Origin of the sequence: Thalassococcus profundi (assembly GCF_003344785.1) — a bacterium.
In the GTDB taxonomy this organism is placed as follows: domain Bacteria; phylum Pseudomonadota; class Alphaproteobacteria; order Rhodobacterales; family Rhodobacteraceae; genus Puniceibacterium; species Puniceibacterium profundi.
This window is the reverse complement of sequence record NZ_QPMK01000027.1, coordinates 1-41,337: the sequence shown is the minus strand read 5'-3', so window position 1 is coordinate 41,337 and position 41,337 is coordinate 1. Positions and strand designations below refer to the sequence as shown.

Below are 41,337 nucleotides of genomic sequence, written 5' to 3'. Positions count from 1 at the left end.
CAATGCATCCAGCACGTCCGTGGAGTTGAGCTTGCGATCGACGCGGATCATGATCGCCTCCCTTGTGTATTCGTCGATGATGTTCAGAGTTCGATAGACCCGCCCGTCAGCGGTCCGATCCTGGACGAAGTCATAGGACCAGACGTGGYTGGGCCGCTCGGGGCGCAGACGTACGCACGACCCGTCGTTCAGCCAGAGACGCCCCTTTTTCTTCTGCTTTTGTGGGACCTTCAGCCCTTGTCGTCGCCAGATACGTTCGACCCGCTTGTGGTTCACATGCCAGCCCGCGTTGTTGAGCAGGCCTGGGCTGGAAAAGCCCCTTGGCCTTCGAGGCGCAGGCAGCATAAATGAAAACCTGGAGCGGCACCAAAGCGTGACAGGTCCACCTTGTTTCAGGCAGTGACCGAGCTCCCAGAACTTGTCGGCACCTTCCTTCGTCTTCTGGCCCGGGTATCGGTAATCGATGCCTTCCCGCTTGAACCAGGCGTGAAGCAGATACGTCCACGCGATGATAGCGGTAACGATAAAGAGCTCAGCACGGAACGTCAGGCCAGCGCTGTTGAACGTCTGCACCGCGGCGATCATGGCTTCCCGGGATTTAATGAGTAGCTCATCACCCTGGATGCTTAGTCCGGTCTCATGGTCGATGTCCGGCCACGTCGCCAAGAATGCCTCGAGATCGTCCTCGCTCGCGGATTTGATCGCTTTGTGTTTCGCCTCGTTTCGGATCTCGCTGATGAGGCGATGATTCACGGATCGAGTGGGGCGGGTGAAGTAGGCGAGGATATCCTGGTCATTCGCGAACGGACTGCCCCGGGAAATCATGGCCTTGACGATTGCCACTTCCCAGTTCTCCAGTGTATTCCCGCGCCGTCTCTTCTTCTTCGGTGTCTCTTCCTCTTGGTCGATCATGCAGCACCTCCCGGAGATAAATAGCAGTCGCGAAACTCCTTACAAAGTGCTGTTTCCGATGCTGTATTTCTCTGTGGTGGCGGAGGCTGATTATGAGTACGGGAGGGGATAAGCGACCGAAACCAGACTCGATGAGCCGCTCGCGACCGACATCCTGGACGCAGGGTGTAGACAACACGATGTAGCAGTGCGACCGGGACAAGAGAAGGTGCAACCCGTCTCAGGTGTCATGTTAGTTTTCCGCTGCGAAGTGGATAACACTATTTCCTCTGTTGGCATCAAACTCCCTGTGGCCGGAGTGGTTGCCGTTGACAAATCGTTGCCAAACACTTGGGACTTTGGCGGCAATCTTGGTGAACATATCTAATATTAGGCATGTGATATGAGTGGCGGAGTAAGCGCGATTTTCGCCTTGTTTCCTGAGCCATACACCTCTAAACGGGTCGATGGAGACGTGGCCGAGTGGTCGAAGGCGCTCCCCTGCTAAGGGAGTATACCGGAAACGGTATCGAGGGTTCGAATCCCTTCGTCTCCGCCACTTGCCCCCGCGAAAGCGTTCTCCCCATCCGGCCGCGGCCGGATTTTTGCGTGTTTTCAAAGGGGTTTGCGGGCTAGGCTGAACACTGCCGTGCCCGCGGCTGCCTCAAAATCTATTCTCTTAGCCCGATATTCTCCGGACCTCATGACTGCGCCGATTTGGTGAATTTCTTGCAAGATACTGAAATTAAGCTGTTTTCTGGAGATGCCATCTGAACACTTCGACCGGAGTCGTGTTCGCTGAGATGGAACGGAAATCGAACATTCGCTGATCGTCCGGTGTGTATAGAAGCACCGAAGTTTCCGCAGAGCAGCATCTTGTCAGGCGCTGCGAAAAGGGCGGGAAGCGAATGTTCGCTGCAATAGGCAGGAACGACCGCTATGCGGTCTCTGAGCGCATTCTCGATCCGAAAAACGCGCGCGCCAGTAACGCGACGTCGCCATGATGTGCTCCGGCACGCTGCGCTTTGCAAGGCACAGTCTTACTGCCGGGATTTCAGATGGCGAAACGCCAGCGCCAGCGGGATCACCGTGAGGAACAGGCCAAGACCGTGGTGCATCGCTGCGTCCGGCGACCCGGCGAGATCGACGATGCCGCCTGCGAGCGCCGGTGATATTGCCATGACCGCGTGATACAGCGTGAAGAAGACTCCCATTCCGAAGGCCCGTCGCTCTGGCGCGACCGCTTGACCGCTCAGCGCCATGATTATTCCGGCCGGAGCCATTCCGATCAATCCGAACAGTAGGCTCGCGCCGAGTTCGGCACCGGGCAGTTGCAGCAAGAGGAAGGCCGCCGCTCCAGCGAGCATCCCGATGACAAGCACCGTATCGCGCCGGCCAAAGCGGTCGACGATCTGACCGCAGACTGCTCCGGAAAAGATCATGACCCAGCTTGCCAAGCTGACGATCGACGCCGATGCGACAAGCGTATGCCCGCGCGCCTCCAGAACGGCTGGCCCGAAGCTGAGCCAAACGATGTAGCCCGCATTGAAAATGCCCCAAGCCAGGCCCGCCGAGCAGACAAGTGCCCATTCACGGGGCAACAGCTGCATCCGTCGCTCGGTGGCGGGCGGACTGTCATGCGGCGAGCGGTAGAACACCCAAACGCCGATCGCGGCCGCGGCGCACCAGATCGAAGCCGCCGCGAACGGCATTCGCCAATCGAACAGCGTGATCAGCCATGTGTGGCCGACCTGGCCGAGTGCGATGCCGAAAGGCCAGCTCATGACCAGGAGCGACATGGCCGTCGCTATCTCGCGGGTGCCGAACCAGTCGGCCACCATCTTCGTGAAATACAACGTGACGACCAGAAAACCGGCCCCCGCCACGATACGCCCGAGCCCAAGCGTCTCAGGGCTCGTAGCCAAAGCGGAGAGCAGGCCTCCCAAAGACAAGGCAGCAAGGCCTGCGCCAGACAGCACACGATCCGAGGCAAAGCGCGAGAACGCGCCCGCCGGCAAGGCGAGGATCAAACCCGGCGCCATGAACAATCCGATCATCACTCCGAGCTGGGCGTTGTCCATCCCAAAGATATTGGTAATCTCACCTGCGGCCGACCCGACGGTCTGGAACTGCACGCCAAGCCCTGCGCGCGCGAGGACCAGCAGCGCCAGGATACGCCAGCGCATCGGGATGGCATCATTTTTCGCTTTGGCCGCTGTGCTCGTTCCCATGGGCATTGGTCCGTCTCCTCGCCTGATCCGTCCAGCATGACAGCGGAAGAAGCAGCACGGCATCGGCTGAGTGCAGTATTTTGAGGCGCGGCCTTGCATTATCTTTGCTCACGCATTTGCGTTATTGCCTTGTCTTCGCGAACGCGGAAGACTCCGGGAGGTTCTGAGATCCGGAGACATGCCGCAGGATGCGCTAACACCCCGCGAGATCGAGATCGCCTCTGCCTATGCGCAGGGCGATACCTACAGCGCGATTGCAACCCGGCTGGGCATCGCGCCCACCACCGTGCGCACGCATCTGGCTACGATCTATCGCAAGCTCGGCGTGTCCTCGAAGCTGGAACTTCATGCGCAGCTGATCGGAGCCTCCAAGCCCTCGCTGGACACGACCGACTATGCGGCCGTGATCTCGGAGCTTGCGCTCAGCCTCGAAGAGGCGCTGTGCCGCGAGCGCGCGATGGGGGAGGTCCTGCGCATCATCAGCCGATCGCAAGGCGATGCTGACGAGGTCGTGGCGGCGATCCTGGGCCACGCGCTGGAACTCTGCGAGGCCGAGTTCGGCATCTTGTTTGATTATCATGGGCAAGCCCGGTTTGAAGCGACCCACGATCGCGGCATTCCGGCCGCGTTCCGAGATTGGCTGGACGTGCAAGGCATCTTCGCCTTTGCGTCAGCGACTGGCCTGGGTCGCGTGGCGGCGAGTCAGATGCCGGTCAACATTTTCGATGTCCGCGCCGAGGAGATCTTCCGCGGAGAAGATCCCCTCCGCTGGGCGACGGCACATCTGGGGGGTGCGCGATCCTTTGTGGCGATACCGATGCTTGCCGGAGACCGGCTGGTCGGTGCCTTCACGATCTACCGACAGAATGTGCGCCCGTTCTCCGAGACCGCGGTGGCGCTGGCGCAGACATTTGCCGATCAAAGCGTCATCGCGCTGGAAAATGCGCGCCTCTTTTCGTCGCTCAAGAGCGCGAATACCGCTAACGAATGAGCAGTTAAATGGGTATGCGGTCGGGTTCTTGACATCAGAATGGCGCTACAGACGGATACTCGTTGATCTACAAAGCAAGTAACCGACGGCTTTCCGCCTGATCAGCCATTCGCATCGACGTGCACGAAGTTCAGCTAAGGGCCGGAAGCGACGGTATCGCGGATGCCGCCATTCATACGGCGAGCCGCACCGCCGCATGACCGCTTGGAGCCCGACCAAGACATTCAAATCGTTGTCTGTTCGGCTGCTGATACGCCATCTGATCTTGTTCAGCGAGCAGCAGGCTCATATTTCAAGGCATACAAGCCACGAAGAATACCCGAGCGATGCGCGAGATCAGCTTCATCAGATTGCCCGAGATCGATCCATCCGAGATTGTGGCGCACATGTCCGACCCGCGTGTGGCTGAACACATGCCCTTACTGAAATTCGAATGGGATGATGCCGCGGTCGCCAAGTTAGTCGCCATCAAAGAGGCGTTCTGGAACCGCGATGGGCTGGGCCATTGGGCTATAATGTCAGACGACGAATATATTGGTTGGGGTGGCTTTCAGAAAGAGGGAGACGATTGGGATTTCGGTTTGGTTCTCAAGCCGAGCGCATTCGGACTTGGTGCACGCATTTCAAGAAAAGCGATCGACTTCGCCATTACCGACAAGCGCATTCCATTCGTGACATTTCTGTTGCCTCCGTCGCGCACGAACCTGCGCGCGTTCGACCGACTTGGCGCGGTTTTTGTCGGTGAGCAGGAGTATGATGGGGAGACCTTCCTAAAGTTCCGGTTGGAAACGGAATGAAGGCTCCGTCCGCTCAGTGGACCTCGGCAATCGGAAAATGCAACGCGACGCAAGAACGACCGCTTCGGTGAAGCTGCGTCGCAGCGTGGTTATGCTGTCTCAAGGTCAGCAATGGGCCGGGAGCCGCTACGGGCACGACGGGCGGGAAGCGGGCCTTCTCTGCGCGAGCGAGCACATCACTGCCAACACAAGGAGGCGGACCTTTCGCCGAGAACCGCCGTCGAAACCAGCGTGACCTACACATAGGGCGATGAGCGATCCGTTGCTGCGAACGATCCAAATTTCCGCCCAGCGGGCAAAGGGTGAAAACGCTGCAACCGCACCAATGCCTGCTGCTCGAAAACTGTTCCGGGAAACGTTCGCGTCCGGCACTTCCGAGAACGTACCGAAGCAGCGCGATGTCAAGGAGGCGCCTTTGCCCGATTGCGCCGCATCACCGACCGCACAATCGTGAATTTGACCTGAAATCTCCCTGTCCTTACCCTCGGTCATCGGAGTGCATTTTGGAGGGCTCGTCGTGAAGAAGTGGCAGGTCTTGGTCGGAATAACTGCTGGCTCTTTGCTTGCCGCAGCGGAGTCCTATGCCGAGCAGCAGGACACGTCACCAAGGCATTCGGCTGACAATGCTGTTCCTAGATCGATAGGTTGCTCTCAGGGAAGTGGCGCGGCGCTGCATCAGTGCAGCTATCGCGTCAAGCAAGACGAGAAGGGCAGAATCTCGGTCACGGTCATCTTCGCAAATGGCTTTGAGCGGGCCCTGTTCTTTAATAATGGCGAGTTCTTGAAGGCCAGCGTGACAATGTCCGGTGTTGGTACCGACACCGAGTGGAGCGTCGTGGACGGCACATACAGGATCCGTGTGGACGGTCAGCGCTACAACGTGCCCGTCAGTCTGATCGTGGAATACTGACGTCGGTACCGTTTCAAAGGGCGCAGCTGGCAAAGCGAAAAAATAGCCCGCGCCAACCTGTTGGCGCGAGCGCATCTCTTGGAAGGTTACTGCATGCTTTCCGCAGTGACTCTGTAGATTTCGCCTTCGTCCGTGGCGACGTAAAGCGCATTGTCGGGCCCCATGGCAAGCCCGCGGAATCGAGCCGAGAATCCTAGCGGCATCCGCGTGATGCCGTTGATGCCCATACCGTTCTCCGTCAGGCTGATCATGTCGATCCTTGACCCGACCGGCGTATCGCCGAAGCCGATGCCCATGATGCCGACGGCGAGGCGGCCTTCGTAGATGCCCCAGTTTTCGCCGGTAAGGAAAGCGGCGGAGCCGGTGCCCTGAGAAAACCCATTGTTGTTCCACGAGGGCGGCATCAGGTCTTCAAAGCGCGTGTCGCTCATGGGTGTATAGGCGGCGCGGATCGCCGGATCCATGCCTTCGGTTTGGTTCGGCTCGTAGCCACAGTACTCGTCCGGGCACTCGCCTCGGCCACCCGTGTTCTGGGCGGGATCCCATCCGGCATTGCCGCCGTTCACAAGCGCGGTGATTTCATCGTTGTGCCACGGGCCATGCTCGGCGGTGAACGCGCGGCCGTCACTGGGGCGGAAATCGATGCCCTGCACGTTTCTGTGCCCGTGGGTGTAGATACGCGGGTCAAAGCCCTCGGGCGGGTTGTTGTCCGGATGGGCGTTTCCGTCCCCATCGATCCTCAGGACCTTACCACACAGCAATGTGCCATCCTGCGGACAAATACCTCTGTGACGATCGCCACCCGTGATCCAGAGATAGCCGTCGGGTCCAATCCGGAGCCGACCACCGTTATGCGCGCCCGGTCCGCCAAAGGGTTGATCGGAATCGAACGGCTTGTACTGGATGTCCGTCACAATATCGGTTCTATCGGACACGCTCGTCAGATCGTCGCTGACGGTGAGCCGCATGACAATATTGCCGTCGCATTTCTCGAAGTTGGTCGTGCAGCCATCGCCGCGATACATCATCGAGCTCGAATAGAGGTACAGCGTGCGGTTTTCCTCGAAATCGCTGTCCACCGCCACGCCGAGCATCCCCGCCTGGCCTTCGCAGAAAAGGTCGCTGCCGCTATCCGCGTAGCCTTCGGTCTCTTCCATGCCGTAAAGGGCGTTCACGGTGCCATCCGGCGTCCGAACGGAAAGACCGTCGCATTTTTCGGTGAAGAACATCGTGCCGTCCGGCAGGAACGCCATGTCCCATGGCGCGTCAAGTTCCTCCAGAACGACGGTGGGTGTGATTGTGGGCACGTCCATCGCCCCGTCGTTTCCTTGTGCAATTGCAGCGGGTGCCGCGCTCATCACGCCCAGTGCCGTCACGGCTGATAAGAGCCGGTGTTCCATGGTAATCCTCCCAGTCGATTTTTTTAGTTTTTAGAAGAAGATGCTCGAACGAAAACAACTTAAGGGTCAAGGAGAATCTCGGCTGCGTTGAAGAGCCGAACGACAGACACGCGATTGGCCGGGGAAATGTGAGAATTGGTCTCGATCCTGACGTTTGCGGCAGTTGGACCAAGTGTCCGCTACGGGCCGGGAGCGTCACGAGGCATTGCCAGGTTGGTCATGGGGCTCGCTGCGCCGCCGCAAGTCTGCTTTGAGCCCTTCCTGCTCATTCAACGGGCTGCAGCGAACGGCCGCTCTCGCGAGCAGCCAAAAACGTGCGAGAACCAAATGGGTTTTGCCTTGCCATTCTGTCGCGGCTAACCGTCTGAAGACGCAGGTTCTCTTAATGAGGGACAGAAACCACCGTTTTTGGCATACACCTACGGTTGAGTATGGGTCTTTAGAGATTTTGTCCTTGCTCGCGCAAATGCAGCCCTTGCGCCATCTAGGGTCAAAATCTTTCGGTCTCTGTAAACGCTTTCTGTTTCGACCGTGCACTCTGTTTTGGAGCAAAACGTGTCTTGAAACTGGAAAGTGCGGCGTCCGGTATCATCAAACGACACCCCAAAGAGGATGTGCCCATCACCTGGGGCAATCACTTCCTCGTCCTTCAGAACGGACAGAAAGGTTGGCAGGTCGTTTTGAGGCTCGCCCAAGAACGATTGGGTATCTTCACGTAGGAGTTCAACGGCTCGTGGGTCGCTGATGTCAAAGCCCCCGTAGGTCAGCCTAAATGCTTTCACAATGGCGGGACCAGTGCCGTTGTTCTTGAGGTAGACGCCGTAGTAGGTCTTTTCGTCTCGCTCAGAACGAACCTTACGCATATCGAGATCAAGTAGCGGCATCACAGACTGCTTGTCGAGTTGCCGCATGTAGTACGTGTTCAAAACTGAGACACCTAAAGCGCAAAGCGCTACTACCGCCGCAGCTCCACCAATAATCAATTCCAATCGTTTCTCCTTCACCATCTACAAGCATAGATAAGCAATCGCGGGGTAATTTCTAACGGCGCTCTCCGTTGGGTTGATCGACTAGCCGGATCGACAGAGCTATGGACAAGGTTTTGCAGGGATTTTTGGCAAGGCCCCAAAACGACGGTTTTTGTCCCGGATCAGTAGCTGCCGTTCGTCGAAGGTCTGCAAAGTCCGCACACCAGACCTCCACCCTTGGAAAATGCTGCGCGGTGTACAAATGGCCGGTCTGGTGGAGCTGCGGCGCGTCGCCGACAGCCGACCTGAATGGCCGGATAGGGCCGGGCACGTCCTAAACGCAGTTCATGGCCGCTGTTTTTGTATAGTTCGCTTTCTGCGCATAGCCCTTCTCCGAAAAACCGGTTGGCTATGCAGCTACATGCAAGTCCTGGGCAGAAGGTGCAGTCCGTCGAAGTTTTCCGGCAGTGTAAAGCTCATCGCCGAGGCAGCGTTGTTAGCGTAGCGGCTGGACCAATCCTCGAAAGCGAACCGTTTGCGATGGACAAGGTCGGACAACGGATCGGCGAAGCGGAATCGAAGCTTCCCGATTACACCACCATCGATCCTGCGTTCGAAGTCCTCCGAGATGAGCTCCAATGCGCCGGCATCCTTCAGGGATACGCCGTCGTAGAGCTTCCAATCACGGTGAGAAGGAACATCATAAGCGCCGCGCCAGTCAATTGTAGCCAGCATGTGCATGTCGTCGCTACGGCAATAGACTTCGAGGCGATATTCGGCATCACGACGCGAATAACGAATCTCGGTGATCCCGACGCCATTCGGGTACCCGGTTATGAAGACGTCCCTCACCATCCGGTTGTCTACTCGCGTTGTCTGGAGTTCCTCCTCAGTCAGGTAATGCATGTCCCTCGGATCAGTGCGCGAGGCCAACTGTAGCAACTCGGCCGAAACGTCCATTTCGAACAGGAAGCCGAGAAGGATCGAGATGATTTTCTGGTCAGTTATCCGGTCCTCAGCATTGAAGGCTGGTGCCGAGGGGTCGGCTAGGCCCAAAGAATCGTAGAATTGGTGGACGCCTAGGCGACCGACATCTTGGAAGCCGATTGCGGCACCCGGCGTGGTCTTCGATGCAAAGCGGCTGACACCGCCAGCGAAGGCGAAGACGCAGGCCGACGAGCATTCGGCTTGAACTGGCGGATCGTAAGTGACCTTTCGCAAACCACTGTCATAAACGTCCTCAACATGTGCGGCTGAGACTGTGGTGTTGGCCTGCTGCTCGCGGATAGCCATGCCAAGAAGGACGCCACCTATCAGGCTTCCACCCGGCGAGTTGAAGTGGATGTTCAGACCCCGCGCATCGTCGAGATCATTGCTCCTCAGGAACTCGCTGAACCGCTCGGCAGTATTAAGATCGATGATCCCCTCTGCGGCGATCCAGACACAAGTAACGCAGTTGCCACCATTCGTTGCCTCGTAAAATTCCATAGGGTGCTTGAAACCGGCGGTCGCCGCACCGCCGGACAGGCTCAGTGAAAATCCGAAACAGGCCACTGCAATGGACCTCATGCCGCCCCTCCCTTAGCTTTCATACAAATCGACTATCGGAGCGCGAAGCGTCGCCCCAAAATGATCGAATTTCAAATAGTTTAGTTTGAGACTGACAAACCGCCTCACCGCCAAAACGGAAAAGCATTGCGCCTTTATGTCTTGCTCCGATGTCCGGTCCGAGTGCTCTCCGATGCAGAATCCTTCGCAGCGACGAATGACCGGTAAGGGCCGGTCGCGTCGATCAGGCGAAGGTTTGTCGTTGAAAGGCCCATTCGCCCGGAAACGGCTGTAGTACTGTCGCCAGTGTCACCTACTGCCCCTGCTTGCCGTCGAGGATCGCCTCGACGATGTCGGGCGCGAGCAGGGTCAGGCGCAGGACACGCGTCATGTAGGACGGCGCGATCCCCTCCCGTTCGGCCAGTTCGGCGATGGTGGCGAACTCGCCCGATTGCAGCATCCGCTTCCAGCGGAATGCACGCGCCAGCGCCTTGACCAGTGTGTTGTCGGTCCGCCGCGATTGCGTGGCGCCTTCCGGCAACTGCATCTCCTTACGCCCGCCGCGCTTCACGATACGGAACGGAACGTGGAGCGTCACCGTGTCGGGGACCGGGGCCCCGCGGGTCATGCCGCTGCTCCGATGCTGCCAGACAGCATCTCGCGCGCGAGCCCTCCGAGGCCGTCCATCCGGAGCCGGACGTTCAATCCGCCTGTGCCGACGTCGACGCGCTCGACCAACAGCGCCGCGATGCGTGCCTGTTCGGCGGGGAAGAGTTCGTCCCACAGCGGGTCGAGTTGCTGCAGGGCGCCGCGGGCGTCGGCCTCGGTGATGTCGTCGGCATGGGCGCGCGCCGCCTTCCATGTCCCCGCCACGATCTCCGGCTGGCGGAACACCGCCCGCAGCTGGTCGACGACGGCCGCCTCGATCTCGCCTGCTGGCACCCGGCCAACCGGGCACGATCCCGCGCCGTGCTTCAGCACCGTCTGGCTGACATAGTAGCGGTACAGCCGGTCGCCCTTGCGGGTGTGCGTCGGCGAGAATGCGGCGCCATCGGGGCCGAACAGCAGTCCTTTCAGCAGAGCGGGCGTCTCGGCACGGGTCCGTGCGGCGCGCTTGCGCGGGCTCTCCTGCAGGATGGCGTGGACACGATCCCACTTTTCGCGGTCGATGATTGCGTTGTGCTCGCCAGGGTAGCTGTCGCCCTTGTGGACCGCCTCACCGATATAGGCGCGGTTGCTCAGCACCCGGTAGAGGAACTTCTTGTCGATCCGATTGCCCCTTGGCGTGCGAATGCCGCGTTTCGCCACCTCCCGCGCCAGCTCTGTCCCCGATCCGATCTTCAGGAAACGGGCGAAGATCCAGCGGACGTGCTCGGCGTCTTCGTCGTTGATCACCAGCTTCCGGTTTTCGACCCGGTAGCCGTAGGGCGGCACCCCGCCCATCCACATGCCCTTCTTGCGGCTGGCAGCGACCTTGTCGCGGATGCGCTCGGCCGTCACCTCGCGCTCGAACTGGGCGAAACTGAACAGGATGTTCAGCGTCAACCGGCCCATGGACGTGGTCGTGTTGAAGCTTTGCGTCACGCTGATGAAGGTCACGCCGTTGCGGTCGAACACATCGACCAGCTTCGCGAAATCCGCCAGTGCGCGACTGAGCCGATCGATCTTGTAGACGACAACCACATCGACCAGCCCGTCCTCGATGTCCTGCAGAAGCCGTTGCAGGCCGGGGCGTTGCAGCGTTCCGCCGGAAATCCCTCCGTCGTCATACTGGTCGCGCACCAGCACCCAGCCCTCGGAGCGCTGGCTGGCGATGAACGCTTCGCAATGCGGTACGCGAGGCGGCTCTCAAGGTAGCGACGATTGAACGGCGGCGGCTCGCTGTCGAACAGGTCGCGCCATTGTTGCTTCAGGTCTGGGGTCGACGTGGTTTTGAGCGCGGCCAGGCGGGCGGGAATGGGATCGGTCATGCGGTTCTCCGGTTGGTTGGAGTTGCATGAGCGCTCTGGTCGGCCGAGTTGTGTAGCGGAAATTCTCCATGTTCGGCAGATAGTTGGGCTGCGTCTCTCATGCGCAGCCGGACCAGGCCGAGCGCGAGGATACGGCACAGGTCGGCGCGGCGTTCCGATGGCGTCATCCGGGCCGGGGGGAGCGGATTGGGACCGCAGGATCGGGTTAGGCTCATGCAAAAGCTTCCTCTGTAGGCGACTTCTGCAAGGGGAAAGCCGGTCGGATTGGCCGATTGGGACATGTGAATTTGTCAAATGATCTCTGTCCAAATACGCTGGTTTCGATTGGGAGAACCAGCGATGGCGCAGATAGAACGCAACACCCGAAAGATTATTGAGGATTTGCCAGCGTCACTGGCCGCGCCAGCTTTCGCGAAGATTTTTGGCACCATCACTCCAGGTGAGAATATTTTTGCCAAGGCAGACTGGCTTGACGCGGAACCCGGTGCGCGCCTTCCGGTCGTTCTCTTTTCGACATTTGGAAAGGAGGTTCTTGAGGCTGTCGAAACCCATGCTGAGCGAATTGTTGAATTGGCTGAAGGCAATGGCGTGCAGTCCTTGAAGACAATTATCGGCCAAACGGTGACCGAAGAAGAACATATCCTTTTCGAGAAGCAACTCGACGAACTGTGTAGGAGCTGCTGGGCTTTCACTAATCTCGAAGTGGCATTCCAGAATGCGGAAAGCTTCAATCAGGCGCGTCAGGATCGCGATCGTGGAAATATTTGCTCCAATTTTGCGCTGGATATACCGGAAGACATCGAGGCGACGGCGGATTCGGTTGATGAAGCGGCCCTGACGGAAAAACTGCGCAGTGTCTTGGATCTCAGGCATGACCCCAAGCTGACGGCCATTGATCTCTCGGCGACGGAAGAACATCCGTCCTCAGTGATGCTGATCGTGCGCCACGGTGGCGACTTGTCTTCCGTTTACGTTCATACCGAGGAAGGAAGCAGGCAATCGCTGTACTACCGTCCGCAGGACGAAATCACTTTGATCTACACGCCGGCCAAACGGCTTATCGAGGTATTGGGGATGAGCTTCGGGCATCGGCACGAACTGTCCAATGCCTTCGCGGAATTGGTTCTCGGACAGAACGTTTCCGAATAACCGCTCTCCGAAAAAGTCTTCGACCTAGGCAGGTTTTCGCATTCCTTCGAACTGGAAATCCCGGAGATCTCAGGTTTCTTTGTAGAAGCGGCGATGGTTGTTGAATTTGAGTTACTGCTCGGCAGCTTTGCACGCCGGGTGACATTGAAGGTAGCCAAAGGCGAGGATATCGACGCTCTGGCACGAAGATATCTTTCCGGCGCTTTAAGATATCGTGGCCGCGAAGGCATCAACTTGATTGCCATTGCCGTCGATTACCGAAAAGAAGAAGAAGACCGGCTGCGCAAACTGAATGTCACCGTGCGTGGCACGAGTGGGTCGAACGTCCAGAATCACAAGGATCGCCGGGCGCGCTTTCTCGCCTCCCGACTTTTGGAGGCTTGGGGCATTGCGCGAAGCCTTCGGCCACTGAACCGCGACGAGGCGAAAGCAATGCTTCCGGGTCTTCTCAAGCTTTTCGACTTGGGAGACGAGGTTCTGACTGGTCTGCTGATAAAAGAGCTTGGGCTTTCGGTCGACGAACTACTCGGAGCGCAGTTGATTTCTCAGAAGAGCAGGCAGCCGGTCACCCTGGCAGATGCCGAAGGTGACGAGGTCATCGAGCAGGAGGTGTCCCGTTCCGTACCGTCGCGCTCAACGCGCGATTATACCAATTACAAAATTGCGACCGGCTGGCTTCGCGAGACTATAGCCAAACGGCTGTCAACGGAGCTCGATTTTCGTGATTTTCGTCCATTGAGCGAAAGGCTTTCAGGCCTTGGGACCCTGATGATTGGCGGGCAGCCCGTCAGTGTATTTCTGGCACGTGACCTCATGAGCTTCAAATCCATTAGTGCACTTGAGATGGAGCTGAGCCAGCGCGCACAAAAATCTACCGGTCTGATCCTTGGCGCCAGTCCGGAGGCGCCGCGTTATATCGGCCACAATGTCGTCATTCCGATCGGAACAGTCATGGAACCCGGCGACCCGGACCTTGCAATTGATTTGGACCGCCTTCGAGACCGGTATGAATCAGACCGGAAGGCTTCAAAGCACATCGTGTGCGCAAAAGTGTTTGAGGGCGGTAACAACACGGGTAGTTTCGTGATGCCTGACAAGCCAGCCCTGCCACTAACGGGCCGCATACAGCTCGATTTCTTCACCAAGCTCGCAGATGCCTACAACGCGGGATTTCCAGAAGTTCATGCCAGCATTCTTGTTGAAGGCACCTCGGCATCTACGCCGAGGGCGGTCTTTAGCGGGAAGATGCGAAAACGCGTGTTCGACGATTACGTGGAAAGGGCGCGCGACAACGGCTGCTGGCGCCTCAAAGGCTAGCCTTCCATACCTTTTCCATACTCGGGCACAGGACGCTCCACACAAATTCGGGCGATGAGACGGCATCCAACGATAGGAGCACTCATATGCCGTCACGTTTCCGCACACATACCAGCCACCGCGACTGGCGCTGCAAGCGCTGCTTCAAGCTCCTCGGCCGCATCGAGCGCAGCCGCGTTCAACTCGTTATCTCGCGCAGCCATCAGTACCTCGCCAGCGTCCCGATCTCCTCGGTCTGCCGCTGCTGCGGCACGCTGAACGAGATGGTCACACTGCCCTGACTTGAAGGGCGGCCGTTTCCCGGCCGTCCCTTTTTCCATTCCAAATTCCAGAGGCGCGCGACGCCCGTACCCCGGCCCGATGAGAGGCGCGAGATGCCCGGCCCCAGCCCAGGCATCTCTTGTACTCCAACTGGTCCGCGCTGCGCGCGCAGCTTGTCCGGTCCGTGAACCGGCATTCCGCCCTGATCCATTTCTGCAAACTGTTTCCGTCTGGCGGCTCGGCCCCGACGTCCCGGGAACCAGGTCAACTTCTTGACTGGCTTCAGAACAAATCGGTGGACCCCGATGCAAAGAACAATGTGCTGACCCATCTCCTGCGCTCGGCCATCGGCGGAGAAACCTGCAGCGACCTTGCCGCAGAATTGTTGATACTGGCGCTTTGGCCAGGGCTTTGCGTGGTCCGCCATCGGCTGAGAACGCTCTGTCGTTCGGGCAGTCTCGATGCCGATCTGCTGAGTGGGCTCGCAATCGGGATTGGTAGCGCCGACCCGGAGCGCGTCAAACGCGTGGCCGCTACCCTGTTGCGCAATCTCGAGCGGGATCTGAGGCGGGAGTACCACGGCGCGCACAAGACTTCGCGACTCGACCTCCATGATATCGTGTCGTTGCATGAACCGTCAGACCACACGGACGGACCCGAAATTTTGATGAAGGCCGCCGAGGCCGCTCTCGGTGAAGACGGCTATCTCCTCACCGCCGTTCACATCGCCGGGTTCAGCCAGAAAGAGGCCGCCGAGCAGCTCGGCATTAGCCATGACGCGGCGCGAAAGCGATGCCAGCGGGCCATCGCGCGCCTCCAAGACAGTTCTGGCGTGTGATGTCCCAATCCGGTGCCGCACCCGGCTTTCCCCTTTCAAGCGCCGTCATTCGCGGCGCGAGGAAAGGAGCAGACCGATGACCATGCCGATCATGGACGAGGATTACGAACGCGTGCCCGGGCTTTTCCGGGCGTGGGACTTCGGCATCCTGCTTGAGCAGGGCTGCAGCTATCGCGTGGAGGACGGGGGGCGCACGGATGACGGCCAGCCGCTCTACCTCGTGTTCTGCAAGGCACAGGCGTGGGACCTTCCGGAGGTGCGGCATGACGCATGACGCCCTCTGCTTTACCACGAACGAACTGGCAGCGCGCTGGAAGGTGAGCATCCGGACGCTGGAGCGCTGGAGAGCAGAGCGCTACGGCCCCGCCTGGATCACCATCGGCGGCTCGATCCGCTATCGCATTCCGGATGTGCTGGCCTGGGAAGCTGCGCACACGACCCGGCCCTAGATCATGGACGCGGGGCGCTCTCTACGTGACCCCCGCGACAACCGGAACACTGACAGGGCGGTCGTTGACCGCCCCGAACGTGCTGGGCAGATCACATTCGCAGATGCCGCTGCGCAACTACTCGACAATGGCTACGAACCCATTCCGATCAAGCCGGGCCAGAAGGTGCCGGCGCTCTCCCGCTGGACCAGCGTTACCATCTATCCGCGCCCGGTTTTGGTCGTGACATACCAGGCGATCGAGGCGGCATTTGCAGATATTCCGAACGTCGAGACCGCTCACTTCAACGCCGTCGCCGGGCTGGACTGCTACAACGATGTGTCCCTGCTGATCAGCATCGGGCGCCCCCTGCCGCCCAGCCAGGAAGTGGAAGCGCTGACAGGGGCATATTTTGACCTGGTGCCGGATGGTCGTTACCGGCGCGAGGTCGCAGGCCTCCGGATGCGGTCAGGACAGGTCCGCGGCCTCCCGGTTCTCCGGCACGAGGACGAGAATGCCGAAACCCTGCGCGCGGCGATTTGCGACGATGAGTTGATCCAGGTGGTCGGCCGCGGGCGTGGCGTGAACCGGACAGCGGCAAATCCACTGGAGGTCCATGTGCTCTCCGATGTTGCTCTGCCGCTGATCATCGACCGGATGACGACCTGGGATGTCGAACGCCCGGATGTGTTCCAGCATATGGTGCTTTCCGGTGTCGCGGTGGACAGTCCGGCTGATGCAGCGGTCCTGCATCCGGGTCTGTTCGGCAATGCCAACGAGGCCAAGTTGGCTTTCAGCAGGTCGGTATTTAAGGGTCAAAACCCTATAAATACTTCTTATAGGGAAATGACCCTTAAATCGGCTGCTTACCGGCGCGCTGGACGTGGCCGTGGCTGGCAGCGTGCCTGGTGGGCCGACGGTGATCCACAATCGGTACGGCGGCAATTTGAGGGCATGTTGGGCGACCTCGCTGAATGGCACGCTGAGTATTGATCGGGACAGCGGGCGCAATGCCAAGCAGACGTCCACCGGACTTGCGCCGAGCGTTAGCCTGTAGCTCCCGGACAGCACGGTCATTTCAGGGTGTATCTCGCGGTAGAAAGATGTGCAGACGCGGTGCGAACCGGCCCATAGCCGCCGGTCAGGGGGCAGCCCGTCGCTGCCGTGCAGCTTCACCAAAGCGGCCGTCCCTGGCATCGTGCAGGACGACATTGCAGGGGCTTTGCGCAACGCAGGCAAGCCATTCCAGCCAGATTTCAAGCGTAGCAAGGAAATCAGCCATGACGGCAGCAAAATCGTCACGTAGGGCGGATAACGCCTGAGTGCGGCGCGGCATGGTATCTTAGGAAGCGGGGTCTACGTGCTCTCCATCGCGTCGGGAAATAGGTCTTGCACCGAACACCTAATACTTCGCATTATCAAACTGAACCGGACGGGGCATCCCGAAGTTGCGTTGCGAGACCCGGCCTACCCACTCAAACCGCTTCAGGACGACATCTCCGTGACCTTGGAGCCGATGATTATCGCAAAGGCGCTGCCAAGACTGGATATTAGAGCGGGCGAATTCAATAGGCGGCAGAGACCATGGCGACAGAGACACTGGTGTACATAAACCATGCGTGGATGACGCACTACAGAGGGCCACAGGGGGACAAGGCTGAGGGCAATTTCAGTTTTCTGAAGACGAACGACATCGCATACGAATCCTGGAACTTCGAGCCGATCAGGCGAAAGGTCTATGGCTATGTGCCCCGATCTGCCAAAATCAATATTTCCCGGCTGGGGGCAAAGAGCGGCGATGCCGAAGTGAATGGCGTGACCGTAGTCTGGATTGCGAGGAATCCACGAACAACGAAAACTGTAATCGTCGGCTGGTATCGGAACGCACGCATCCACAAAGATGCCGAGCATCGACGTCTAAAGCGTTCGTCAGATTTCGAGGTGGGATATCAGATCGAAGCGCCCACTGCCGACGCGGTACTTCTGCCGATTGATGCTCGTTCATACACTATTCCCACGGCAAAGGAGCCCGGAAATTTGGGCCAAAGCCCAGTCTGGTACGGCAAAGGGGAAGCCTTCAATAGAGATGTCGTTGAATACATTAACCGAGGCGGGGCACCCGTCAAACGACCATCCAAAGTTCCAAGACAGACTGACGCAGAGTTGCGCCGCAAGGTCGAACAGGCAGCGATTAACCACGCGATTACCTATTACGAGTCCGACGTGGGCGGTTCTCATAGAGTGGAATCGGTCGAGAAGGACGGCGTCGGCTGGGACCTTGAAGCGTTTGCCGAAGACGGTGCCAATCTCAAAATCGAGGTCAAAGGACTCTCTGGCAAAGACCTCGTCGTCGAGCTGACGCCAAACGAATACGCGAAAATGCTATCACCTGAACACCGGGCCGACTACATCATCTACGTGCTTCCAGAGGCGCTTTCGTCCGAACCGGTGGCCTACATCTTTCGCTATGATGCAATTTTATCGAAGGGAAAAGATCTGGTCTGGGTGTCCGACGAAGGGCAACGTCTACGGATTGAACCTATCATTGCGGCCCGGCTGTCAATTGCTTGACGAAGACACACCGCATTAGTTGACGAAACCGGCCCTGACCAGACCTTTGGGATAGAAATCAGCGCCGCAGTGCAGCTTCACCGAACCAGCCGTTCGTGAAGCGCGCAGAAATTTCGCAAGTTGCGTGGGCCACTGCGATGCAGAATTCGCGCTTACACGGCCGCACATACGGAGGCTTCCAGAAGAATTTTCGGCTGCTCAGTTCTTTAAGTAGTCCATAGTGGCTGCCCCATTGCCGCGTTTGTCGGTCTGGCCGTTCACCACAGCGTCGTTCATGCCGGGGTGGCCATTGGCCCACCCCCAAATGGAAGCCGCACCTGTGCAGAAGCGGGCGGCGGCCATCCCGATCTCCTTCCCCCATTTGCCGCTTGTCCTGTGGCAGGTTTCGTAGAGCTCTTTGTAAGAGATGGTCTCGGAGGCTTGATGCTTGGCGGCAATTATGCCCAATAACTTTTCTGCGTCGAAACCTTGCGCTTCGATGTATTGCTCGCAGTTCGCTGATAGAAGCGCCTTGCCTTGTGCGACCGCCTCAGGCTTAGCAGTGTCTAAGGCTTTTTCGATGCGAGCCTGATGTTCCTGTAATTCGGGGAATGATTTTCCCACTCTCTGCCCTCCTGGCTTGGCCTTGACCTTCTCTTTAGCTGGTCTCTCCAACTCGGCCAAGTGCCTATAACTACGCCAATGTTCACGAGGCGAGAGTAACTTGGTTTTCGGACGTAATTGTCCCGTGGTTGCCGATAATAGCTGACCGTCTGACGCTTCATGGCGCTCCCGAAACGCGTCGTTCACCACTGTCCTTCGCAAAACCTGAACCGCCGCTTTCTGCCACTGCGGATCGATTGATCGAAAGGAAGTTACTTTCGTCCGGCGTGCCGCTGCACCATGAGCTTTGAAATTTCTTTCGGGAAAAAGCTTGATTATAGGCTGCCGCACCGCTCACTATGAAATTCCAATAATGGCCTCGCGATATGGCCTGCCCGCAGTCAGGCAACCGATAACCGTGATGACTTTAACAGCCCCGGCGCATCCGCTCGACCCAGCGGTAGAGCTCGAGATGATCCAGTGGAAACAGGCGCACTTCGAGCGAATAACTGAACAAGTAGAGAACGCTCTGCCCGATCTCATGGCGGAAATTGAAAGAACCGTCGCATCGATTTCCTCGATCGCCGCGAGCAAGGCGCAAGTTTCGCCCGACAGGCTTTGGAAGGAACTTTTCGAACCTTGGGCGCAGCGAACCGCCAGCCGCGTCGAGGCTGAGATGGACACCGAAATTGGAGCGCTTGTCTCAGCGCTCTCCGAGAAAGGCACCCGCCAAGACGCCCTGCGCGTCGCGCTGCCCGCTCTTGCCGGAGCTGGCGTGCTCGCCGCTTCTCTTGCAGCCATCCCCACTGTTGTTTCGCTCGCGACGGTGACCACGACCTCCTTCATCATCTTCACCACCACGGCGATCTCCTGGCCCATGCTCGCATTGGGAGGCACCGGTATCGCCTTGGCTACGCTGACCGGCAGCCGCGTCGTTGATCGGCTCAGTGATCGAAATCGCAGACATCTCGTAGTCCGCCTCCAGGGCCGCGCCCGCATCGCGGCGTTGGGTCACGGACTTGCGCCGGGCGAGCGCTGTCTCGTGACCGATCTCCAAGCGATCACGCTACGCAGTCTCGAAGCTGAACTGCGGGCCGCTTGATGCCTCTCCTCTACGCCATCCCTCCTGGCCTCGACGCGCTTGTTTCGTCCGGTCAGGCTCAGTTGATGGGCGCGATAATCAAGGATGTCTCCTCCGGCCAAATCCTGGGGCACGTTCAGCAGACGCAAGGTTTCATCCAAGCTTTTGCTCAGGCCGGAGGCGCAGCGGCACAAACCGGTTTCTCGCCCCTCGGGATTGTCGGGATGGTGCAGAACGAACAGATCAAATCTTCGCTCGAACAACTGCGTCAGGGCATGGCCCTTCTGCAAAATCTGCAGGTTGCCAACATCGCTCTCACCGGGATCGGGCTCGGCGTGTCCATCGCCGGCTTTGCGATCATGAACATGCGCCTGAACGCCATCGAGAAAAATCTCGGGACGTTGCGCGAGGAAGTTCGCGATATTGGCAGGTTAATACAGGAGGCCGAGATCCGCCGCCTCTTCAGCGACATCCGCGCGGCGCTTAAAGACCTTGATGGCGTCGCGACGCGGACCGACCACCTCGCGATTGCAGGCGCTCTGCAAAGACAGCTTTCCACACACGTGAGCACAATCTCCGACTTGCTACGGGAAGCCATGGATCCCGCCAAGGCGACCGCCCTCCCTATGGAGCGACTGGACCTGATCTGGACCTTGGGCTCGGCAAAGTGGCTCTGCGAGGAAGCAGAGCTGCGGGCGCTATTCATTTCCGAAGATCTGGCCCATGCGGGCGATTACGCGGCGCAATACCGAGACGACAACCTCAGGTGCCTGGATCGGATGAACCCGGATGCGCTGGCCCGACTGATCGCCGCTGCCGAAAAGGATTTGGCCACGTCGATCACCGTTCGTCGTGAGGCCGCTGGGCGCCTTAGCCGTATCGCCGACGGCTTCGCCAGCGCCGTGGCCAGCCTCGGTCAGCAGCAAGCACTGTCGCGAGCCCTCATCGACGGCGGAGTAGGCGGACGTGACTTCATCCTGGCCGCCTCGCGGGAAACAAAAAGCCCCTTCCTCATCGTCACACCGGAGCAGTAGCTGGTGGGCCTCGCCGCATTTGCATGCAGCCGCGGGACATCGGAACAGACGCCGGTTGTTCGACTATGAAACGACGAACCAGCGCGACGCGGAACTCTTCAATGGGTCAACGTAGCGCAGGCCCAATTCAATCGGCTACCCTCGACATTTCAATCTTGCGAGGCCAGGTGTCAGCCTACTCGTTAGATCGGTTGTCACGGAAGACAGAAGTTCGCTTCGACATGGGGCGAGGCAAAAGAGGTTGAAAGTCCGCTTTTGTGTCCGGCCGAAGCTCTTTTGCATCATGCAGCGAATGACCGCCTACCGCCCATCGTGCCGATCGAGCGAGCCCCGGTATTGGGTTTCAACTGAATGTCCGTTTTCGCGGTGTGGTCGGGGTGCCTTCGCGGCCGCGGCGAACAGCAGCTCTCCGCCCATTCAAACGGATCTGATCGCTGAAATCCACAGGCGGCTGACTTTGTTGTGGCCATCGCGGATCAGTTGGGTAAGGCCCGATTAACATCGCGCTTTCGGATCGATGCCTGAGACACTTTCGCCGAACGTCCCCGCGGTAGACTTCTCCTCACATCCGCCAGCGACGCCACCGCGACCACCTCGCATTGTCACCTCATGGCGGCGAATGTCATTTATTGTCATGATTACAATTACTTGCGCCCCCTGATATCCTGCAGCCAGAGACGCGATCAAATCCGAGGCGGGGACATGGCGAAGCAGGCAGCGGCCAAAACAGACGACAGGGCGGCACAGCGCGGCGCCCGGTCAGTGGCGCAGCGGGCGGTCTCGGAGTTGATCCCCTACGCCAACAATGCGCGGACCCATTCCGAGGCGCAGGTGGCGCAGATCGCAAGCTCGATCCGGGAGTTCGGGTTCAACAACCCGGTGCTGGTGGATGGCGGGAACGGCATCATCGCGGGGCACGGACGCGTGCTGGCGGCCGCCAAGCTGGGCCTGCAAAAGGTGCCGGTGATCGAACTCACGCATCTCTCTGACGCGCAGAAGCGGGCCTACATCCTCGCTGACAACCGCCTGGCCGAGAATGCCGGCTGGGACCGGGAGTTGCTGGCGCTGGAACTCGGGGACCTGGCGGACCTCGGACTGGATCTCGGCGAGATCGGCTTCGACGGAGCGGAGCTGGATGCGCTGCTGGGTCATCCCCAGCCGCAACCAGGACGTCGAGACGATGCATGGCACCCAGAAGCCGGTCGAATGCATGCGGCGCCCGATGCAGAACAACTCCAGCCCCGGACAGGCAGTCTACGAGCCGTTCTGCGGGTCAGGCACCACGCTGATCGCGGCCGAGAGTTCCGGCCGGGTCTGCTTTGCCATGGAACTGGACGCGGCGTACGTGGATGTCTGTGTCCAGCGCTGGCAGGCCTTCTCGGGACATGCGGCAGTGCTCGACGGAGATGGCCGCGGCTTTGCCGAGATCACCGCCGCACGGCAGGAAGCGGCGGCATGAGCCAGACCCGCCGCATGTCCGCTCTGGAGGCTGCGAGCAACGTGGTCGTCGGCTGGCTGGTGGCCGCGAACAAGGCTATGGCAGACATGGTGCGTTACGCCGCTGAATTCGGGCTCACGCCCTCGGCCCGCGTCCGCATTTGCGCCGAAGGTCGCGACATTGCAATGGATGACCCGGCTGCCGAATTCTTCTAAGACCCTTGAAACTTATTGGTCTGACGCCGTTTCTTCGAAAAAACTCTGGTTCGAGGTGATCCCAGCCTATTTGGCTTTGAGCGCATCCTCCTCAAGATCTTCGACGCCAGCACCTTCTTCGATATGCTGATCGTCTAAAATGCGAATGGCATCGCCGATCAGCCGCGGTTGCCGAGGTTCAAGGTCTGCACGGCAGTGGGGCGAGCGGTTCCCGGTCCGTGCGACTGCCTTCGCAGCCGAGACGCCGCCCGCCCGCGAAGTGCTGGCCGAAAGCCGCACCATGAAGGGCGGTGGCGCGGCTGGCGTGGCAACGTTGGGCGCAGCCGGGGTCGAGGTGGCGCAAGGCGTCCTGGCAGAGACCCAGACCGCCATCCTGCCGCTCGTGCCGTATCTCGACACGCTCCGCTGGGTGTTCATCGCCGTCGCGCTCGGCGGTATCGCGGTCACGATCTATGCTCGGTTCGACGACTGGAAGCGGGGGCGGCGATGATCGGCGGCCTCCTCGCTGCGCTCGTCGGATCGGCATGCGCACGCGCAATGCTTCGCTACGGCGTCACAGCCATCGCGATCCTTCTGTTCCTGCTTGCCCTGCGCCGCTCCGGCGAGCGTGTCGGTCGCCTCGCGGAACGCCTCGACACCAGGGAGAAAGCCAATGAAGTTCAGCGAACGATGCTGGAGGCTGCGGCTCGCCGTCCTCGTAATCGCGACGAGCTTGTTGACCGGTTGCGCGACGGCGGGTTTTGAATCAGGCGGCGTGGCCATGTGTCCGCCGGTTGTGGAATACAGCAGGGAGTTTCAGTCTAGGGTGGCCGCGGAACTGGCGACGCTGCCAGACGGTTCGGCTGTTGTCGAGATGATGGCGGACTATGCTGTTATGAGAGACCAAGCTCGGGCGTGCATATCCAATTGAAACGTCATGAGCAAAGGCCGTTTCGAACCTATTCGACGACGGGATAAAATGGCTTACCCCAATGTTCATTTGGGTTGTCCATCATGATGTCGATGAAAACGGGCATCAGAAACCCAAGGATTTCAGCGCCGTCCCGAACCTGCGATCGATTCACACCGCTGTTCCAGGTTGATCCTCCGTGGACGAGTTGATTTCGCAGGACGTACAACCGGTCGAAGACGAAGCTCAGGACTCGTGCGGTGTCGCCCGCTTGGAATGATGTCGCGAATGAGCGGGCTGAGGTCTTGAAGCGTTCCTCCCAATCCTCAAACCCGTCAATCCCATTGTGATATTGCCAGAAGGGATTGAAGACGTACCGGTTTTCCATGAGCATCCGAACAGGACCGGAAAACCGCTGCCACAGTGCCTTGTAGATGCGTTGGTCTTGATCAAGGGCGACCAGTCGACCGAAGTACTCCACGAAAGCTGCGCGTTCTCCCGGGGCGACCGCTTGAAACTCCTGCTCGTCGGCGTAGGCAGCATTGAATGCGATCCAAAGGAAAATGAATCGCGCATCATCATCCTCGCCGCAAGCTTCCGCACGGCCGATCCAACTGATGGCACGATGAGCGCGCAGCCCCATGGTTTCGGGAAAGCCTTCGCGAATGGCGCGTTGTTTTGCTTTCAGGGCTGCATGGTCGAGACCGTTTTTCATAGTAAATTCCTATTCAATATCGTCATGGCAGAGCGTCGAAATCCGACCTCTGGTGGCCAGCAATCAATTCGCGCAAGCCCGCGGGCGCTAGTACGTCCACCTTGTCGCCCCATTGATAAAGGTGCCATGCCATTTCCAGCCAGCCCGCTGCCTTGAACCTGACGATCAGGCTGCCATCATCCTGAGGCTCTACAACTTGGGCCGGGTGGAAACGGTATTCGGCGGCGCGCTCTGCGGCCTCAGGTGTGAAGCGCCACACGACTTCGCCAAATTGTTCGGGGTCCTGATAAACACCAAACGCCTGAGCAGCGTAGGTCTCTAGGGAGAAACTCGAGGCCAGTTGGAAGCTTTCGTTCAGTACCTCCGCCTCATGAATCCGATCCATGCGGAAGTTCAAGATGTCTTCTCCACGCGAGGGTTGGCGTGCCACAAGATAGGTGCGGTGCCCCAGCAGCATGCCATGCGGTTCGATCACGCGCGGCGCAGCACCCTGAGCCCCATAACAGACGCGCAGCCGGAACGGACCGCGCAGCGCTTCGATGACAGCATCTGTCACGGCAGGCTTCAGCGTAACGGTAGGGCCTGGGCGCGTGACTTGTCCCAATCCAGCCAGCACTGCCTCTGCATCGGCTTCCGACCGAAGCGCGTCCCTTGGATTCAAACGCGCCAGCAACGCGTCGCGGAGATCCTCCAGAGAGCGTGAGTGCCGTATTCGCCCTTCATCGCGCGCGGTACGTGCCGCGATTTCCAGCGCCTCGATCGCCGTTTCCTGCCGGGGCTGCAGTCGGCCCGGCAAGGGTGCGTCCATCCGCCAGTAACGCCGTCTTTCCACATCGTCTGCGGTCGAAACGTTCGCGAAAGTTGCTTCGAGAGCCTCAGTCATCCGTTGAGCAGTGCGATGCGACACATCGAACTCGGCGCAGATGTCCTCGAGGCTGACACCACCTCGGCGAGAAGCCGCCATCTGGGCAAGGCGAAGCAAATCCTGCGCTTTTGCAAAAGACATTTGATCTCCATGCCAGAAATTGACACCCTCGCAGGGTATTGATGACCTTGCGGTCTGTCGAGGTGATTCCCTTGGAATTTGATTTGCATAGGTAATGGAGTAGCCATGAGGGATCTCGACGGTCGCATATTCTTGTCCGCAACGGATCTCATGCGCTTCACAGGCTGCGCACATGCGACCACCCTTGATCTTGCGCATCTGCGCGGAACGGGCCCGGAGCCGGGCGACGACACCGAGGACGCAGCGCTTTTGCAAAAGCAGGGCGATGCGCATGAGGCGGCGCACCTTGCACATCTCAAGGAGGCCGGGCGCACGGTCATGGAAATCGAGCGCGGCAAACTTTGCGAAAACGCCGAAGCCACGCGCGCGGCGCTCGCCGCTGGTCCGGATGTGGTGTTTCAGGGCGCGTTTCTGTCGGGGAACTGGGGCGGCTGGTCCGACTTCCTGGAGCGTATTGAGACCCCCTCGGCGCTTGGACCGTTCAGCTACGAGGTGGCCGACACCAAGCTGAAACGTCGGGCTGATCCGAAACATGTGCTTCAGCTGGTTCTATATTCCGATCTGCTGGCGGAAATTCAGGGGGTGGTGCCCGAGTTCGCGCATGTCGAATTGGGAGACGGCACGCGCGCGACGCTGCGCCTGGCGGACTACTCTGCCTATGCACGGATGGCGCGCGAACGGCTGGAAACTTTCGTTGCCGATCCGCAGCCGACACGCCCGGTGCCATGTGCGGATTGCGGTCTTTGCCGTTGGGCCGATCATTGCGAAAGCGTTTGGCAGACCGAAGACAGCTTGTTCAATGTCGCCAATATCAGCCGTGGTCAGGTGAAGAAGTTGGAAGCCGCGGGTGTTCACACATTGGAGGCTCTCTCGACGCTCGATCACCCAGTGCGCGGAATGGCCGAAAACACCCAGGCCCGTTTGGTCACGCAGGCCCGCCTGCAGCAGGCCCGCAAAACCGGGGAGCCAGATTTCGAACTACGGGCGCCCGAGCCTGGCAAAGGCTTTGACCTGTTGCCGGAACCGCAGCCGGGCGACCTGTTCTACGACATTGAAGGCGATCCACACTACGAGGGCGGCCTCGAATACCTGCACGGCATCTGGTTCGACGGGGCGTTCAAGGCGTTCTGGGCCCATGACCACGATGCCGAAGCGCGGGCATTGTCCGACTTGCTGGCGTTTTTTCGTGCGCGGATTTCGCAGTACCCCACTGCGCGTATCTATCACTACGCGCCCTACGAGATCACAGCACTCAAACGCCTGACCACGAAATATGGGATCGGAGAGGCTTTCCTTGACCGGCTGCTCCGGGAACGCCGCTTCGTCGATCTGTTTGCCGTGGTCCGCGGCGGGCTGATCGGATCGGAACCGAACTATTCCATCAAATCGATGGAGGCTTTTTACGACCGCAAGCGCGACGGTGAGGTCAAGACGGCGGGTGGCTCGGTCGTGGCATATGAGCGCTGGCGCGAAACGCAGGACCAGCAGATTCTGGACGAGATCGAGGATTACAACCGCGTCGACTGTATCTCGACCGAGGAATTGCGCGACTGGCTGGTCGGAATCCGGCCTGCTGGCCCTTGGCCGACACTTGCCCCGGATGCAGGTGATAAAGAGGTCGAAGAGGACGCCGATACGCAAGCTCTGCGCAACCTGCTGGCAGCATCAGGTTTGCCGGAGGCGCGGCAGGATATGTTGTTCAACCTCGGCGTTTTTCACAGCCGCGAGGTGAAGCCCGCGCAATGGGCCGTATTCGATAGCGCTGCGAAGGACGAAGATGATCTGCTCGACGATCTCGATGCGCTTGGCGGGCTTGAGGCAGCGGGCCCTGTCGAACCCGTCAAGCGATCCTTTGCGCGCCGATACACCTATCCCGAACAGGAAACGAAACTGCGGAGCGGTAAGAAGGCGACGGTTCCGGTGTTCGACAGTCCCCCGACAACGGTCGGAATCGAGACCATGGATCGCCGCGCCCGCCAGATCACGGTCAAAGCAGGTCCAGGCAAGGCCGACCTTCTGGCGGATCAGCTAACGCTGCATCCGGACTGGCCGATCCAGACGGGTGTCATTGCCGGTGCTTTGCGCGATGTGATCGCCGATCAGTGCGGCGCGCGCCGGTACACGGCGGTGGACGACCTGCTGTCGCGCGCTGCACCGCGTCTGGGCTCTGGCCCACGAGGCGATCTTTTGGGCGGGGCAGAACCTGTAGCGGGCACTATTGCCGTGGTGAATGACATGGATGGAACGGTCCTGCCGTTTCAGGGGCCACCTGGTACCGGCAAGACCTATGTGAGTGCACGCGCGATCCTGTCTTTGGTGCGCAAGGGCCATCGCGTCGGCGTCGCATCCAACAGCCACGAGGCTATCAGGAATGTGCTGATGGGCTGTCTTTCAGCGTTGGAAAACGAAGACCTGCCGATCAATCTCGAACTCGTGCACAAGGTTTCTGGCAGTGAGGATGGTTATCCCGAAGATTGCGATGTTCATCGTACGACCGACAACGCAGAGGCCGCCAACGGCGGGCATGTCGTGGGCGGCACCGCGTGGTTCTTCTCGCGCGACGAAAATGTTCAGGCCTTTGATTGGCTGTTCGTGGACGAGGCAGGCCAGGTCGGACTTGCCAACATGGCCGCCATGGGGCGTGCCGCGCGAAACATCGTGCTTGTGGGCGACCCACGCCAGTTGCCGCAGGTCATTCAAGGAGCGCATCCCGAGCCTGCGAACCTGTCGTGCCTGGATTGGATGCTCGGTGAGCATGCGACGGTTCCAGCCGACCGGGGAATTTTCCTTCCCACATCCCGGCGTATGCATCCTGAAGTCTGTCGGTTCATCTCGGAACAGGTCTATGAAGGCCGACTGAGCAGCCATCCTGATACTGCTCACCAGTGCGTGACAGGCACGGCGCTTCCCGAAGCCGGAGCTTTCTGGGTGCCGGTCCCCCATGAGGGTAATGCACAGATCGCACAGGAAGAAGTCGCCGCTATTGGCAAAACCGTCGCCAAGCTTCTTGGTGGAAGCTGGACGGAGAAGGACGGCAGCACGCGAACGATGCGCGAGACCGACATCATTGTCGTCGCTCCGTACAACGCTCAGGTAAACGCTCTGCGGGATGCCCTTCCGTTGGGTGTTCGCGTCGGAACCGTCGACAAGTTTCAGGGGCAGGAGGCGCCGGTCTGCCTCGTTTCCATGACCGCATCCTCCGCTGACGAAACCTCGCGCGGGATGGAATTTCTGTTTTCTCTGAATCGCATTAATGTTGCGGTCTCCCGCGCCAAGGGACTCGCATTGGTATTTGGAGCCCCGCGATTGCGTGAGGCGAAGTGTAATACTGTTGAGCAAATGCAGCTGGTGAATACGCTGTGTGCTCTGCCATTGATCAAATAAAATGAAAGAGGGAATTCATGAGCGAGAACGATTGGTTTGTAATGCGTCCGCAGAAGGCTCAAGCCTATGGCCGCCCCGAGTCCGGTGGCTTCCTTGTCCGCAAGGACTCGACTGCGATGCGAGAAGGCTCCCCTCGTGTGAAGAGGGATCGCGAAGAGCGTGACCGTCTGGTTCGGCGGGGTGTCCTCGTCCCGGACAGCGACCCGGACTTGTATCGTTTTTCGTGCGATCACCTCTTTGGCAGCTCCAGTGTGGCCGGGGGCATCGTCAAGGATGGAAACTGCAGCGGACCCCAAAGCTGGCGCAGGCCCAGTGATGGAAAGACGATCAAGGAAGCAATCGGCTAACCGTTTTGTTCGCGGTGATAGGGTCAAAGGTTAGGCGAGCAAATGAATAGTGAAATTTCTGGCAACGGATTAAAAGAAAACAGTCTTATGCGGCGTGATCTGAGATGCACCCAATGTCCGTGAACCAAGAGAGCAGCGCCAGAGCGCACGAAACGCACATGACAGGCGAGGCTTGGGCTGCGTTCATTGCAGCTGAGCTGAAATCTACGTGCAAGGCGTATATCGAGAAACCCGCCTTCCTTTTAGGCCATTCACGCACCGAAAAGCAGACCACGGCAGACTATGCTGGTCGTGAGCTTCTGGAGCTTGTTCAAAACGCGGCCGACGCGGCAAGTGAGGTGGGTGGATCAGGACGTGTCCTAATCGAGGTGACGCAGGATGCACTGTACGTCGCTAACACCGGGCAGCCGTTCCGGAGAGGTGGTGTCGCGTCCCTGATGACGGCACACACCAGCGACAAACCAACGCGCGCCGCGCGCATGATCGGCGCGAAGGGGCTAGGGTTTCGTGCGATCCTGAATTGGACTGAGGCCCCCATCATCAGCAGTGGTGCGCTTGAGTTGGGGTTCTCGCGGACCCACGCACGCGCCTTGGTTGCTGAACTAGCTCATCAGAACGCTGAGATTGCTGCCAGCTTCAGCGGGGATAATCCCAACTTACCGCCATTGCTTGTGTTTCCCGCCACCGGTGCGGAACTGGACTCACTGGGTGATTGCGGCACGCAAGCTGTTGTGCGGCATGCACGTAGACTTCGGGAAGATGGATACGACACAGTTATCGCCGCACCTCTCGGCAGCACCAACGCACTGAAGAGGGTCGTTGAGCAAGCTACTCAGTTCCAGCCTAGCTTTCTCTTGTTCGTCCGAGCGTTGGACGAGATCCGCATTCGACTGCCCGGCCACGATGAGAAGAGATGGACAAAGGGCGTGAAAGACGATGGCGATATATCGCTGTTGCTCGAATGTGGTTCGGAGGCCAGCACTCAGGATTGGATCGTCAGGCAACGAGTAGGTACTATTGGAGAGGGAGAAAACGTACGGGAATTTGAACTCGCCATAGCGATAAGGTCTGGCGAAACGAACGCGCCTGGCAAGTTGCACAGCTTCTTCCCAACCTCTCTGCCGCTACCGTTCTCAGGCCTCTTCCACGCCACGCTGGAACTCGACTCTAGCCGCAAGACGATCAATGAAGATTCGCAGCATAACATCGAGGTTCTGCGAGCTCTTGGTCGTCTACACGCCGAGATGCTCACCGAGCTCCGCAAAATGGGCCGCATTTCCGAACCGCTGGACTGGCTTATTGCGCATCAAGAATTTCCAGACGCGCTGAAGCCAGTCTCAGAGGCCGCATGGCTGCGGGCAAAAGATCTACCCATCGTGCGGAGTATGGATCGTGTTTGGCGCAAACCCGACAAAGCACGAATTGGTCCAATAAATTACGCTGAATACCTGCCAGCACGGCTTTTTGGCCAACTCGCCAGCGTCAGTTCAACCGACGCAGAGGCGCTTCTGAGGCACGAACTGGGTGTGCCGATGGTGAGCACGAAAGACATTCTAAATACACTTAGGGCCGCAGATCTCAGTTTTTCCGAGCGCGCAAAGGCGATAGTCGGCATCGCGAAGGCCTTTCCAGAAGACCAACACGATCGGCGTTTGTTGGTCGACATTAAGGGCAAGGAAATGTCATCGACGGCCACGGCATTTCCTCCTCCCTCCGATGAAGCCAAACGACACGGGCTTCCCGATTGGGCGAACGCGCGCTTCATCCATCCAGAGCTTTGGACCGAACTTCTGGCTGAGGCATCGGGCAACGTCGTCCGCGACAAAATCCACTCGTTGAAGGGGTTCCGGGTCGTCGAGTACAGCGCGGAAGCCGTTATCGCGGCGCTTCGCAGCAGAGTAACGGATCTTCTGAAGAAGAAACGAAGCAATCCCGACCATCTGCAAGCGAGTTTGTTGGCCACCGTTTACTCTCTTCATGACCGGGGCCGAAACACGCCTCAAGGGGTCTTTCGGGTGCGATGCAAAGATGGACAATGGCGCGACATAACAACCGTTCATCTCTCTGAGCATTATGGAATAGTTGGACGCACCACGGCGGCTCTGTATCCTGGTCAGCCCGAACTGCTAATCGGCACCCCACTCGAAAATGGCTTCGGCGAAGAGCCTGATGATTTGGTCGAGTTCCTCATATGGCTCGGTATAAATCCGTGGCCGCGAAAGATAAGCGGGCCTCTGCCTGTGAAATGGCATCAATCGGTGATTGACGCGGTACCAGAGAGCTTTCAGGTCACCGACGGAAACACCTCAAGAGAAATTAAAAGCTCGGATCTATCGTGGGGCTACACGGTAAATGCGGCTCATGACACCGTCGACGGACTTGAGCGTATTCTCAGCGATGCACCAGCCGAGGCCATTCTAGCATGGCTCGCTCATGATCCGCGGCTTGATCCACTTGCCCCCATTCCGGCTTTCAGCGTTAGGTTGGAAGCTCGAGAAAATGGCTTGTCAAAGTTTCGGGCATATCCGGGAACTCTCCCAAACACGGTTCATCTCGATATCCAGGCGAGTGCATGGCTCGATTGCCAAGACGGACTGCGCCATGCCCCGAGAGATGCAATGATCGAGCCGGGAGTTCTCTCCGCACTATTCCAGGCGCCCCGTGCACGCAGTTCGACTAGCGAGATAGAATTCGGACTCGATAAGGCACATTGGCGGAGAGGCCTTGAGCGTGCAGGCGTGGTGCGAAATCTGGATGACCTCCCTGAATCTCAAGTGTATCGGCTTCTTGCGTCACTTCCATCACGGCAGATCAAGCCAGAGGTAGGGAGCAGGCTTTTTCTCCAGATCTTGGAACGAGAAACGTTTGACCCGGAACTTGGGGGAGTGGACGGAATTACATTTCTTTCAGAAGGAAAACTACCTGTCCAGTTTGGAGGACGCCGGATTTGGGCTGAACGAGAGGAAGTTCTTTACGCTCAGCGTGATGACTTTCCTTCAGTTGCAAAGTCCCATTTGCGACTCCTTGATTTACCGTCTCGTCGGAATGCTAAACAGGTGATGGCGCGTTTCGGCGTCGCCACTCTGCAGAAGGATGCGCTCAATCTCAAGATTTGCTCCGTGGACGAGGTTGTAGAGGGCGATTCAATAACTTTGCGGTCACGCTTTGATCTATCGAAGCCTTACATAGCGGCGCTGCGCAAAGCGCTATCTCCTGACGGCACTCATCTACGTCGCCTAGAAGCAGTTCAGCTTAAGGTCGCGGCTCGTGCCGAAATGGAGCTGTCAATCAACGGCACCACGATCGTTGAGAAATTGGACCCATGGCGTCACAGTTTCGATGGTGACACATTGGTCATTACGGTCGATGGAACCAGAAGCTTTGACGAGGTGATGGATCTCGGATGCCATGCAGTGGCGGATGGGCTTGCGGAGCTTTTTGAACTACAAAGCGGAGCAGATTTTATGCCTTTCTTGGCGTCTTCTACGGATGCGCTGCGTCGCGCCCATCTTCAACGTGCCCTACCTTCATTTAGCGAGGACGAACTTGCTTCATTGATCGGAGGCGTCGATCACGCATTTGTCTCTCCGTTTGCACCAGACGTAGATGCGGAGACGATGACTGCTGGTCCGGCAGCGGCCGCGAACAAGTCGTGCGATGGGCAAGCTTCATCCACGGCGGATAGCGGGAACGATGAGTCGGGACCAGACCCGGACGAGGTTCCAAGTGGAGCCAAATCGTCCGAAGTCGAGTTGACCGTTCAACAGCGTCAGCCGCAAAGCAATACATCGTTGGAGCGCACGTCTTTCCCGCGACGCACGCTACGCGTTTCTGGGCCTACAGGTCAGGTCCCAAATCCAAATGGTACCGACCCAAACCGTGCGGCGGATGCGGAGCATTGGACTGCAGCGTTCGAACGCGCCAACGGCCGTTGGCCCCAGCTGGTTGCCCACCTGCAGGGCACAAGGGCTTTTGGCTGTGACTATCTTACTTTTGACAGCGAAGAGGATCGTTCGGCGTTTCTGAAAAATCCGACAAGAATCGAACTGGTCAGCCGTTTTATCGAGACAAAGTCCGGCAGTGTTCGATTTTCGGACAATGAATGGCTAGCCGCAAACAACCTGGGTGAACGATACTTCATATATCGGATCAGCTTTAGCGAAGGAGGTCGCGATCAAGCCCAGCTGACTGTTGTGCGCAATCCTTCCGCTCGGGGAGACGCGATACGGACAGAAAGAGAATTGTTGGTCGACAAGGTGAACGGTCGAGAGGAATTTGACTTGGTAGTCGCCGAGCCCCCAGCAGAAGAGCAGCCCAAAGCGCACCACGCTATAGCAAAACAAACTTGAAGGCTGGAGAAGGTTCGATCCGGGTCCCGTTCCCTCCGCCACTTGACCTCACGAAACGTTTCTCTCGATCCGGCTGCGGCCGGATTTTTCCGTTGTTTTCGAGGGTTATGCGGGCGGGGCTGAGAACTGGCGGAGGCGCCGGGAGGCATGGAAGCGGTCTATCCGGGCCGATATTCTCCTGACCTGTTGACTGCGCTCTTTTGGTACAGTCCTATAAAACTCTGAAAATTAAACTCTTTTTCGGCCGCTAGAACTGTACCTTTGCGGCGGACGTCCGGCATGCGGGCGCGACCCCGGTCGAAAGCCATAACTGGTATGCAGTGGTTCGTGACCATCGATCATGAACACGCCTACATTTTTCCGCCAACACCCTTGAACTTTTCAACGAACGCAGAGATGCGTTGGAACACATCTCTTTTTTTAGTCAGGTATTGTGGATTGAGTGGGCTCATTTTTGGGAGGATCGAGTTCAACTCTGTGCCGTTTTCGCTCGCGTAGCCGCACCATGAAGGGCGGAGGCGCGGCGGCCGCGCTAATGGGTTCGTCCTGAACAACTCTTATCTGACTGATTTTGTTTGAGAACAGCGTGATTTTGTTGGGCTAGAAGCGCAAGGTTTCGTATTATCTCGGCGGAAACCCTGCAATTTCGAGCCACGATATGAAGCCGAGAAAGCCGCTTCCGGAACAAGACGATCTTCTGCGTGCCCGCCTGGACGAGATGATCGCCATGCGCCACGAACTGGTGAAACTCGCCGCCCTGATCGACTGGGATGACCTTGCAGAACTTCAACCTGCCGCAGCTTCAGCACAATCTCTTCGGGCTTGTCTCGCTTTCCAGCCATCGCTTGGTCCTCCTGACATCGGGATAAAACTATCCCAGTTGGTGGACCACTTCAGTGGGGGCACTCCAGTTATGTGGTTGCGCCGTGCAAGTGGCCAATAGCACTCTTCGCACCTGCAACATCGCGGAGCGGCAAGCCGGAGGCATACCGATAAGCGTCGGGAAAGGTGTTAAGTTTTCCTAACGAAGTCTGAAAGACTCCGATACGGACGCCGGGGCCATGCTCTGGCATATCCGTCCCGACAGCCTCAGGGCTATTTGGGAGGACATCATGAAAGCCGAACGCCGACCGCACGCGGCGAGCAATGTCTCGCTCGCACTGCGTGCCTGGAACATTCGCCGCAAGGCGCTTCTCATGGGCGAGGTCCAAGGCCAGGGATACATCGGTCAGGCACTCGGGATCGCCGACGTGCTTGCAGCCTCGTATTTCCACGCCTTGGAATACCGCCCGGAAGACCCGGAATGGGAGGGGCGCGACCGCTTCCTGCTCTCCATCGGACATTACGCCATCGCGCTCTACGCCGTGCTGATGGAAGCCGGCATCCTGCCGGAGGAAGAACTCGAAACCTACGGCATGGACGACAGCCGCATGCCCATGTCGGGTATGGCGTCCTACACGCCCGGGATGGAGATCACCGGAGGCTCACTCGGCCACGGGCTCGGAATCGCGGTTGGCATGGCGCTTGGAATGAAGCGAAAAAGAAGCCCCGCCTTTGTCTACAACCTGATGTCGGATGGCGAACTCGGCGAGGGCTCCACCTGGGAGGCGGTCATGTCCGCGGTCCAGTGGAAACTCGACAACCTCATCTGTCTCGTCGACTTCAATGACCAGCAAGCCGACGGCAAGTCGACCGCAGCGCTGGCGCAGGGTCGGGAGGAAGACAAGTGGGCGGCCTTCGGCTGGCACGCACAGCGCATCGACGGAAACGATCTCGTCGCCGTGGTCGCCGCCTTCGACGCCGCCCGCGAAGCTCCGGAAGGACAGCCCCGCGTCATCATTTTCGACACCCGCATGTGCAAGGGCGTCGACTTCCTCGAGAGCCGCGAGATCACGCACTTTGTCCGCGTCGAGCCTGACGAATGGTCCAAGGCGCTGACCGTTCTGGAAGAAGGAAAGCCGCAATGACCCTCGCCTCGATGAATCGCAAATACGAACCGCGCAAGGTGCCTGAGAAAAAGGTCGCCACCTCGGCGATGATCGCCTCGCTCGCCGCAGAAGGCTACGACACGGTGTCGGCCCCCTTCGGTCATGCACTGGTGGAAGCTGCGAAGAAAGACGACAAGATCGTCGGGCTCTCCGCCGATCTCGCCAAATACACCGACCTGCACATCTTCGCCAACGCGATGCCGGACCGGTTCTACCAGATGGGCATGGCCGAGCAGCTCCTGATGTCGGCCGCCGCCGGGCTGGCGCGTGAGGGCTTCAACCCGTTCGCGACCACCTATGCGGTATTCGCCTCGCGCCGGGCCTACGATTTCATCGCAATGGCGATTGCCGAAGAGAACCTGCCGGTCAAGATCTGCTGCGCGCTGCCGGGGCTGACCACAGGCTACGGGCCATCGCACCAGGCGACGGAGGATCTGGCGATCTTCCGCGGCCTGCCGAACATGACCATCATCGACCCCTGCGATGCGGACGACATCACCGGCATGATACCGCAACTCGCCGCGCACGACGGGCCGGTCTATACCCGTCTGCCGCGCGGCAAGGTGCCCTCGGTTCTGACCCGTCACAAGCCTGACTACAAATTCCAGCTGGGCAAGGCGCAAACGATCCGGGAAGGCAAGGATGTCCTCGTTGTCTCGACCGGCTTCATGACCATGCGTGCACTCGACGCTGCGGTGGCTCTGGAGACCGATAACATCGACGTGGGAGTGCTGCATGTGCCGACGATCAAGCCACTCGACACCGCGACGATCCTCGAGGAGGCCCGCAAGGGCGGACGGCTGGTCGTGACGGCCGAGAACCACACAGTGGTCGGCGGCCTGGGCGAGGCTGTTGCGCGGACTTTGCTGATCGAGGGTGTCACGCCGTCGTTCCGCATGATCGGGCTGCCGGACGCGTTTCTCGAAGCCGGCGCCTTGCCGACCCTGCACGAGATGTATGGCCTGACGGTCGACAGGATCGCCGCGCAGATCAAGGGCTGGCTCTGACGGCCTGACCGCACCTTACAGATTTCAAGGAAGGAGAGAGGCCATGAGGCTTCTGAAGGACAAATATGCCATCGTGACCGGCGCGGCTTCGGCCCGCGGTCTCGGCAAGGCGACGGCCGCGATGTTCGCCGAACACGGCGCGATTGTCGCCATTCTGGACCTCGACGGCGCAGCGGCAGAGGCGGCCGCGGTCGATCTCGGTGAGGGTCATGTCGGCCTCGCCTGCAACGTCACCGACAAGACGGCGTGCGAGGCAGCGGCGAAAACGCTGCTTGATCGCTGGGGCCGGATCGACGTGCTAGTAAACAATGCCGGGATCACCCAGCCGCTCAAGATCATGGAGATCGAGCCGCAAAACTACGACGCGGTGACCGACGTGAATCTGCGCGGCACCCTCTACATGAGCCAGGCAGTGATTCCTGCGATGCGGGCACAGATGTCGGGCGCGATCGTCAACCTGTCATCAGTCTCTGCACAGCGCGGCGGGGGAATCTTCGGCGGCCCGCACTATTCGGCCGCAAAGGCCGGTGTGCTGGGTCTGACCAAGGCCATGGCGCGCGAACTCGCGCCGGTCAACGTGCGCGTCAACGCGATCTGCCCGGGCTTCATCGCGACCGACATCACCGCAGGCAAACTCACGGACGAACAGCACAAGATGGTGCTCGCGGGCATCCCGATGGGGCGCGCGGGTGCCGCGTCGGATGTCGCCGGCTGTGCCCTGTTTCTCGCGTCCGATCTTTCGGCCTACTGCACCGGCACGGAGGTCGATGTGAACGGCGGCTCGCTCATCCACTGAGCCGAAACCACCGGCGGCCGTGGGGAGCGGCGCCTTTTTTCTGATCTTCAAAACGGGAGGAAAATCCATGAAGACGCAATTGATGGCCATTCTGGCCACCACAACCATCTTGTCCGGGGCCGCTCATGCGGACGAAGTGATCTTCGCGCACGGCTCCAATCCGGGCAATCCACGCTTCGTCGCGGCCGAGAAATGGGCGGAGTCGTTCGCAGAGTGCAGCGGCGGCGCGCACAGCGTCAACGTCGCACCCTCGGCCACGATGGGCGACGACGCCGAAATGCTGACGTCAGCGACCGCCGGCGTGATCCAGGTGACCGCCAATAGCCAGGGCGCAATGAGCCAGATCGTGCCTGAAATCGGTCTGCTCGGCCTTCCATTCCTTTTCGAGGACCTGCCGACCGCCTGGGCGGTTCTGGACGGCGAGGTCGGCGACATGATCGACCAGCGCGCCCAGAATGCAGGTCTCAAGGTGCTCGGCTTTTGGGACAACGGCATCCGTCATGTGACCCACACGGACAAGGCCGTCGCCACCCCGGGCGACATCGCAGGCATGCAGATCCGCACACCTCCGGATCAGATGACCGTCGACATCTTTGAAGCACTCGGCGCAGCACCTGCACCGCTGGCGTGGTCGGAACTGCCGAGCGCGCTGCAATCGGGGGTCTTCGACGGCCAGGAGAACCCGCTCGTCAACATCTTCTCGGCCAACCTGCACGAGATCACGCCCTACATCACGTTGACCGGTCACCAGTATCAGGCGACTCCGGTCGTCGCGGGGATGGTCTGGTGGTCGGGTCTCGACGTAGCGACGCAGCAATGCGCGCTGGATGCGACTGCCAAGGCCGGCGAAATGCAGCGCCAGTTGGTGCTGGAGTCCGATGAGGACCTGCGGCCGAAGATGGAAGAGGCAGGCGCCCAGTTCGCGGAAGCCGACCGCGCCGCTTTCCAGGAGGCCACGCAGTCGGTCTACGACAAGTATGCCGAAACCTACCCGGAGCTGGTTCAGGCTCTGCGCGACGCGGCGGGCCTCTGATGGCCGCCGGGGACAACAAGTCCCCGCAGACCGGTGGGAAGGGGCGATTGCGCCCCTTCCTCGGCCCGGTCCGGGGCGCGACCAACCTTCTCGATTGGAGCGGGCGCATCATCGTCTTCGCCTGCCTGACCTCCATGTTTGCGGCCCTGCTCGTAAACGTTGTGCTGCGTTACGCCTTCGGGGCCGGGATCGCTTGGGCCTATGAAATCCACGCCATTCTGCTTCCGTGGCTGGTGGCCGGCGGCCTCGTCATCGCGTCGGCCCGCGCCGGAAATATTTCGGTCACGATCCTCTCCGATGTGCTCTCGGGCCGCAGGCGGCTGGTCCTAAACTTCATGGTCCAAGCCACGATCTTCGTGATCTCGGTCAGCATCCTCTGGAGTAGCCAGCCCATTCTGAAGGCGTCCCAGTTTCAGACCCTGTCGACACTCGGGATCAAGCAGGTGTGGGGCTATTCGAGCATTGCTTTCGCCTTTGGAGCCATGGCGCTCCTAGCTGTCTTCGGCCTCCTCCGGACACTGTCAGGCGAGGACATCACCGATCGTGACCCTGCGCTTGCAAGCCTGAGCTGAAGGAGCTCTGTCATGACCACACCTCTCGTATGGATATTCTTCGGGCTCATGGTTCTCTCGGTGCCGATAGCCCACGCGATGCTGGGCGGCGTTGCGGCGGCGCTCTGGCTCGATGGCAAACCGATGGCCGTCATCGCCCAGCGACTTTACACGCCGACACAAAGCTTCCCGATGCTGGCGATCCCTTTCTTCATCCTAGCGGGCAACCTGATGATGTCGGGAAAGTTTGGGGTCTACCTCGTCAACACCGCCCGCTTCGTCGTCGGCAACTTCAAGGGTGGACTGGGCCAGGTATCGGTCATCGGTTCGGTGATGTTCGGCGGTGTCTCCGGTTCGGCCGTGGCCGATGCCACGGCGCTTGGCAACGCGCTGATCCCCGTGCAAAAGGCGGAGGGCTACCCGGCGGGCTTTTCGGCGGCGATCAATTCGGCCTCCTCGACCGTCTCGGTGCTTATTCCGCCGTCGATACCATTGATCCTTTACGGACTCGTTTCCGGCGTTTCGATCGTCGACCTGTTCGTGGCCGGCATCCTGCCGGGCGTGATGCTGGGTCTCGGGATGTGTATCGCCGTAGCCGTGGTCGCGCACATGCGCAACCTGCCGCGCTCGCCACTCGCAGGAGGCTTCACGGCGTTCCGGTCGCAGATCCTCGCCGCGATCCCGGCACTACTGATGCCCGTCTTCGTGATCGGCACGTTGCGCTTTGGCATCGCCACGCCGACGGAGGTCAGCGTCATGGCGGTGGCCTATGCGCTGCTCGTCAGCGGTTTGGTCTACCGCGACCTGACGTTCGGCGGGATCTGGGAGGCGGCCGTCGATACCGGTCGCATGACCGGTGCGGTGATGATCATCATCATGGCCTCGTCGACCATCCAGTGGGTGCTCACGGCCGAACGGGTGCCCCAGGAACTCGCGGAGTGGGTGCAGGCGGCCTTCGCCGAACCGTGGATGGTGATCCTCGCGCTCAACATCGTCATGCTGATCGTGGGCGCGTTCCTCGACCTGCCCGCCGCCGTGCTGCTGCTCGGCCCGCTCTTCGTCACGATTGGCCAAGCAATCGGACTGGACCTTGTTCAGCTCGGCCTGATGATGGTGGTGAACCTGGCGATCGGGCTCTACACGCCGCCCGTGGGCACCACGCTCTTCATCTCGTCGGCGATCTCGGGCGCGAGTATCGGAGCGACCGTAAGAGCTCTCCTGCCCTTCTACGGTGTGGCAATCGTGGTGCTGCTGCTGATCTCCTACGTGCCGGCGCTGACGATCTACTAAAGCCTCCAGGGCACGACTTCGATCAATTCCGGCCCGGATTCGGGCCGGAACGTGCAGCCGAACCCGGTCAAGAGCGTGCGTGCCTCGGCATCATGCTCCGCGGCCTTGCGGGTCAGCCACTCCGCAAAGCGGCTCACGATCCGGCGGTTGAGATGACGCGGCGGGCAGACGAACCAGTAGGCCGGGAAGTCGATCACGTCGAAGGCGGTGGAGAACGGCACCAGTTCACCCCGCCTGAGCTCCGGCAGGCATTGTGTGACACTGTCGAGTGCCAGCCCGCCTCCCTGCTTCGCCATCTCGATCGACATCGAGGATCGGTCGAAGCGGAACGGATATTCCAGTTCGTCAAGCTCGATCCGGTTCGAGGCGAGCCAAAGGTCCCACCGATAGAGCGCCTTGACGCTGTCGATGAGGCGCGCGGCTGCGATCTGCTCCACTGGATGGTTCGAAACTTGCTGCAATTCGTCGAGGTAGTCAGGACTGCACAGCGGCAGGACAAGGTCGTGGAGAACACAGTTCACCGTGAGCCCGGTCCAGCTACCCAGGCCGTAGCGCAGGTCGAAATCCACGGCTTCGGTATCGAAGGCGCTGAAATCCGGGGTCGCATCCACGCGGATGTTCCATTCCCGGTTCTCGGCGGCGAATTCCCCGATACGCGGTCCGAGCCAGCGGACGCCAAAACTCGGACTGACCCGGACCGTCAGATTGCGGGTTTCGCGCTGGCGGGCAATCGCGTTGCGCGCATTGCGAATGGCGCTGAAGGCCTGCGTGGTGGTCTGGAACAGCCGGTCGCCGTCCAGCGTCAGGACCAGGCGCCGCTTCTCGCGGCGGAACAACTTCACCCCGAACTGCTCCTCGAGAAGGCGGATCTGCTGGCTGACCGCCGAGGGCGACACGCCGAGCTCGACAGCCGCCTTCGTCACAGTCCCGAGCCTGGCCACGACCTCGAAATACTCGGTTGCCTTGAGGTTACTGTCCCGCATCGCGTCCTGCATGGGTTATCGGTCTTTCAATACACCATTCTATCCAGCAAGGTCCACGACCCCGTCTGAAACGGTGTCTCGCAGCCGCAGCATTCACGAAGCGCTGGCGCGATCGACAGGAATGGCAAGCAGAGCCGATCAGCGGTTCGTCCGGCATGCGGCTTGGCCTACGAAAGTCTGCTCTGGTGATGCCGCTTTGCGGCGGAGCCAATTGAGATGAATGTCAGTTCAGGGCCGAAAGCTCGTCAGTGTCGTTTGCCAGGGGTCTTTGTGATTTTGTTACCACGGGGTCCGGACTGGGTGGAGGTATTGGTCAGGTTTTCCTCCGTAAGCTTGCGCCATCGTTCAAGACGCGCCGGATCGAGTGTCCCGTTGGCGG

At 59.5% G+C, this 41,337-nt stretch carries 36 protein-coding genes, 1 tRNA gene and 5 pseudogenes; 28 read left to right on the top strand and 14 right to left on the bottom strand.

What is annotated here, in order from left to right; genetic code table 11:
- Both DU478_RS21590 and DU478_RS23670 read right to left on the bottom strand, forming a co-directional pair.
- Window positions 1-300, bottom strand: a pseudogene (locus DU478_RS21590) (IS3 family transposase); the annotation flags it as partial.
- A gap of 99 nt (window positions 301-399) precedes the next feature.
- Window positions 400-825 (bottom strand): annotated as a pseudogene (locus DU478_RS23670) (DUF3644 domain-containing protein); the annotation flags it as partial.
- A 535-nt stretch (window positions 826-1,360) separates the two neighbouring features.
- On the opposite strand from DU478_RS23670, the gene DU478_RS21575 reads away from it, so the two are divergent.
- Window positions 1,361-1,450 (top strand) — tRNA-Ser (locus tag DU478_RS21575).
- A 481-nt stretch (window positions 1,451-1,931) separates the two neighbouring features.
- Here the strand turns inward: DU478_RS21575 and DU478_RS21570 are convergent.
- Window positions 1,932-3,122, bottom strand: coding sequence for an MFS transporter (locus DU478_RS21570; protein WP_233501531.1), 1,191 nt, complete (start codon window positions 3,120-3,122; stop codon window positions 1,932-1,934).
- A 178-nt stretch (window positions 3,123-3,300) separates the two neighbouring features.
- Between DU478_RS21570 and DU478_RS21565 the strand changes: the two genes are divergently transcribed.
- The 4 genes from DU478_RS21565 (at window position 3,301) to DU478_RS21555 (ending at window position 5,820) form a co-directional block, all read left to right on the top strand.
- The gene (locus tag DU478_RS21565; protein ID WP_114512920.1) at window positions 3,301-4,113 is read left to right on the top strand and encodes a GAF domain-containing protein; all 813 of its coding nucleotides are present in this window, start codon (window positions 3,301-3,303) and stop codon (window positions 4,111-4,113) included.
- 326 nt (window positions 4,114-4,439) lie between these two features.
- The gene (locus DU478_RS21560) at window positions 4,440-4,910 is read left to right on the top strand and encodes a GNAT family N-acetyltransferase (RefSeq protein WP_114512919.1); all 471 of its coding nucleotides are present in this window, start codon (window positions 4,440-4,442) and stop codon (window positions 4,908-4,910) included.
- Between the two features lie 250 nt (window positions 4,911-5,160).
- The gene (locus DU478_RS22770) at window positions 5,161-5,364 is read left to right on the top strand and encodes a hypothetical protein (RefSeq protein WP_147276404.1); all 204 of its coding nucleotides are present in this window, start codon (window positions 5,161-5,163) and stop codon (window positions 5,362-5,364) included.
- Between the two features lie 63 nt (window positions 5,365-5,427).
- Entirely contained in the window at window positions 5,428-5,820 is a 393-nt protein-coding gene (locus DU478_RS21555) for a hypothetical protein (RefSeq protein ID WP_114512918.1), read from the top strand.
- A gap of 86 nt (window positions 5,821-5,906) precedes the next feature.
- Here DU478_RS21555 and DU478_RS21550 read toward each other — a convergent pair whose 3' ends face one another.
- The 6 genes and pseudogenes from DU478_RS21550 to DU478_RS21525 form a co-directional block, all read right to left on the bottom strand.
- On the bottom strand, window positions 5,907-7,220 hold the full coding sequence (locus DU478_RS21550; protein WP_233501527.1) for a PQQ-dependent sugar dehydrogenase: 1,314 nt from the start codon (window positions 7,218-7,220) through the stop codon (window positions 5,907-5,909).
- Between the two features lie 419 nt (window positions 7,221-7,639).
- Entirely contained in the window at window positions 7,640-8,209 is a 570-nt protein-coding gene (locus DU478_RS21545) for a hypothetical protein (RefSeq protein ID WP_114512917.1), read from the bottom strand.
- Between the two features lie 396 nt (window positions 8,210-8,605).
- Complete coding sequence (locus DU478_RS21540; RefSeq protein ID WP_114512916.1) at window positions 8,606-9,757, bottom strand: COG3904 family protein; 1,152 nt, start codon at window positions 9,755-9,757, stop codon at window positions 8,606-8,608.
- A gap of 292 nt (window positions 9,758-10,049) precedes the next feature.
- Window positions 10,050-10,364: a hypothetical protein gene (locus DU478_RS21535; protein ID WP_456119799.1), complete on the bottom strand. Its 315-nt coding sequence runs from the start codon at window positions 10,362-10,364 to the stop codon at window positions 10,050-10,052.
- Window positions 10,361-11,563 (bottom strand): annotated as a pseudogene (locus DU478_RS21530) (recombinase family protein); the annotation flags it as partial. The pseudogene DU478_RS21530 and the gene DU478_RS21535, both read right to left, overlap by 4 nt.
- A pseudogene (locus DU478_RS21525) lies at window positions 11,563-11,706 on the bottom strand (DUF2924 domain-containing protein); the annotation flags it as partial. The pseudogenes DU478_RS21525 and DU478_RS21530, both read right to left, overlap by 1 nt.
- Window positions 11,707-12,045: 339 nt before the next feature.
- Here DU478_RS21525 and DU478_RS22765 point away from each other — a divergent pair.
- The 8 genes from DU478_RS22765 (at window position 12,046) to DU478_RS21470 (ending at window position 18,270) form a co-directional block, all read left to right on the top strand.
- Complete coding sequence (locus DU478_RS22765) at window positions 12,046-12,855, top strand: hypothetical protein (RefSeq protein ID WP_147276403.1); 810 nt, start codon at window positions 12,046-12,048, stop codon at window positions 12,853-12,855.
- A 93-nt stretch (window positions 12,856-12,948) separates the two neighbouring features.
- Window positions 12,949-14,172, top strand: coding sequence for a hypothetical protein (locus tag DU478_RS21505; protein ID WP_114512912.1), 1,224 nt, complete (start codon window positions 12,949-12,951; stop codon window positions 14,170-14,172).
- A gap of 86 nt (window positions 14,173-14,258) precedes the next feature.
- Window positions 14,259-14,453 (top strand): hypothetical protein, encoded by a 195-nt coding sequence (locus DU478_RS21500; protein WP_114512911.1) that lies wholly within the window; start codon window positions 14,259-14,261, stop codon window positions 14,451-14,453.
- A 119-nt stretch (window positions 14,454-14,572) separates the two neighbouring features.
- Entirely contained in the window at window positions 14,573-15,271 is a 699-nt protein-coding gene (locus DU478_RS21495) for a sigma-70 family RNA polymerase sigma factor (RefSeq protein WP_147276402.1), read from the top strand.
- 76 nt (window positions 15,272-15,347) lie between these two features.
- Window positions 15,348-15,545, top strand: a complete 198-nt coding sequence (locus tag DU478_RS21490; protein ID WP_114512909.1) for a hypothetical protein — start codon at window positions 15,348-15,350, stop codon at window positions 15,543-15,545.
- Complete coding sequence (locus DU478_RS21485; protein ID WP_114512908.1) at window positions 15,535-15,720, top strand: helix-turn-helix domain-containing protein; 186 nt, start codon at window positions 15,535-15,537, stop codon at window positions 15,718-15,720. Before DU478_RS21490 ends, DU478_RS21485 begins: the two co-directional genes overlap by 11 nt.
- A 3-nt stretch (window positions 15,721-15,723) precedes the next feature.
- Complete coding sequence (locus DU478_RS21480; protein WP_114512907.1) at window positions 15,724-16,692, top strand: hypothetical protein; 969 nt, start codon at window positions 15,724-15,726, stop codon at window positions 16,690-16,692.
- A gap of 591 nt (window positions 16,693-17,283) precedes the next feature.
- Complete coding sequence (locus DU478_RS21470) at window positions 17,284-18,270, top strand: DUF3883 domain-containing protein (protein WP_114512906.1); 987 nt, start codon at window positions 17,284-17,286, stop codon at window positions 18,268-18,270.
- Window positions 18,271-18,468: 198 nt separating this feature from the next.
- On the opposite strand, the gene DU478_RS21465 is transcribed toward DU478_RS21470, so the two are convergent.
- Complete coding sequence (locus DU478_RS21465; RefSeq protein WP_147276401.1) at window positions 18,469-19,059, bottom strand: hypothetical protein; 591 nt, start codon at window positions 19,057-19,059, stop codon at window positions 18,469-18,471.
- Window positions 19,060-19,324: 265 nt separating this feature from the next.
- On the opposite strand from DU478_RS21465, the gene DU478_RS21460 reads away from it, so the two are divergent.
- Together DU478_RS21460 and DU478_RS21455 are read left to right on the top strand one after the other, a co-directional pair.
- Complete coding sequence (locus tag DU478_RS21460; RefSeq protein ID WP_147276400.1) at window positions 19,325-19,954, top strand: hypothetical protein; 630 nt, start codon at window positions 19,325-19,327, stop codon at window positions 19,952-19,954.
- A complete protein-coding gene (locus tag DU478_RS21455; protein ID WP_114512903.1) occupies window positions 19,954-20,967 on the top strand; it encodes a hypothetical protein in 1,014 nt (337 codons plus the stop codon). Before DU478_RS21460 ends, DU478_RS21455 begins: the two co-directional genes overlap by 1 nt.
- Before the next feature lie 759 nt (window positions 20,968-21,726).
- Here DU478_RS21455 and DU478_RS23815 read toward each other — a convergent pair.
- Entirely contained in the window at window positions 21,727-22,119 is a 393-nt protein-coding gene (locus DU478_RS23815; RefSeq protein WP_456119798.1) for a hypothetical protein, read from the bottom strand.
- Between DU478_RS23815 and DU478_RS23785 the strand changes: the two genes are divergently transcribed.
- From DU478_RS23785 to DU478_RS21435, 4 genes and pseudogenes are all read left to right on the top strand, one after another.
- Entirely contained in the window at window positions 22,103-22,426 is a 324-nt protein-coding gene (locus DU478_RS23785) for a DNA methyltransferase (protein ID WP_407703182.1), read from the top strand. The two genes, DU478_RS23815 and DU478_RS23785, sit on opposite strands and share 17 nt — an antisense overlap.
- The gene (locus DU478_RS21445; RefSeq protein ID WP_233501524.1) at window positions 22,423-22,620 is read left to right on the top strand and encodes a DUF7220 family protein; all 198 of its coding nucleotides are present in this window, start codon (window positions 22,423-22,425) and stop codon (window positions 22,618-22,620) included. The genes DU478_RS23785 and DU478_RS21445 overlap by 4 nt, the downstream gene beginning before the upstream one ends.
- A gap of 187 nt (window positions 22,621-22,807) precedes the next feature.
- Window positions 22,808-23,110, top strand: a pseudogene (locus tag DU478_RS21440) (YcbK family protein); the annotation flags it as partial.
- A complete protein-coding gene (locus DU478_RS21435; protein WP_114512902.1) occupies window positions 23,107-23,364 on the top strand; it encodes a hypothetical protein in 258 nt (85 codons plus the stop codon). The pseudogene DU478_RS21440 and the gene DU478_RS21435, both read left to right, overlap by 4 nt.
- A 194-nt stretch (window positions 23,365-23,558) precedes the next feature.
- Here DU478_RS21435 and DU478_RS21425 read toward each other — a convergent pair whose 3' ends face one another.
- Both DU478_RS21425 and DU478_RS21420 read right to left on the bottom strand, forming a co-directional pair.
- Complete coding sequence (locus DU478_RS21425) at window positions 23,559-24,224, bottom strand: HEPN domain-containing protein (RefSeq protein ID WP_199488399.1); 666 nt, start codon at window positions 24,222-24,224, stop codon at window positions 23,559-23,561.
- A gap of 22 nt (window positions 24,225-24,246) precedes the next feature.
- On the bottom strand, window positions 24,247-25,230 hold the full coding sequence (locus DU478_RS21420) for a helix-turn-helix transcriptional regulator (RefSeq protein ID WP_114512900.1): 984 nt from the start codon (window positions 25,228-25,230) through the stop codon (window positions 24,247-24,249).
- Between the two features lie 105 nt (window positions 25,231-25,335).
- Between DU478_RS21420 and DU478_RS21415 the strand changes: the two genes are divergently transcribed.
- The 9 genes from DU478_RS21415 to DU478_RS21365 all read left to right on the top strand — a co-directional run bounded on the left by DU478_RS21415 (window position 25,336) and on the right by DU478_RS21365 (window position 39,975).
- Entirely contained in the window at window positions 25,336-28,614 is a 3,279-nt protein-coding gene (locus tag DU478_RS21415; protein ID WP_114512899.1) for a TM0106 family RecB-like putative nuclease, read from the top strand.
- A gap of 17 nt (window positions 28,615-28,631) precedes the next feature.
- On the top strand, window positions 28,632-28,961 hold the full coding sequence (locus tag DU478_RS23235) for a DUF4357 domain-containing protein (RefSeq protein WP_037207563.1): 330 nt from the start codon (window positions 28,632-28,634) through the stop codon (window positions 28,959-28,961).
- Between the two features lie 158 nt (window positions 28,962-29,119).
- Window positions 29,120-33,310, top strand: coding sequence for a sacsin N-terminal ATP-binding-like domain-containing protein (locus DU478_RS22760; protein ID WP_147276398.1), 4,191 nt, complete (start codon window positions 29,120-29,122; stop codon window positions 33,308-33,310).
- Between the two features lie 1,112 nt (window positions 33,311-34,422).
- The gene (locus DU478_RS21390; protein WP_114512923.1) at window positions 34,423-35,277 is read left to right on the top strand and encodes a transketolase; all 855 of its coding nucleotides are present in this window, start codon (window positions 34,423-34,425) and stop codon (window positions 35,275-35,277) included.
- Complete coding sequence (locus DU478_RS21385) at window positions 35,274-36,305, top strand: transketolase family protein (protein WP_114512895.1); 1,032 nt, start codon at window positions 35,274-35,276, stop codon at window positions 36,303-36,305. The genes DU478_RS21390 and DU478_RS21385 overlap by 4 nt, the downstream gene beginning before the upstream one ends.
- Window positions 36,306-36,348: 43 nt before the next feature.
- Window positions 36,349-37,101: an SDR family NAD(P)-dependent oxidoreductase gene (locus DU478_RS21380; protein ID WP_114512894.1), complete on the top strand. Its 753-nt coding sequence runs from the start codon at window positions 36,349-36,351 to the stop codon at window positions 37,099-37,101.
- A 67-nt stretch (window positions 37,102-37,168) separates the two neighbouring features.
- Window positions 37,169-38,134 carry a TRAP transporter substrate-binding protein gene (locus DU478_RS21375; RefSeq protein ID WP_114512893.1) on the top strand — a complete coding sequence of 322 codons (966 nt, stop codon included), beginning with the start codon at window positions 37,169-37,171 and terminating at the stop codon, window positions 38,132-38,134.
- Window positions 38,134-38,706, top strand: a complete 573-nt coding sequence (locus DU478_RS21370) for a TRAP transporter small permease (RefSeq protein ID WP_114512892.1) — start codon at window positions 38,134-38,136, stop codon at window positions 38,704-38,706. Before DU478_RS21375 ends, DU478_RS21370 begins: the two co-directional genes overlap by 1 nt.
- A gap of 12 nt (window positions 38,707-38,718) precedes the next feature.
- Window positions 38,719-39,975, top strand: coding sequence for a TRAP transporter large permease (locus DU478_RS21365; RefSeq protein ID WP_114512891.1), 1,257 nt, complete (start codon window positions 38,719-38,721; stop codon window positions 39,973-39,975).
- On the opposite strand, the gene DU478_RS21360 is transcribed toward DU478_RS21365, so the two are convergent.
- Window positions 39,972-40,970 (bottom strand): LysR family transcriptional regulator, encoded by a 999-nt coding sequence (locus DU478_RS21360; protein WP_233501521.1) that lies wholly within the window; start codon window positions 40,968-40,970, stop codon window positions 39,972-39,974. The two genes, DU478_RS21365 and DU478_RS21360, sit on opposite strands and share 4 nt — an antisense overlap.
- Between the last annotated feature and the right edge of the window lie 367 nt (window positions 40,971-41,337).

Bases quoted from the DNA above. Each gene is read 5' to 3' on its own strand.
- DU478_RS21570 (WP_233501531.1), bottom strand. From the start codon at position 3,122: ATGGGAACGAGCACAGCGGCCAAAGCGAAAAATGATGCCATCCCGATG.
- DU478_RS21565 (WP_114512920.1), top strand. From the start codon at position 3,301: ATGCCGCAGGATGCGCTAACACCCCGCGAGATCGAGATCGCCTCTGCC.
- DU478_RS21560 (WP_114512919.1), top strand. From the start codon at position 4,440: ATGCGCGAGATCAGCTTCATCAGATTGCCCGAGATCGATCCATCCGAG.
- DU478_RS22770 (WP_147276404.1), top strand. From the start codon at position 5,161: ATGAGCGATCCGTTGCTGCGAACGATCCAAATTTCCGCCCAGCGGGCA.
- DU478_RS21550 (WP_233501527.1), bottom strand. From the start codon at position 7,220: ATGGAACACCGGCTCTTATCAGCCGTGACGGCACTGGGCGTGATGAGC.
- DU478_RS21540 (WP_114512916.1), bottom strand. From the start codon at position 9,757: ATGAGGTCCATTGCAGTGGCCTGTTTCGGATTTTCACTGAGCCTGTCC.
- DU478_RS21535 (WP_456119799.1), bottom strand. From the start codon at position 10,364: ATGACCCGCGGGGCCCCGGTCCCCGACACGGTGACGCTCCACGTTCCG.
- DU478_RS22765 (WP_147276403.1), top strand. From the start codon at position 12,046: ATGGCGCAGATAGAACGCAACACCCGAAAGATTATTGAGGATTTGCCA.
- DU478_RS21505 (WP_114512912.1), top strand. From the start codon at position 12,949: ATGGTTGTTGAATTTGAGTTACTGCTCGGCAGCTTTGCACGCCGGGTG.
- DU478_RS21500 (WP_114512911.1), top strand. From the start codon at position 14,259: ATGCCGTCACGTTTCCGCACACATACCAGCCACCGCGACTGGCGCTGC.
- DU478_RS21490 (WP_114512909.1), top strand. From the start codon at position 15,348: ATGACCATGCCGATCATGGACGAGGATTACGAACGCGTGCCCGGGCTT.
- DU478_RS21485 (WP_114512908.1), top strand. From the start codon at position 15,535: ATGACGCATGACGCCCTCTGCTTTACCACGAACGAACTGGCAGCGCGC.
- DU478_RS21480 (WP_114512907.1), top strand. From the start codon at position 15,724: ATGGACGCGGGGCGCTCTCTACGTGACCCCCGCGACAACCGGAACACT.
- DU478_RS21470 (WP_114512906.1), top strand. From the start codon at position 17,284: ATGGCGACAGAGACACTGGTGTACATAAACCATGCGTGGATGACGCAC.
- DU478_RS21460 (WP_147276400.1), top strand. From the start codon at position 19,325: ATGATCCAGTGGAAACAGGCGCACTTCGAGCGAATAACTGAACAAGTA.
- DU478_RS21455 (WP_114512903.1), top strand. From the start codon at position 19,954: ATGCCTCTCCTCTACGCCATCCCTCCTGGCCTCGACGCGCTTGTTTCG.
- DU478_RS23785 (WP_407703182.1), top strand. From the start codon at position 22,103: ATGCGCTGCTGGGTCATCCCCAGCCGCAACCAGGACGTCGAGACGATG.
- DU478_RS23815 (WP_456119798.1), bottom strand. From the start codon at position 22,119: ATGACCCAGCAGCGCATCCAGCTCCGCTCCGTCGAAGCCGATCTCGCC.
- DU478_RS21445 (WP_233501524.1), top strand. From the start codon at position 22,423: ATGAGCCAGACCCGCCGCATGTCCGCTCTGGAGGCTGCGAGCAACGTG.
- DU478_RS21435 (WP_114512902.1), top strand. From the start codon at position 23,107: ATGATCGGCGGCCTCCTCGCTGCGCTCGTCGGATCGGCATGCGCACGC.
- DU478_RS21425 (WP_199488399.1), bottom strand. From the start codon at position 24,224: ATGAAAAACGGTCTCGACCATGCAGCCCTGAAAGCAAAACAACGCGCC.
- DU478_RS21420 (WP_114512900.1), bottom strand. From the start codon at position 25,230: ATGTCTTTTGCAAAAGCGCAGGATTTGCTTCGCCTTGCCCAGATGGCG.
- DU478_RS21415 (WP_114512899.1), top strand. From the start codon at position 25,336: ATGAGGGATCTCGACGGTCGCATATTCTTGTCCGCAACGGATCTCATG.
- DU478_RS23235 (WP_037207563.1), top strand. From the start codon at position 28,632: ATGAGCGAGAACGATTGGTTTGTAATGCGTCCGCAGAAGGCTCAAGCC.
- DU478_RS22760 (WP_147276398.1), top strand. From the start codon at position 29,120: ATGACAGGCGAGGCTTGGGCTGCGTTCATTGCAGCTGAGCTGAAATCT.
- DU478_RS21390 (WP_114512923.1), top strand. From the start codon at position 34,423: ATGAAAGCCGAACGCCGACCGCACGCGGCGAGCAATGTCTCGCTCGCA.
- DU478_RS21385 (WP_114512895.1), top strand. From the start codon at position 35,274: ATGACCCTCGCCTCGATGAATCGCAAATACGAACCGCGCAAGGTGCCT.
- DU478_RS21380 (WP_114512894.1), top strand. From the start codon at position 36,349: ATGAGGCTTCTGAAGGACAAATATGCCATCGTGACCGGCGCGGCTTCG.
- DU478_RS21375 (WP_114512893.1), top strand. From the start codon at position 37,169: ATGAAGACGCAATTGATGGCCATTCTGGCCACCACAACCATCTTGTCC.
- DU478_RS21370 (WP_114512892.1), top strand. From the start codon at position 38,134: ATGGCCGCCGGGGACAACAAGTCCCCGCAGACCGGTGGGAAGGGGCGA.
- DU478_RS21365 (WP_114512891.1), top strand. From the start codon at position 38,719: ATGACCACACCTCTCGTATGGATATTCTTCGGGCTCATGGTTCTCTCG.
- DU478_RS21360 (WP_233501521.1), bottom strand. From the start codon at position 40,970: ATGCAGGACGCGATGCGGGACAGTAACCTCAAGGCAACCGAGTATTTC.